This window comes from Lactobacillus sp. wkB10 (assembly GCF_000760615.1).
In the GTDB taxonomy this organism is placed as follows: domain Bacteria; phylum Bacillota; class Bacilli; order Lactobacillales; family Lactobacillaceae; genus Lactobacillus; species Lactobacillus huangpiensis.
The window spans coordinates 57,672-115,342 of record NZ_JRJB01000001.1 but is presented as its reverse complement, the minus strand read 5'-3'; the positions used below and the strand labels follow the sequence as shown (position 1 = coordinate 115,342).

The window sequence follows — 57,671 nt, the reverse complement described above, 5'->3', positions numbered from 1 at the left end:
GTTCAGTATTAATATTAAATAACGGCAAAATATTTCCGATAATAATAATTAACGGAAATATCGAAAACAAAACATAGTAAGCAATCGCAATTGCGCTTGTTAAAACTTCACCTTGAGTAAATTTCAAGGAAACAGTTTTATAAAATAAAAAAGAGCGTTTTCTGATTGCCTCAGCTTTTTTACCCATGCAATTTAGTCATCCATTTCGTCAAAATGTGGTAAGTATTTTTCGTAGCCATCATATGGCTTTTGCAGCGTTAAAATTTTAGGACCATCCTTAGTTATTGCAAAGGTATGTTCAAATTGTGCGGATTTTGAGCCATCCGGTGTAGCGTAAAAGACCCAATCATCTTTTGGATCCGCAACGCTTTTTTCAACAATGCGCCAGTCACCACCGGCTTCAACCATTGGTTCACAAGTAATAGTCATTCCTTCACGCAGTCTTAATCCGTGTCCCGCTTTACCCCAATGTGGCACTTCCGGATCTTCATGAATACTTGGCTGGATACCATGACCGACTAATTCTTTAACGTCACCATAATGATGCTCATCTTCTACAAAATGCTGTATTGCGGCTCCGATGTCCCCAATGCGATTACCTAAAACTGCCTGATCAATACCTAAGTACATGGCTTTTTTAGTTGTATCCATCAAATCCTGATCAGCTTGAGAAATTTCACCTACTGGGTAAGTAGTACAAGAATCTGTTTCAAAGCCATTGAGATTGCAAGTCACATCAACTTTAACCAAATCGCCTTCTTTTAAAACAGTGTCTTTACGTGGAGTAGCGTGGGCGATCTGGTCATTAACAGAAATACATGTCCCATATTTGTAACCTTCAAAGCCCTGCTCTGATAACCTGCCACCACGACTTTTGACAAAATCTTGACAAAATTCTTCAATTGACCAAGTGGTAATTCCGGGCTTAATTACTTCCCTTAGACCTTCAAACATTGATGCCAACAACCTGCCTGAAGCTTGCATACCCTTCAATTCTCTAATGGATTTAATTGTAATCAAATTTAAATTCTCCTCTATTAAATGATGTTTGATTACATTATAGCGTTTTTTAAAAGTTTACTAAAGAATTTCATTAATTACGCAAAATTAGGTATAATGTTTTGATGAATTAGTTTTTGTGAAAGGTATGAATTTAATGAAAGCTAGAATAGTCTATGCAAGTATGACTGGCAACGATGCAGATATAGCAGATATTCTGGAAGAAGATTTGCAAGATTTGGGTTTCGATGTGGAAACGAGCGAAGCTGAATTTACTGACGCCAGTGATTACTTATCAAGTGATTTGTGCATCTTTATTACTTATACCTATGGCGAAGGCACTATGACTGACGATATTGCAGATTTTTATGACCAACTAAATGACTTGGATTTAACTGGAAAATATTTTGCTGTGATGGGCAGTGGCGACATGATGTATGCTGATCATTTTTGTGAAAACGTCTTTGATTTTGAAAAAAAGTTTAAACAAGTTGGAGCAAAAGAAGTGACTAAACCCGTTACAATTGAAAATGCACCAAACGATAACGATATAGATGCAATTGATAATGCAGCTAAGGAAATGGCTGATCAGTTAAATGGTTAAGAATAAGAAAATGGATTCACAAAAATTTGACTCAATGTCTGATCCTAAAATTCATCACTTAGCACAAAAAGTAGTCAAAAGACATCGTAACTTATTTGTTTACATGATCTTTGGCTTTATAGCGGCTCTAATCAACACCGTGGTTTTTATGGTTTTACATAAATGGTGGCATAGCATTGTTTTAGTATCAAATACTATTGCATTTATTGTGTCTAACCTGGCCTCCTTCGTATTTAACCAAAAGGCTGTTTTTATCAATAATGTTGATGAGGAACATTCAACTTGGCAAAAACTGATTATCTTTTTTACTTATAGAATTATTAGTCTTATTCCGGACAGTTTAATTATGTTGGTCGGATTGTCCTGGCTTCATTTAGATGCACTGTTAGTAAAAATTGTTGATCAAATTTTAGTGGGTATTTTTAATTACCTCACTACGAGATCTGTGTTCCAAGCCCAAGAAACCACCATGATTGCACGAGCAAAAGAGAAAATTAAATCACGTAAAGAAAAAAGTGATAAATAAAAGCCAAGAAAAAAACTTTTTCTTGGCTTTTTGTATAATAAAATTTAGACAGCTTATTTAAAATCAGCAGGTTTTTCACCCTTATTTTGAGCAAAATAATAGGCAATATCATCCATTATTCTTTCTGATGCATGACCATCACCATAAGGGTTCTTTGCATTGGCCATCTGGTCATAAACTTTTTTATTTTCAAGTAATTCCAACATTGCGTTTCTGACATTATCAACTTGCGTTCCCACTAATTTTAGTGTCCCAGCTTTAACACCTTCTGGTCTCTCTGTAGTATCCCTTAAAACCAGTACTGGCTTATTTAATGCAGGAGCTTCCTCTTGAACCCCACCAGAATCTGTCATAATAAAGTAACTTAATTTAACTAAGTTATGGAAATCAACCACGTCTAATGGGGCAATCAAATGGATACGCGGGTCGTTACCTAAAATTTCGTGAGCAACTTTTTGCACACTTGGCGATAAATGAACAGGATAAATAATTTCAACATCATCTTGAGTGTCTACAACTTGTTTCATCACTTTAAAAACTCGTCTCATAGGTTCGCCCTGATTTTCCCGCCTGTGCATGGTCACAAGAATTATCTTGTTTCCAGGCTTAATCTGGTCTAAAACCTCATGGTGATAATCAGCTTGAACAGTTTCTTCCAAGGCATCAATAGCTGTATTGCCTGTGATAAAAATATTGTCAGAATTGTGGTTTTCTTTAATCAGATTTTGCTTACTTACCGCAGTTGGTGCAAAATAAAGATCAGTTAAATCATCTGTCATTTGCCTATTCATTTCTTCGGGAAAAGGTGAATACTTATTCCATGTTCGCAGTCCAGCCTCAACATGGCCTAAAGGACATTTATTATAAAAGCTGGCTAAACCAGCAGCAAAACTGGTAGTTGTATCTCCATGGACCAAAACAATATCTGGTTTAACTTCTTTTAAGACTTTTGTCATGTCGATTAATACCTTGGCCGTGACACCCTCTAAACTTTGGTTCTTTTCCATAATATTAAAGTCATAATCTGGCTTGATTTTAAATATATCAAGAACCTGATCTAGCATTTCCCGGTGTTGTGCTGTAACCACCGTAATTTCTTCAAATCGATTATCTTTTTTTAATCTCTGTACCAACGGAGACATCTTTATAGCTTCCGGTCTGGTACCAAAAACAGTCATTACCCTAATAGTGTTCATAAAATCCTCCAATAACTCCAATAAATAATATATTAATAAATCAACTAACAAAACACAAGCAAATATTATGCAATATTATTCATTGAACTGAAACAGGTGAAAAAATGAATTATAATTTTAAGTTATTATTAATTACTGGTTTACTAATTGTTGTTGCCACTTTTTGTTTTGTTTTTGTTTTTGACAAGACAAAAACAGTCAAATGTAGAAGAATACTGCTTGGAATATCATTAACTTTATTCATATTAATCATCTTTTTAATTATTCGGATTTTAAAATCGCCAATATACTAAACAATTTCGCTAGCAACTGCTTTAAATTAGCAAACGCACAAATAAACACTTTATAAAAAGTGTTTATTCTTTCACATTATATATCCATTAGCTGTATAATTACTTTGAAAAGAGGTGAATAAATTATGGGTAAGGAAGACGTCACAAAAAATGTTTGGGTTACTACTCACGGCGATAAATGGGCTGTTAAAATCGCTGGTAGTGACAAAATTTCTAAAACTTTTGACCGCAAAGCTGATGCCTTGGAATACGCAAAAAATCTAGCACAAAAAGAAAAGACAGAACTTATTAGTCAAAAAAGAAATGGGCGTATTAATTTGAAAAATTCATACGGTCATGATAGTCCTAAAACTCCCGGATAGTATATATTGATACATTATTATTAATACTATTTTCATATATTTATCTATTTCTGACATTTTAATTAATCTTTATTTCTCAAACTAAAATATAAACTTTATTTTATTCATATTTACATAAATAACAAATCTTTCAAATTCTGGTCTGATTATCTTCTTGGTAATCAGACTTTTATTTGTCCGCAATTATTTTTACCCCTAATATATCTGAACTATCAATACTATCTTCTTTTTTGTTACCAACAAATGTGAAATTTTTCTTTGTTGGGTTTTTGATTAAAACATTCGTTACTACAAAGGTTTTAATTGCACCATCTTTACGCCTAAATTCTACTTTTTGACCTTTTAGGACAAATTTTAATTCACAGAATGGCATTTGATGTATATCTAAAGAAAAATTGGCACTGCCTGGAATTGCATCAACTACTTGTGAGATAAAAACATCATCTTTTGGATCATCAGCCATAAAAATCATTTCAAGTTGGGAATCATCTTCGTCCTCAATTTCATTAACAAAGATTGTTCTTTTAGTACCATCTTTTAATTTAAAAGTTACATTACGAGCCCGAAAATTATCTAAAACTTCGGGTAAAGACATTTTGTGTGGATTCATTTTTAAAAATTCTAATTAAACTAAAAAAGCCAATCTTGTTTAAAACAGGACAGTTAAGCTGAAAATGATCCTGCTACAAAGGATTATCAACTGTTTTCTAATAAATTTAAAATCTGTAAAATTTGCATTTAAATTATACCTTATATGACCCCGGTGAGATTCGAACTCACCTCTACGGTTTAGGAGACCATTGTTCTATCCAGATAAACTACAGGGTCGCAATAAATTAACTTTACCAAATTTGAGTGATAAAAGCCAATTTTTTTAGTAACTAATATTGACGAGTAAAATATGGTTGTGGTGCATTAGAATCAGCGATTTTATCTGCTGCAAAAACGAAGGGGGTCCAAATAGCTAAAGCTATCAGCATGTTGACAATTGACAATACGATAGCACGCCAATCATAATTACAGGCTAAAAATGGCCCGATGATTGGTGGCACAACGGCAGGAACTGCTACTTGTACAGGATTAACTAAATTCATCATGCTGACACCATATGAAAAAGCTACATTAACTAAGGGAGCAACAACAAACGGGATAAAATAAACTGGATTGAGAACTACAGGCAAGCCGAAAACAATTGGTTCATTGATATTAAAAATTCCCGGTGCAAGTGCAACTTTAGCAATTGTTCGGTAGTCACTCCGTTTGGAAAACAGCAGTATGGCCACAATCAGCATCAAAGTTCCCCCTGCTCCCCCAAACCAGGCAAATGCGTCAAATGATCCGCGAACCCAGATAAAAGGTGCTTCTCTTCCTGCACGGGCAGCTGTAACATTAACGTTCTGGGCAGTTAGCCAAATTGAATCTAAAATTGGAGCCCAGACACTTAAACCATTAAAACCAAAAAAGCTAAAAATTTGGACTAATAAGGTCACAAGCATTACCATACCGAAGCCTTGACCTAATTTTACTAAAGGTGTTTGAATCGAATTGAGCAACCAGTTGCCAAAAAAAGTTCCCGTGATTGTCTGAAAGACAAAATTAATCATACCAACACAAAATATCGCAATAATTGCAGGAATAAGTGAATCAAATGCCATCTGCTCAGCATAAGGCAAATTGGCAGAAAGATGAAGCTTGATTCTCGCTCTAAAACAAAGTGCAAAGATAGCAACACCGATTGAACCAAATAAAATAGCAGTAAAAATGCCAGTAGTCGAAAATTGTGAAATATTAAAAACTTTATGAACAGGAACTACTTTGCCGTTAATTTTAAGTTTAGTTAAATTAGCAATGCTCATGGCCAAAGAAGATAAAGAAACAATTGCTCCAGCAACTGGATCAACTTCCATACTTTTAGCTAAATGATAGCCCAAAGACATTGACAAAAAAAGGGCAAATAAAGCAAAGGTACCGCGCCAAACTACATTACACACTAGTGAGAGTGGCTGCATTGCCCAAGCAAAAGTGTGCCAGCCTAATTCAGTTTTGGCTGCAGCAATCAGGCTTTTGACCAAAACAGCAAGAGAACCTGCAATTGTAATAGGCATTACTGAGACAAATGCATCCCTTAATGCCACAAGCCAGTGAGTTTGCCCTATTTTGTTTGCTACAGGCAAAATATAGTCTTCAAGCCAAGCAACTAATCGACTCATTTTTACTCCTTTCTTTTCAAATAATGGGGATGATATCCCTTGTTTTTATTCTTTTGTTTTTTATGTTTTTTGTTTGATGCACTAGTCCTCTTTTCTTCAATTGCGATTTGTTTCTTACTTTCCTTTTTACGTGGCACTTTAGTAGTTAAATGAAATCCTGCAAAATATACACGTTCGATTTTTATACTTTGTTCAAGCAGCTTTTTAAGATCACGAAGATCATGATCATCACCCAGGGTAACCACAAATCCTTTAGCACCCATTCTACCAGTTCTTCCGGCACGATGCATGTATGTGTTAACTTCACTAGGAATGTCGTAGTTTACCACATATGTTACTCCTGCTAAGTCTAAACCACGCGCAGCCAAGTCTGTTGCTAGGAGCAATTTAATTTTACCAACTTTAAAATTATTAAGAGCCGCCTCTCTTCTCTGCTTGCCAAAGTCATTAGCTAAAATACCAAATTTAGTCTTAGTATGTGCTAAAATACCCGCAAAACGCATCATAGTTTGGTTTGAATCAAAAAACAGAATGCCTTTAAAACCATCAAGGCGCATCAACCGCTGAATAAAATCAACTTTATGCGCATTGTCTATTTGCAAAAAATAATTTTTAACAGTTGATTTCTGTTCTGGTCGCACATCAATCGTGATAAATTTACGAGCAAAAATATCTTCTGCCTTTTTAGTTATATCTGATTCAGTAGCACCAAAAAGCAAGATCTGCGAATTAGCTGTCATATTTTGTCCTAAAGAACTTAATAATTCCATTTTATTAAATTCTAAAACGTCATCTGCCTCATCTATTACCAGAGTTCTTATCTGATTAACTTTTATGCGATTAGCAGAAAAGAAATCAAAAAATCTTCCTGGAGTGGCAACGACAATTTCAGGGTGTTTCTTTTTTAAATTATCTTCCTGACGTTTGCGATTTCCTGCTCCAACAAGTGTAATTCCAGTTAAAGTGAGAGCATGAATAAAAGGGTTAATCGCATGGCGAATCTGCACCGCTAATTCTGTTGTTGGTGCAATAATAATTAAACTATTGGGTTTGCCTTTTTCTACTTTTTCCAGCGCAGGTAAAGCATAAGCTAAAGTCTTTCCGGTTCCTGTTTTTGCAAGTGCGATACAACTTGCACCATTTAAAATTGGAATTCGCGTTTCTTGCTGAATCAAAGTTGGTTCAGCCATTTTTAATTTTGTTAAAACTGCTTGAATTTCTTGTTTCATTATTGTGTTAATTGTCCGTATTTCTCCTTGTACTGGGTAACTGTACCATTGTATGTTAGCATAACTACACCACTTTCTAAATTTCTTACAGACTTTACCCGTCCGTCATTGTTATAGCGCCAAAATGAATATTGCATTTTATTTGGGGCTTTTTTACCGCCAGTAATAAACTGTACACCATGGGGAAAATATTTTTTAAATTTAACTGGGATATCTACCATGATGCGTTTATTTAATCCTTGAAGCATGCCAGCAAATTGAGCCATTTGTTTAATATATGTTAAATCATAGCTATCAATCGCTGGTTCTATCCAAATTGGTAAACTTCCCGTGTCTGTGCCCACCTTTTTCAGAAAATACTGATAGTGCTGCAATGGTGTTGATTCATTGCTGTAAGCAACGATGGTGCCAAAAGCAAGTTTAGTTCCTAATATTTGATCACGATAAGACAAATAATCATCGTCAAAGTACGAACGCCCCTGTGTACTTCTCAAATAGACAAATGAAATGCCGTTAGACTGCAGTTCATGTAAATCAACATAACCATAATTCTGGTTTAATTCAACGCCAATTGCACTTGAATTGCCATTTGGCGGTAAAGTAGTTTGCTTATGCATATTGGCTATACCAACGATAAGAAGCCCAATTGCAACAATTAGCAATATTAGAATCGCAGGTAAAGTAAACTTATGATGAAACCTTTTCATCTTTTTCTCCGTTTATTTTTCTACACCTGTACATTATAGCAATTTTTCAGCTACAGTTGCTAACTACAATCTTGACAATAAAAAAGTGGCTGACTTTTCAGTCAGTCACTTAATAAGCAATAACTATTCTTCAACTAAATATATTGGTTTTTGACCGTTTAATACTCGTTTAACATCAGTCATACTGTGTTCAATCATATTTTTAACAGAGGTCTTGGTGTAATATGCGGAGTGCGGCGTAAAGACCACATTAGGCATTTTTGCTAATTCCTGGTACTCAACTGGCAATTCGGAAATATCTTTGAATTTCTTCATGACAATTGCCTCTTCACCAGTCATAACATCCAATGAAGCACCAGCAATTTCTTTGTTCTTCAATGCATCAATCAAGTCTTGAGTATTAACCAATGGACCTCTAGCTGCATTAATGAGATATGCGGTGTTCTTCATTTCTTTAAATTGCTTTGCACTAATCATATCTTCCATTGAAGGCTCAAGCGGTGTATGCAATGTCAAAATATCCGCATTTTTGACTACAGTATCAAAATCGGTATATTCCAAAAATGCTTCATTAGCAGGATTTTCAACCAAGTCATAACCGAGTACTTTGGCTCCCAAAGCATGAAACATTTCTGCAACGCATGAACCAATACGTCCAACACCAATAATACCAACTGTTTGGTTATAGATTTCATCACTCATCAAATCTTCAGACCGAACAAAATTGAGGTGCTCTCTTTCATTATCTAAAATAGGTCCCCATTTTCTCAATAAGTACATTGCAGAAGTCAAAGTGTTCTCCGCCACTGCACGAGGAGAATATGCCGGTGTATTAGTTACAATCATATGATACTTGTGCACAAAGTCAAAATTGACAATGTTATACCCAACAGACCTTAAAGCTATTTGCTTAATTCCATATGAGCTCAGTTTACGATAGACCTCTTCCTCATCTATGTCAAAGACCTGCAAAACGCTGACAACATCATAGCCTTTCGCCATCTCAACAGTCTTAGCATCAAGCTTGTCTTCAGTTGAAACTAAATCATCTTCAGGATGATCTTTATTCCACTTGTCAGCATATACCTGTTGCTCCGGGGTCATATTGTAAAGTAAAGCTTTCATTATTAATCCTCCTTTTTTGGATAAAAAATTTATATCTCTTATTGTATCCAAAATTAGAATAAAATTAAAGATAAATTTTAAAAATAATAATTAATAATTTAAGCCTAATCATATGAAATCTAATAAGACTATCAGATTTGCACATTATAAATTAAATTTTTTGTTCAATTTGGTCGATATTAACCTGTAAAACTTCTCTTAGCCAAGGAAAACGTGCCTTCATTTCAGCAAATTCCGGTCCTTCTGCCAAGAATTTTCCGGTTCCTTTAACATGAAAGCCAGCTCCTGGACCAGCTGTACCCTCTACTTTTTTAGAACCCATAGTCAAAACAACATGATTGTCATTAGCAAAATCATTTTCAATACTATGCATGCCTGCTGCTGGGAGATAAAGGCGATTATTTTCCTCGTCGACTTTTACATACGACATCCACGTATTTACCACACTAGCAGGGTTAGCATTAATAGTAACAATTGTGACTGGTCCTTCATCTTTCATTACATCTAAAAACTTCTGATTCATTTTTGTCCTCCTAAAAAATAAAAGAAGCTGCTTTTTTAGTAGCTTCCTTTATTATAGAACATTTGTTCGAAAATGTAAAATAATATCCTTATATTTAGTAAGCTCGTTTGCCTTTCTTGTAAACCGCTTTGTCCTTTTGTACAACTGCACTGATTTTTTCTAACGGATTTTCATCCAGAACCAAGAAATCTGCATACTTACCTTTTTCTAAAGAACCGTATTCTTTATCTATTTTTAGAAGCTTTGCAGAATTATAACTGGTTTCTAAGGCTTCAAAATTAGTAAAGCCTTGTTCTACCAACAAAGGCAATTCTTCAGGAGTCATTGTAAAGTCATTAAATGGAGTTCCCGCATCAGTACCCAGAGTGATTTTGACACCAGCATTTTTAGCTTTAGTTATGTTGCCCCGCAAGTCTTTCCAAGCTGCAGCTATTTTATTCATTTCCCATTCAGGAATTTTCCCAGGAGCATATTCGATGAATGCCCAAGCTCCAACTATTGTTGGTGTTAAATATGTTCCTTTTTCAATCATCAACTTAATTTCTTCATCATTAACGTAAAAACCATGTTCAATGCTATCAACGCCGGCTTTAATCGCATTCAAAATTCCTGGGTTGCCCTCCGCATGTGCCGCTACAGTTAAACCTTTGTGATGAGCTTCTTCTACTGCAACGTGCATTTCGGCTTCACTTAATTGGGGATCATCGAGAGAGTCATTCTCAGTCATGACTCCGCCTGTTGCCATAACCTTAATTGCTTTAGCACCAGCCTTAATTCCTTGGCGAACAGCCTTACGCATCTCATCAGGTGAATCAACCAATACACCAAAGTTAGGCAAATCACCATGTCCACCAGTCATAGAAAATGGGTGTCCTGCGGGCACAATTTCTGGTACCTTAGTTAATTTGTTTTTCTTAATTAAATTATTAAGAGCAATATCTATATTATATGTACTGCCACATTCACGAATATAGGTAACACCTGATTTCAATAAATCATGCAAATGTTTAACGGCACGAAGCGTAGAAGATACAACATCAGATTCACTGCCACCGTCAGGGGTCAAAGGATCCATAATAATATGAGTATGGCAGTTGATTAAGCCAGGAATCACATACTTATTCTGCAAATCAACTGTTTTATCTGCTTGAGGTGCAGTACCTGTAGCAATTTCGGTAATCTTACCACTTTCGTCATCAACCACTAATGTTGTATTAGACTGAATTTTATCATCAATCCCGTTAAACAAATTAACGTTAGTATAAGCAGTTTTAGTCATCTAAAAAACCTCCAAATTTTTGTATAAAAAAAGCACTCATCCTTTTCTTCTTAAGGACGAGTGCTCGCGTTACCACCTTTTATTCATTTATTACTCACGTAATAAACCTCATTAACTATCAAACAATAGCTTGCAAAAATAACGGATGCAACTCCGCCACTGGCTGATTATCACCAATGGACATCAATTAGAAGCCCATGTTCACTACTTACTGCTAACTGATTTTCACCAAATATCAGCTCTCTTTATCAGCAACAAAATAGTTACTCTGCTTTGCAAGATGTTGTTTATTTAATTGACTTTTAATCTATCATTATTTATTAATTATGTCAACACCATGAAGTAAAAATGAAGAATCGGCAGTTCACTTGGGGGTATAGCATTAACTATTTGGCTAAGAATGGTAAAAAATTTTATCATCTTAGCCTTACTTTTCTGATATTTTTATAATAGTTATTTTGTTTAACCTGATGATATTGCTTTTTTTAAGTTTATGCTAGGTAAAATTTTAGTAACAGGTAATCGATAACCGCTTTGATGCCACACCTCCAATTACGACTTTAAATTAGTTTTGATTACCACTGTTTTTAGTCGTTAAGCCAGAATGCTAATAATTAATCTATCCCTACTCATATGCGTTTTTTCTACTAATTTGTAACTAGTATTAGCTTAATTGATTAACTAACAATCCTTTTTCCTGAAAGATGTAAAAGGCAAGAGCTTCAACTTTTTGCTTTAATCATCCGCTATTTTATTTCAACGTTGATGAGATATTAGCAAATTCAAATAAAAACTAAACTGATGAAATCCATCACCATTCAATGATTAAATGAATATTAATTATTCTAACTAAAACAACAGTTTATTGAGAAATTAGGTTTATACACAAGAAAGAAAGATATTTAATTAACAATGATTTAAATGTTTAATTTATGTCAAGATTAAACTGATAACTATATTTTTAACATCAGATTCGTTACCATTATTGGCTGCGTTCAGGTCTTAATTTCTTGGTGCTTTTAAAAGCAATATCCTAGTCCTGACCAGAGATTAACGGCAACGAAAAAGATTCTACAATGAAAGTTGATATAATTTAACCAATTACATTCATAAATAAAAATATTTACCTTTTGTTAATAATTTAGTGGTATTTATTTGATAAATATATACAAATAAATTACTGTATGGTTTTATCAACAAAATAGCTTTTAATTTACATTATTTTTAAATACTCTAACTTGAGAAATATATCTTCTTAATACTGGCTAAAAATAAAATCACAATCAACAAACGACCAAACTTTTGCTAACCAATATCATCTTATCTACCAATTTTATTTATTTGATTAAAACGTGATAAACATCATCTTGAGCGTGAATCTCATCGCCTGTTTTAGCATCATCACCTGCTTGTATAACATGATCTACTGAATTTGTAATTACTGTAATAATCGTTGTCTTTTTACCACTTGCTTTAATTTGTTCAAGATCAACTTCAGCCAACTCAGTTTTTGGAGAAACTTTCTCTCCTTCTTTGACTTTAATAGTAAAAGGTTTGCCTGCTAGATCAACAGTATCGATTCCCATATGTAATAATACTTCCAGACCGTCTTTCGTTTTAAGCCCAATTGCATGCTTGGTCTTAAATATTGAAACAACTTCACCTTCTACTGGACTGAAAATATGTTGATCGCTTGGTTCAATTGCAAAACCTTCACCCATCATTTTTTTAGAAAAGACTTCATCATCAACATCAACTAAAGATTTAAATTTACCGTTAACGGGTGCAGTAAAGTCAATTGTCATTTTATTATTTTCACTTACTGTATTATCTTCAGCATCATGGCTAGTTATGGTTTCTTTTATTCTTTCAGGATGAGCTAGCAAATCATTTATTTCTTGACTATAAAGATCGGCTTTCCCACCAAAAATAATTTGTAGTCCACCTGCAACTTTTAAAACACCTGGAGAACCTAATTTTTTAAATACAGATTCATTAACTTGACTGTTATCTTTAAGTGAAATTCTTAATCTGGTAGCACAAGCAGAAATAGTATTTATATTCTCAGCCCCACCTAAAGCAGCAATAATTTGCTCAGACTCTGTATGTAGACTGGTGACATTTCCTGATTTTTGATTATTTTTTTCAACGTCATTATCTACTTCAGTTTGCATTCCTGGAATATTGACGTGGAATTTTTTAATACAAAAAGTGAAAACAAAGAAGTAGAGGAAAAACCAAATAACACCAATAATTAATACATTAGGCCAGTTTGTTTTATCTTTTCCTTGCAAAACACCAAACAACAGGTAATCTATTAATCCACCAGAAAATGAATTACCAATTCTAATGTTCATAATATCTGCAAGATAGAATGAGCAACCATCAAGAAATGAATGAATCAAATATAACCAAGGAGCTACAAATAGAAATGAGTATTCTAAAGGCTCGGTAATACCTGTAAGAAAAGAAGTAAGACCACCTGAAAGATACAATCCACCATCTTTTTTCCTGTTAGCTTTTGGCAGACAAAGATACATTGCTAAAGCAGCTCCAGGCAAGCCAAACATCATGGTTGCAAAACGTCCAGCGAAAAATCGAGTACCATAAGTGAATAAACCATGGAAATTCGGATCAGCTAATTGGGCAAAGAAAATATTTTGCGCTCCGACAACGGTTTTTCCAGCTACTTCTGCTGTGCCACCGAGTGCCGTATACCAGAACATTGGATAAATAGTATGATGTAAACCGACGGCTCCGGTCAGCCGTAATAAAAATCCGTACAGGAAACTACCAAAACTGCCCATTGCTGCAATTGCATGTCCTGCAGTAGTCAGCCAACCTTGAATTGGGGGCCAGATTAAGTAAAATATTGCACCGATAACTATAGCAGCAATTGCAGAAATAATTGGTACGAATCTTGATCCGCCAAAAAAGCCTAAAAATTGTGGCAATTGAATTTTACGGTAATGATTATGCAAGTATGCAACAACGGAACCTATTACGATCGCACCTAAAACACCGGTGTCAATTGTATTTTTAGGGTTAAACAATTGTAGCAAACCAGAAATTGTCGCAGTATATACAAGATAGGCTACACCACCTGCTAAACCGGCAGTACCCTTATCACCTTTAGCTAAGCCAACGGCCAATCCAATTGAAAAGATTAAAGCCAAGTTACTAAAGACCGCGTTACCGGCAAAATTCATTATTTTTAATGTATTTTGTAACCAAACTTGATTTAAAACTGGAAAAGCTGAAACAGCCGCATCATTTGTTAAAGCTCCGCCAAGTCCTAATAATAAACCGGCAACCGGCAAAATAGCAATTGGCAGCATGAAAGCTTGCCCTAATTGAGTAAACCACTGACCAATTGCAGTGAATCTCTTATTTTTAGTCATTTTATTCTCTCCCTTTTTTAAATACTGAAGTGAACGTCCTAGCAATTTGCAGAGGTCTGGTAATAGCACCACCAACTACAATTCCAAGCGGATTAAGGTCTATTACCTTTTTTAATTCAGCTGGAGTATGAATTTTACCCTCCGCAATTAGTGGCAGGTCAGCATCCACAATTTTTTTAATTAATTGAAAATCTGGTCCAGACTTGTTTTCACTTTCAGCAGTATAACCAGCCAAGGTAGTACCAACAAAATCTACGCCACATTCATAAGCATTCTGTGCTTCTTCAAAGTTTGATATATCAGCCATCATTAACTGATGCGGATATTTCAATTTAACTTCTTTGATAAATTGATTAATGGTTTGTCCATCATGCCGAGGACGTAAAGTGCAGTCAAAAGCTATAACGTCAACCTTGGTTTCAACTAATTCATCTACTTCTTTCATCGTTGGTGTAATGTACGGCTCTTCAGGTGGATAGTCCTTTTTAATGATTCCGATTATAGGTAAACTAACCGTAGCTTGAATTTCTTTAATATCACGTACTGAATTTGCACGTATACCTACCGCACCCGCTTCTTCAGCAGCCTTCGCCATAAGAGGCATTATCCCTCCTTTTTCAGTATACAAAGGTTCTCCGGGTAAAGCCTGGCAAGAAACAATCAATCCCTTATGAATCTTATTGATAAACTTTTCTTTTTCCATATGTATTTTTACTCCATTAATATTATTTTTTGAAGTTTTACTTCATAAAGTATGATATTATTTTTCGACGGGAAATGCAATCGTTTTCTTGAAAAAGGATGATATAATTTACTCATTAGCGAAAGAGGCTTTTTAAGAAATGAATTTTATTCAATTATTTAATGAGAACAAAAAAGAGTTGACCAAATCTGAAGTAAAATTAGCTAATTACATTGCTAGTCACGCAGAACAAGTAATTTACGATACGATAAAATCATTGGCTATAGCTTCAGGTACCAGCGATGCCACTATCATTCGTCTCTGCAAAAAGTTAGGTTTCCCGGGCTTTTCTAAGCTGAAAATATATTTAGCACAGGAGTCAATGACACAGAATCAATTAAGTGTTGAGAACCAGAGTAACAACTTTTATGATAAAAGTGCCAACTTATTGATCGATTCAATCAACAAAACTAAAAGTTTGTTATTTCCCCAAAATTTACTCAAAGCGGTTAAGATACTGGCTAAAGCCAAGCGGGTCTATTTATTTGGCCTAGGGCACTCTGGAGAATCAGCAAAAGATTTTGCTAAAACATGGTTAAGGATAGGTCTAATAGCGCATGCCGAAGTTGATCCACACATTCAAGTACAAATTAGTTCATTGCTAACAAAAAAAGATGTTGTTATTGGCCTATCTCTTTCGGGTCATACCAAAGATACATATGACTCTTTAAAACTAGCTAAAAAGAACGGGGCAAAAATCATTACTATTTCTAATGAATTGAGCTCGCCCATAGCAAATTTAGGTGACGTTCAATTACAAACAGCAGTGGGAGAATTTATAAATATTGGTTCTGTAGCCGGACAAGTTTCTCAACTTTATCTGTGCGATGTGTTAGCACGCGGGTACGAAATTTATACTAAAATTGATAGCAATTCCATCAAGGAAAAAGTCCTACCTGAAATATTAAAAAAAGAAATTTAAAAGTTGCTATAAAAAAAGATGGTAAATCTATTTTTAGATTTACCATCTTTTATAATACTCAGAATAAAAATTACATCTTTACTACCATAACAGGATTTCCTAAACCTTTTATGACTTCAAGCAAGTCTTGCGGATCTAGCCAAATAGTAGCTGTATTGTCGTTGGGATGAACAGCGATTCTAGGCTGCTGACTAAAGTATGAGTCAATGTAAAACGGTATTTCATGCTCAGAATCGTTTAACAGACCTAAAGGTGTAACTGAGCCAGGTTCCAAATCCATTTTTTCTTTCAAATCTTGCGGTGAGGCAAAACTAAGCCTGCGTGTGCCATTTTCTTCACGAAATTGCTGTAAGTTGACTCTTTTATCGCCCTTAATCGTCAAAAGATAATAGTTACGTTTCTTGTCATCCCTCACAAACAGATTTTTAGCATCTGCTTCAGGATGTGGCAGAGTAATTTTTTCCATTTCTGCCATATTGTAGACAGCTGGATGCTCCACTATTTCATATTTAATCCCAAGTTGATCTAGGTAATGTAATGTCTCGTTTTTGTTCATTTGGTATTATTTTCTTAAAAGATGATATTTTGAATCTTACTTCATAAATTGTAAGTAGAAAGTGCTTTAAAGATTAATAAACAGCACTTAGTCTCTGCTAAAACAAATTAATCTTTATCAGTATAAAATGATTTTAACTTATAGGTAGTCACCGGTTCAACATAATAATTGTACTTTGCCACTAGGTCACAGATTTCCTCACCATCAATCAAAGTGATAATTCTGGTGCCCTGACGTGCTGTCTTAATTGCACCACGAGTAAAATCAGAATTCGTAATAAAAATACCAAATTCCGCGTTGTATTTATCCATTGCTCCGCGAAACTTATCTATTTCAGGAGCGGGCACATTGGATTGCCAGCGTTTTGCTTGTAGAGCTACTCTGGTAGTCCGATAATCATTTGAACGAACATAGCCAAAACCATCAAGACCACCGTCAGCAACGTAGTTAACGCCAATCGTCTTATCAACGTCGATCCCCATTTTGGTAAGTAAACCGCGGCAAAAAAGTTCAAACTTTTTCGGACTCATTTTCATCAGAGCATCTAACAAATCTTGTCTCCACTGATCTTCTTCTGTGACTTCATCCGTTGAATCCTTAGCAGAATCAATTTCAGACAAGCTTTTTTTCTTTAATTCCTGAGAATTATTATCTTCTAAAAAGGGACGAACATCCTTTTCAGGATTAAAAATATCGAGATCAACTTTACGACCTTTTTCAGATAATTCTACTTGATGATCATCTTCAGTTAAAAAACCAGTTCTTACTAAATACATAACTGCATAATTCAGCGTATAGTCAAAAGGTTTATATTTATTACCCGTTTTCTTAGACACTTTGATTTTATCTACTTCTTGTTCTGAGATTGCAGTGGAATTGTCACGAATATCTGAACTAATTTCACGTCTTGTAACTTGACCGCCCAAACGACGCATTGCAATCAGAATTTCTTTCATAGTTACATTCTGAAGATTAATTTGTCGATTAGCCATTTAAATACTCACCTGTTTTAGTTATTATTGTCTCTTACACTATAATTTAATTTTAGCAAATTTTTTTGATTCAAGAAAATATAGTAGATAAAATTCATTGCTATCTTGATTCCATAAAAGCTGTATTAATCATCTGCTGCCATCAACTCTGCCTGCTCAACAACGGTATCAACTGCTGCTGGAGCGATATCAGGTGGGTAACCGTATTTTCTTAGTAAATGTTTGACTGCAACCCTCATTTTTGCTTGGATATTTCTATGTTTTTCCCAATCAACACCAGCCTCTTGCTTAACTAGCTTAACAAGTTTTTGGGCAATTAAATGTAATTTTTCTTCTCCTAAAATTTCAACTGCCTTCTTGTGATCAGCTAAAGTAGATGAAGATTAAGCAAAGCATATTGCGAAAGGGCAACTGACACAATAATGCACCGGGAGAAACCAATTTTTAGCCTAATAAACGGGAGTAGCTTAAACACATTAAGATCAGTTCATTAGCAGAAATGCTGGAAGTACTGCATGATTATGTTTACTTGTTTAACCTTCAAACAAACTAAAATGCACGACTCCGATCAAATATCGGAATCGCGCATTGGGTTTTGTATAATATTAAAATGTTTAACTTTTTAGTTGCACTTCAATTTCGTGGGCCATATCATTTTTTCAGACTTTCTCACCTGTTCTATTTAATCACTTCTCATGAACAAAATACTTAATTTTAGTAAAATCCTTTTTGACATAACACAACATCATTTATTGAACTACCTATGACCTCAATAAGTTTGTTTGGGTCTATCGCGATAAATTCTGATGAATAATCTAGATTTTCCTTCTTTGCTGTATACAACACATGTCTTCCTTCTTCTACTGTAATTAAGGAAGAATTAGCAAAGTTATTCGGGATCTTAATAACACCCTTACGAAATAAATTTTTTACTTGATTAAGATCCACTACTATATATTTAATAAAGTTCGTCAGAGTATTTCTAGCATCCGCAAATTTCTTTCCATTAGTAATTCCATATATTAAATATGTTGCATCTATTTTATACCATTCTGATTTTTGTTCTTCTGGTCGCAAACTAAACTTTCGGGTATATCTAATAGTGAAGTCATTATAATTTTTAGCATATACATCCCTAAATCTCTCTTGAATTGTAACTTTTAATCCTGAACTATCGATTGCTTGGTAATCAATTCCATCTTTTTTATCCCTTTGATCAGTGTATGTAGTACTACAAACTACTGGTTTCCAATTCATTTTTGAATAAATAATAGGTACTGCCAAATTTTTATGAACATAGTCTGTGAAAGCTCTATCTTCCTTATATCTCGTCATTATTCTTATCCTTAATCCATAGCTTTAACTTTAGTATTAATTAGTTCAATTTCTTTATTATCCAACCCATATTTTATGGCTAATTGTTCATCAATTTTATTAACAGAAGCTGACCAATCAATATCTTTATTTGATTTCGTAAAATTTTGTTTTGGAACGAATCTATAAGTAGTCGTGCTATGCTGTGTGGTTTTTAGTATTCCAACTAAGGCTCTAAAAAACTTAGTTTTAAAGTATTTAATGAAGGAGTTAGCTTCAAATTCCGTATCAAATGGTCCAATGGCTAAAAATGTCTCTGTAGATATTTGCCTAGGACGCCCTAGAATTAAATTGGGCCCAGCCTCACCAAATGCACCAGAACCATATGCATAGGGAGCAAATACTTTCCAATTATTTATTAACTTTAATCCTGCACTGATAGGATAATTTTTTGACACATATTTAGTAATCCGCTTCGATTTTTCAAGTCCAATAATTTCAATATCCATTGCATCTTCTCTTAATGAATGCACAGGAGGAAAATTATATTTACTTGGATTTTTAAAGAAATCCGTCGTTAAGCCAAAAGGTTTACGGCCAGAAACTATCGTTTGAATGCTATTCGTAGAAAGATCTTCTTTTGCTCTAATTTTTTTTAAAATCGAAACAAGTTCCTTGTAAGGTATAAAGACACCTGATTCTGCAGAGTTTAAATAACCTGTATATTTTGATAATTTTCCGTCACTATCTGAAAAATTAACTTGTGTCTTTCCATCATAATTTTTATCGTAAATTAAATACAATACACCTCCTTTTATTTCTGTATTTGGAAATATTTTGCTAGAATCCTTATAAATTGAAATTGATTTAATGTGAGTATCATTTAGCATTTTCTTACTAAAATTCCCCAATCCTTTTCCTGCACCCGTCAACCAACGTGCTGGAAAAATTAAATCAATTTTTCCGTTTGAAACTTTCTTAGCCAAATCGAAAAAGTAATGGTACAAAGGACTTGCAGAAGCATTTGCAGCACCATCATCTCTTTTTCCATTATCATTCTCTTGATATGGTGGATTTCCCACTACAACATCAAACTTCATATTTTTGTCTCCTTTAAAAAAATACTGCTTAAGGCCATCAGCAGAATATGGACGATTAAGTTCACTAATCAAATCATAGCTACTTGCACAATCAATATCTAAAATGTTTTTAATCGGAAATTTCATTAACTCAAATACTTTTCTTGTAAACTCATATGCAATAGATGATGTAGCAACTGCATATAAAGAATTACGAGCAATATGATCATTAACTTTGTTTTCCAGTAGTTTTTCATATAATATCAATAAGTAAATTCCAGATTTGCTTGCAAGGTCTAAGAATTTTATTGGGTGCTGATTGAAGTCCGACAAATTCATATCTATTAATAAATCATCAATCATCTTCACAGTAATATGGCGTGGTGTAAAAATTTCGTTTTCTGAAATTCGCTTAAAAGATTGTATCGCTCTTCCAACTTTTTCAGATGTCTTGATGGAATCATCAGCTAATAATGCATTTGCATTACTGATCTTATTATCTAGGTCGCTTCGCACAAAAGGCTGTCTTAAAGCTTGAGCAAGCGCTTGTAATACTTCCTTTTCTAAACCTAAATGACGTGCAAGCCGTTGATTGTTATCATAAGAGCTAATAACATCCGAAAGATTATTGATTCCCGTTTCTTCACTCAAAAAGGCATAAAATAAAATTCGTAAATAATAATTTTGAACTTTCTTTTCAAGTTTCTCTTCTTCGGTTACCTCTTTCCCAATATTTGCATCCTTATCAGTTGACTCATCTTGGGGAACTGAGTCATCATTGTCGTCTTCAGCTGAAATACCAAACTTATCTGATAAATCTTCGCCATTTTTATTTAAATTGAATTTAAGGCCAGATTTTTCACCAATTTCATTTTCATTTTGTATTGCCTCTTTAATTATTGGATTATCCAAAATTGATAAATCAACAGAAATCTCACTAGCTTCCTCGATAATACCTTTTTCTGACGAATATTCTGCAATATACTTTAAAATATCTTCGGGTTGAACTTGAGTAAGTTTATCAGCATTCATAGTGATAATAGGAGAAAAATTCATTTGACGCTTGAGTGATTGCTCAACTTTATCATTACCCGCACCACCTTCACTAGCACTAAAGATAAAAGCTTTGTAATGTTCAAGGCTTATCATTCTATTTGGTGCAAAATCTATTAATAGTGTTTGCGGCTTAATATCCTCCTTGTTGACTACATTACCTTCACTATCGTATTGGCAGGTAACGTATGGTGATTGCAATCGATAGATTGCTTGGTCATATTCTTGGGGGCTTTGTGTATCTTTCAAGAATATCATTGTGTCCCATTGCGGAACCGTTACCCCGGTCAACATCTTATTTACAGTTAGACTAATTGTTTTTTTTCCTTTTTTCGATAGCTCTGCAATTTTTGTTTTAATTTTCTCTGTGGCCGGTTCTCCACGATTATTGAAAATCGAATCGTGACCAGCAATATTAATTATCTCATAATCACAAAAGTTAAAAAAATCATTTTTATGCGTGCTTAGTAGTTCGGACATAGCATCACAAGAAGCTTTATATGGTAACACCATAACTATATGATGAGCCATTTTGCCATCTTTAATTTTTTTGTAATCAAGAATTGGAAATATCGACTCCGAGTCCTCAGTACCGTCTAACGCTTTCAAAGTTTTTAAAACTTCGTCTTCATGTTTAAATTTCAAATGTCCTGCGTCAGACTTTTCATTAGATACTGGTCCAAATATCTCGTTTAGTCGAGCCACATTACCTTCGGTAGTTAAAACATTAAGCTTAGATATCGCAGCATCGCTTAAATTAAAAGCAAATCGTACCATTTGAGGAAAACCAAAGTACGGATTCTTCCATTCTGGTTCATCCAAATTTTTTTCATACCACTTAGCTTTTTCCTCAAGAATGTCTTCAAACTGAACCTTACCAACAATTTGTTTTGGGTTATCAAATTCACTGCTCATTAACATTCTATAAGGAGTTCCTGATAAGTGAAGCGTATACACTGCTTTAATTGCTTTTACATTTTTTAGACCCCTAACTTCAACATCATCTTCTATATCATCCGTTACTTGCTGTTCATAAGCATCAAAAGCTTTTAATTTTCTTTTTTTATCCGAACCAACCCATTTATGAATTACTTGACCATAACATTGGGCTCGAGCACCAAAATGTGATTCATCAACAATTAATAAGTCTACTGTTTTATTAAAAAGTTGTTTGTGCTTCTTTTTAATATAAGTTCCATTGAGATCTTGTAAAGTTAAAAACAATACAACCTTTTCATCAGAATCCAATACTTTTTGAATAATAGTATCACTATTTTTCAAATCATCACTATCTAAAAATCTGTAACCTTCAAAGTCAACGTGAGATTCCAAATTTTTCTTCCATTCGCTTTTAACATCAGCTTTGGCTGACACAACAACTATTAGCCTTACACCAAGAGCTTTAGCAGCTTCAAGTGAAACGAAAGTCTTCCCAAATCGCATCACAGCATAAAGTAAATAATTCTTTGGCACAGTATTATCTTTTGAAACTTCAACAATGTTATCAATTACTTCCTGTTGATTTTCTCTTGGATTGAAGACTTGATTTCTTTTCCAATGCTCTCTAGCCTTTGAGTTATCTTTAATGCTCAGGTAGGTATACTTCCTCGGAGGATCACTCAAATAATCCTTAGATATATCATCAATTCCCATTTCAATGTCTTTAATCTTGACTGGATAAAATTCTTTTGAATGTCCTGGTGCGTGACGATAGCAGAATGGTTCGATACCGTGCTTCTTAAAGTATTCATGTAAGGCATAGTCCTGAAAGAAGTCTGTCTGTTCCTTAGCCTTTTTAGGCAACATTGCTAGCCAGTCCTTCTCAAATTTCAAATCAGAAATTGACTTTTTCCACTCTTCTAAGCGAACATTCACGCTACGACTTGTTTCTCCAACCTTTAAATAGTCTAAAAGTTGAGGTGTTGAAAAAGCATATATTTTATGTGGAACATAGCCTGTAATTATTTTATCAAGTAAATCAGTATTATCTATCATAAGCTTTCACCAAATAACTCATCACATTTTGCTTCAAAATCACCTTCGCCACGAGCATAAGGCGTTGTATCGAGGAACACAATATGTGAGTCATCAATATTATGGGCTTTTTCATTAAACCCAAAAATGAAGTTACGAGCAATATTGTAAATGATTTCACTCGGTGCAAAGCCATATACTTGGTGCTCCAAAATATGTTTTAAACGTTTTTCATCATCAGGAATTTTATCTTTCAGTCCAACATACAATCGCTTTACGATCTCAGCTATAAACAACCCTGATTTCATGTACAAATCAACGAATGTTTTATTAGGATCTGTAAAGTCTTCAGGATTTTCAGCCTGCAACTTATCAATCATCATCTTCACAACATTTTTAGGAGTAAAAATTTGATTGTTTTGTTGTGGTGGAATATAGTCAAAAATATTTTCTTCTTGACTTTCATCAAAGTAATTTGCCAACTCTTGACGTTTACGTAAAAACTCCTGCACAGATTCGTCAAAGACAACTTGATCAAAGAAATTATACTTATCTCGCAATGCACGGAACTGGTTTAATGTAATCCCAGTAACTTCCTTAAATACCTCATCCTTAATAGTAGTATCAAAGTTGCTTAAGGTAATGTTAGGTCCTCCATAAGCCATCAAGAATGATGGAATAGTCCGAGCAAATCCGCGCAGACGTGCACGAATATCATCTTCAACAGTATTCTTTTTCTTATCTGCAGCTTTCTTTAGAATCATTTCAGTCGATTGTTGAGCTAATTCTCGCGTTTTATTTTCAACAGTCGTTGCTAAATCTTTGTGGAAATTGTTGTCAATTTCATGTTTTTTAGCTTCATATGTTGCTTTTGCTTCTTCAATTTTTGCAATATCTTTGTGAGATTCAGCAACAACCTTATTGTATTCAACCTCAGCTTCATTGTGCTTAATTTCAGCTTGTTTTCGAACAACTTCAACTTGACGAGCAATGAGATTAGCGTTTTGTTTAACCATTTGTTCAGCAGATTTTACAGACAAACCATTTTCCTTAGCCAAGTCCTTCAAAATACCTTGTGTGTTTACCTTGAATTCATTTGCAATCTTGTTTGATAGTTTGCTTTCAGCAGGGGAGTTAGCCTGATTAGCAGCTTCCTGCATAGTCCAATAAACTTTTGGTCCAAAATGTGCATTCGTTGTTTCAATTACAGTTTCTGCTTCAACAGTGGCATTTCCATTATCATCAACCTTAACATCTCTAGTATCAATTGGTTTTTTACTTTTACGAGGAACACTTTTTCCTTGATCCACAGGATTCAAATCTTCCAATATTTCACGAGCACCTGTATTTGCAAAGATACCAGAAATATTTTGGAAAAGTAAATTTGACATAAATCCACGACGAACAACTTCTTGGGCCTTTACTGTCTTAGGAATCGTCAATACTTGATTGACATCCAATTCGATCATTTTACCTTCATTATCTTCTGCAATAACTGGGAAAAAGTTCAATAATGTTCGAATGTTGTCTTTGCGATCTTCAGATGTACCGCCACCATTAGCAGTCTTTGGACTAAGGTTGTTAGCAAATTCATCATATATCATTAAAGTACGTTCTGGTGCGAAATCAAAAACATATGCTGTTTTTTTCTGATGCATCTTACCATCAACCTCAAATTCCCATGGGTTTTGTGCGCGGAAAGCAGCCTGCATATATAGACTTGGTGACTTTATATTAGAAAGCATTAACACAGCTGTCCATTCAGGAACAGTTACGCCAGTTGTTAACTGGCCAACTGATAATGTAATTGTTTTATCATGCGTCTTAATTGCCTTACGAACACGGTCTAATGCTTTTTCGTTAATTATTTGGTCATCATCACTTGACTTACCATTTCCAGCTGCTAATATAATTTCATAGTTTTCAAAGACGGGATCATTCTTTAACAATTTTTCTAAAGCTTTAGCACTAGAAACTCGATTCAACAGCCAGAAAGTATGCTTTAGTTCATTACGCAGTTCTGGTGTAGAGAATGGATACTTTTCATTGTGCGTTAGTGAGTTTAGCCACTTCTTGACATCTACTTCATGAACAAATTTACCAGCATCGTTGGTTTCAAAGAATTCATTTAGATCAAAAGCATAATCAATGTTCTTACCATCAATTTCAGCACCTTTATTCACTTCATCTGTGATCATTTGACTCATCTGATACGTGAACATATTCAAACATGGCAGCTTCTCATAAGGGTTATTTTCTTCAACATCTTTTGGCCACCCTTGCTTAGCTTTTTGTTCATCTGCATAAGTCCAATTATAGATTTGTTCATCAGAAAACTTATCTGCAGCTAACGCCTTAAAAGGTGTTCCCGAAAGGTTCAAAGTGAATTTTCGCTTAATCTGTTCGAAAGCTATATCCGTTTTAAATGTATCACAGCCTTCATGACTTTCGTCCACAACTAAAAGGTCCCAATTGAGGTCCTTAACCCATTTCAATTTATCATAAGGTCCACCAAAAGAAATAGCCCCTTTTAAATCTTGTAATGAAATAAAAGCAATTTGACGAACATCTTCATTTTCACTAACTTCGTTTAAAAAGTCACTACGAGCTAAAGCAGGACGGTCCTTTAATGAATCTGATGTTGAAACAAAGAGATACTTTGTCTGCCAAGCAATAAATTTTTGAAAATCATCAAACCATGAGTTAGCAATAGCTGGGCGGTTAGTTACAATCAAAACGTTAACTGCATCTAACCTGCGAGCTAAATCATAAGTCGCTAAAGTTTTACCAAAACGTGGTTTCGCATTCCACAAGAATTCGCCTCCTTCGTGCGATTTTGCATAAGCAAAGGTCTTCTTAACCGCATCTTCTTGTTCTGGGCGAAGTGTATAATCCAGTTGTTCTTTTGCTTGGTTAAATTTATTATTGCGGAAATCATCAAAATCTACATGTGCTTTTTCTGGTATCCCGTCATAATAAAACCATTCAGTATTTGAGCGTTGCTTAACATTTTTAAACTTCCTCAAATATGCATGAAATTGCTTATCAGTAAACCATTTATCAGAGTTATTGAACTTAGCAGGTTCAGTCCACAATTTGTTATAGGGCAAATTTATCGCAGCAGTTTTTGTCTGTTCTAGAATACGGGCATCTACATTTCTTCGTTCTGTATAGCCAATCTTAATCCAACCAGCATCATTAGACACTGTTGGTAAAGTATAGGCATAAATCTGTGGGTAGATAGTTTTAGTAGTTTTAATAACTGTGTTATTCCTCATACTTATTTGACCCCTTTATCGAAGAATTCCATTTTATTTTTTTTCCAATTCATTATTTTGACGCGTTTACCAGGTTTGATATTCCAATGTTCTTCAGGTTCTATGTCATAAAACAAAGACATCTGTTGACAAATTACTTTTTCTTTTTTCTCGCTCAACGGAATAATATATTTTAAGCCATCCATTTGGAAAACGTTATAACTAATGATTTCTGCAATATCTTCAAATAAACCATATAATGGTTCTTCTAACCACTTGGCATAATAATAATCCCGATAAGTGTAAAGCAAGTTTTCGCGGGCAAGTAACAATGAATCACCACTCCATTCAAAACCATAGCTAGATTTAAAAGCTTCCTCCACCAGTCGCTGCCATTCTGCCTTATCTTCAACTTCAGCGTTAATTCGCCTCAACTTGCGATCAACAAAACCTACACGTTCAGTAAATGGAATGGGTTTGCCAGTTTCCATGTCGTAACGTGATACCATATATGGTGCTTCACCACAAGCAATTTCAAGCCATGTACGCTTCACATAAGTTTCCAAATCGTCATCTTGGTAATCCTTATCGACCTCATCATTTTGTTTCTTCACGATCCAAGTTGGTGTGAATACCTCAGCTTTTGCTTTAGTCCGTTCTTTCTGTAACTCACGTGATTTCAAAGCTCTAGGCATAATCAATTGTCCCCGACTTTTAGTAATCAAGTCTGGCTTAATTTGTGCTTTAGCTGAGTATTCTTTAAAACCATACTGAATGTAATTTTCATTCGCCCAGATGATATTCTTTGTTGCTCTTGTTGTTGAAGTGGTATGGTCAAGCAGCAAAATATCAAGAATAGCTGGCATTGTTTCTCGGAGCAAATTTTCTTGAATATTTGCAGCACTGATGTTTTCGATCATGTCATCACAATTGTTAGATAATTCTGTTTCTTTTCTTAGCACGAGCACCTAACTCCACCCTTCATTTCTTAATGTAGCTTTGTTCTATACTAATAATATCACCAATGATTCTAAAGCCACTGGTTCTTTTTTCATAGTTTAACAATAACATTTCCACTTATTCCAGCATTACCGCGCAATAATGTTTTTCCTTATCATTTAATAATTTCCATAGTTCTTTGTAAGTAATTGGCTTATTTCAACTTAGCTTTTCTATAACATTGATTCTTTATTATTAAGTTATACCATATCTCGACATGCAAACTCTAATTAAGTTTACCTAAAATTTTAATTTATAGGGACTTATAAATCTCAATTTTTAGTATTCTCCATTAACTAAATTTATATGTTTATCAACAAGATAAATGTTAATATGCTTATTTCTTAGTAGCTTTATCTTCATAAACGGAGTAATCCGATACTAAACTTAAAATATCATTAACTTCTTTTTTTAATTTATAAGGTTTCCCAATATATTTTTTCTTTGGTTCTTTAATAATTACAATAGATTCTACGATTTCATTTTTTGCAAAAATACAATCATAAATGTCTTTTGCAGCTTTCTTAAGAGTATTTGAATCTTCATTCCACAAATAACTTGAAAAGATTTTACTCGATGCTAAAAAATCAATAAAGTCTGTACCATCATTATAAAAAACAAAATCATTGAATTGATTGCTATTGATCATCTTAAGCGCAATCAAATAGGGAATTATGAATAAATCAACTATTTCATTACCATTTCCGTATACATCTGTTTGATAATTAAAAGACAAAAATCTATTTTTAACACCAGTAATATCTATCATGCTTGTAAAATGATTCTGTTCCCTAAGACTAAAATTGAATTTCTGAGAGATCTCGTCACAATACTTTAAATACATTTTTTCATTTGAAGACAAACCTTCTATATTCTCAGAAATATAATTTGCATCTGGTAAGCTGATAATCGAATAAAAAAATCGATCAAGATATCTATCTCCATCAAAACTTGAACCATAAAGCTTTTTTATTGTATTTTTTAATTCATAAAGATTGACGGAAAAAACGAAGGTGATTTTCTTATTATCAAAAAAATGTTGTACTCTTTCTAATAGCTTAACAGCATATGTTGGACGACACCTATCCAATTCATCGATGAATACAATTAGCCGTCCATTTTTCGGAATTAAAGAAGCTAATTCCTTCTTGAATTTGGCTTCAACATTTTCTTCTGTATGAAATATATCTAAGATATTATCAATATCAGTTTTTGCAATTTCTTTGGCTGCTATTTTAACTAATTCTTTTCCCGCTTCAAAAATTAAACTCTTAGCTTTCGTTTTAATGTTAAAAGCAGTTGTAGCTATACTTTTGGATAAAGACACAATCGGATCCAAATCACTATCATTTTTCCAAGCGTCAAAATAAACAGTTTTAAATTTAATTTTTGTAAGTTTAGCAATTTCGTCTTGACCTATTTCATCTAAAATTTGATCTTTATATTCATACTGATTCTCTTCATTTAAACAATCCAATACTAATTTGCATTGTTTTACAAAAAAGGTTTTCCCTGAACCCCATCGCCCATCAAAAGCAATTGAGTATGAATCATCTTGATAATTAAGCATTTCTATAAACTTAAATAAGCTATTATTTCTTCCAACACTGTTCTTAACAAAAGTGTCTATTATATTTTCTTCAGTTGGTTCTATATCTCTTTTTTTCAAAATTATCTTCCTTTCTATTCAAAAATGCAATTTTAAGTTGATCGCCTTACTTGATTTGATAGATGCAATCTAATCTTAGTTCATCTCTTTTAAATTATACTTTAGTATATTCATGCACTCAAACTCTCTTTTAATTATAAAAGCTAAATTTTAACCAGAAAGGCAGGCTTTGTAACCATTAATGACTTCTAATCAACCATTTGCAGTAATCTAGGATAAAAGCAAAATTCATCTACTATACTTATTAACAGAAAGGAGCACTAGGAATGAAAATTAATTGTCACGTCGATCCTAATATTAGTGAAGAGCACGGTGAATTATGGATCAAAAAAATGACACCAGCAATTAATGAACTTTTGCAAAAATTAACACAGTCTGAAAATTCATTATGGTGCCATTATCAATCTCAAATTTATTCGATTAATTTTGAAGACATTTATTCACTTGAGGTTGCTAATAGAGATATTAATGTTTATACAGAAAAGCAACAGCTTATATATAATGATCGTTTATCAAATTTGAAAACAGATTTACCGAACTATTTTATTGAGGCTTCACGCAGCGCTATATTTAATTGTCAACACATCGACCACCTTGAATTACTTGATAACGGGTTAATTGATGTGGTTTTGACTAATAAGCATAGAGTGCAGATATCTAGAAGAAATATTAAGACCCTAAAAGAGAGGTTAGGAATATGAAAAATATGAAAAAATTCATCAACTATACATTCAGGTTTTCAGCTGAAGGAACCCTATTTGGAATGATTGTTTCACTTTTTTACAATTTTTCCAATAAAAACTCAATATATTATCCTTCAGATCCCAGTTTTTCTGCAAAATTTGCTACCCCTTTAAACGCTATGACCGTCTCAGTAATTTTATGGGCCTTAATGGGATTAGTATTCGGCTTTGGTAGCTTTGTCTTTGCTATTAGACAATGGTCCATATTAAAGAGGACAACCGTTAGTTTTATCATTTACTACATCGGGTTTACTCCGCTTGCATTTTTAGCAGGTTGGTTTCCAGCAAATATCGTTAACTTTATGATTTTTACTGGACTCTTCATCTTAATTTACGTCATAGTATGGGTTATCAGATCTTACCGAGTTATAAGAGAAATTAGAGAGATCAACAACAAAATCAAAAAGAAATAGTTTATTTGTTTCCAAAAATTTAAAAGGCTAACATTTTACTGAGCCCCAAAGTAGGACAACTTTTGGGGCTTTTTTATAACTAAGCAATCCAAACAGAAAAAATTGAACTTTGCCAAATATAAAAAATTAAGGGATTTCCGATATTAACTATTGCTAAAAGAGAAGATTTAAACCAAACAGCTTTAGATTATGCAATTAAACTGATTAATCGTTATGGCCCAATTATTTAAGTAACTTCTTTATTTGATTTTTAGCCTCAGAAGTAATACTTGACTTAAGAATACTTTCAGTATCAATTCTTTTAATTTCGCCCTCTTCGTTAAATTCAAAGTTCTTTCTAAAGTCAACGTTTTTTTTCAATTGATTACTTAATTCCATAGCTATAGTACGATCAAAACCAATTTTTTGTAGTTCAATAATAGATTTATCATTAGTACCATATTCCAAATAATTTTGCCATTCAGAATCATCTTGATTGGTAAGCTTTAAGTAATTAACTACGTAATTTTTGACTTTGAATTTCAAAATATTTTCTATATCCTTAAACAATTCATTTATAACATAATTTATATGATATGTATTATTTATAGAAAAAATTTCTTGACTTTTTGGATTGCCGTTTATTGCAATTTTGACTTTATTTTTTTCATGATATTTTATTGTACTGCGGATCATGACATTCAACGGTTTAGATTGAATCCACTCCGACATCAAAACTGAATAATATCCAAATCGTTTTTCATTTCCCAGATATCGCCCGTCTTCTTCTTCGGACCATTTATAAGTTGAATTCAAAGCCTTTAATATCTCTTGACATTCACTAACAGTGTAATCAGATTTAAACATATGGGGGTTTTCTAAAACAAACACTTTTTCTTGGTATAAAGGCTTTATGGTGGTAGAGACCATTAATGCATCTTCTGGAATATTCATATCCTTCATTTTTTTGATTAATTTTTTGGAGTTTCTATTCTTTTGATTAAACTTATCAACTAGTTGCGATGGTACATTTCGTTTTAGTTGATAGGTAAGTATTGCCGCATAGTCCGCTATCTCTCTTCGTTGCTTTGCTGGCATGTTTTTATTCGTCATTTCTTTATTTTCAAGTATATTTCCAATATTTGTGTAAAAATTACCTCGTCCTGATAAAACTTTACTAGCAACTTTTTTCATTTTATTAAATTTAAAAAGTTCATCGATTTTGGAGGCTTGATCTAATCGAATCACAAAAATGTTGCCATATAGTTCTTTAGACAGCCTTCCTGCTCGCCCTGCCAAATTAAGAAAATCAAAGTCAGTCAAGTTTGACATACCAATTTTGTCACTCAGAATGAATACATTCTTTGCTGGTAAATTAACTCCTTGCAAAAGAGTTGAAGTCGTAAATAAATACTTTATTTTACCTTGTTTAAATAGTGCTTCAACCTTTTTACGAATCTCTTGAGGCAACGCTCCAAAATGGAATGAAATTCCTTTTTCAATCAACTCTGCCAAGTAATATTTATCATGAATGTTCTCCTTAATAAATTTTGAGAGTTTATGAAGGGATTTATCTTCACTTTTTCTAACCCGTTGTGATAACTTTTGTGCTCTTTCGACAGTAAACCTAACTGAATTACAATAAATAATAGATTGAGTTCCAAAAGTCATTTTTACTAATAAATCATCAAAATCCGACAGTTTCAAATCCCTTTCATCATATTCTTTATTTTTTATGAAATCATAATAGATCCGGTACTTATTTGAGTTGAAGTCAACGAAATATCTTTGCTGAGCGACATTTACATCTAAAACATGTTTAGACTCGAGCGTTGAATTTCCAACTAGCTCCAAAAAAATTTCAGGGTTTGGAATATTGGGTGAAGCAAAATATAACTTGACGCTCTTTTGTACCGCCAGCGTTATTGCGTGATAAAAAATAGGTGACCGTTCATTATCTGATATTGCATTTTGTGCTTCATCAATAATCATTGTACCAATGGGTGGATTAGTACTTTTTGAAAAATAGGAAACCAATCTTTCTGGAGTAAAAACAAAAATAAATTTATTGTTACTAAAAATTGTCGGAATATCAGGATTAATAACTATCTTGTACTTTTTATCAGTGATATTATTTTCAAGATCTTCTGTTACCTGTGTAATTAAAGCTCTTGTTGGTACTAAAAACGCAATATTTTCACTTGCGTTTTTTTCCCTAATAATCCAATTTACATATTCAGAAAAAAGAAATGATTTCCCAAAAGATGTCCCCGCAGAAAAGCTATAATGATTGGAATTTTTAATCTCATTAAATATTTCATATTGCGAATCTGTAAAAACCATTTCATTCACAGATGTTCTTTGAGAAATTTCCTTTAATATTTTTTCAAACGCAATTTCTTTATTATTAAATTTAATTTCGGAATTTTCTAACAATTTGAGCGACGGAAAATTTCCAAGTTTAACCATGACATTTTGAGCAAATAATTGGTACACTTCTTCATTACGATGATCATCAAAAAGTGTTGAAATAATTTTCAAGGCTATATTTCTATTCAAAGATTCTTCAGATCTCGACAAAATATCAGAAAATCGCAGTATGTCAAAAAGCTCCTTTTCACTAAGTTCTTCAGTATCTTTATCAAACAAATTTGCCCCATATATATATTGAATCTTCCTAAGCAATTTATATAAATAATTGTCCTTAATTGCTTGATTATTAAGTTCTTGGATAATTGTTGACTTTTTTGCTGGCTTTTTCATTCAATCACCCCTTTTGTAATCTCTTCTCGTGATTCATCCAAATCAATAAACGGCATCAAATATACGTAAAAATTATCCCCAACTAATTTATTTTCAGTAATATATTTTTCAATTGTTGCAGTTCTTGATTTTACGATTGAAACGATTTTATTCTTCACCCATTTCTCATAGTCATCCTCTGTTTTGGTTTGCCCTTCAGTATTATCAATCTCAAATCCAATAAAGATTCCAAACGCATCCGAAACTTTTATTTTTATTTCAGAATCACTAGGATATAAAATAGCATTTATCATTTTTTTATCAACTTCCTCTATAAACTCATTTTCAATTTGTGAGGAAATTAAACTCTTTTCAAATTCTTTACCAGATTGGTGATCTGCAATTGATTTAAATGCACTTTTAAAACCTTTTGATAAATTTTTATACATTTTTGCTTCACCGAAAATAATATGATATCTATCCGGGTTATGCAATTTTAAATAATGAATGCCATCAGACATCTTCGTATAATCTCCTGGTGCTGTTTTTAATGACATTTTGGATAAAATTTTAGGCGCACGAAGAGCACCCTCCAAAAAAGTATACAAAAGCATCTCACCCAACTCACCAGTATTAGTAGTATACGATCGAAAAGTTTTTCGGCTCTCTTTATAAAGTTTTGCCATTTTCTCTTTATCACGGTACTTCTGTACTTTGAGACGGGGTAAAGAAAAATCTTTAACAACTTCTAGCAATACTTCTATAGTAGCTAAATTATCGAATCGCCGTGCATTTATCTTGGGAATGTACAAATGCATTGCAGTACTATTACATTCTCCCTTAAATAAACAAATGTCTTCTAATTTTTCGAAGCTTGCTACCGCTTTAATTGTACTTTCAGCTATTTTAACCATTACTTATTGCCATTCACTTTCCCTCAAAAACATCAATTTCTTGTTAATTAAGTCCATACTTTATATACAGCTGGGAACTAATTTCTAAGCCATTGCCACTTTGAATCTTCAATCAAATCAATTAGTCTTTTATTTATATTCTTCTTTTTTAGTTTCTTTTATCTGAGCTAATTGTAGTTTACAAACTTTTTCAAATTAATTAATAGCTTCCTAGGCAAAGAATTAGGCCCTAAAGGAAAAGTAATAAAGACAATAAGACGAACTACAAGTATGTCCATACTAAACTTGATAATTCCTGAACTTTTATTTTGTTCCTAAGTTGAAATAAATTGCTTATTCTAAATGCTGACATTGACAAATCAATTTTAAGGCTACTTAAATAGATATTAATAATTAATTAACATAATAAGCAAATTTAAAGAATACCTTTAAAACATAACTTATTACACGCTCAAAAATTATTTGGGTTTCTCAAAATATTCACTTTGTTTCCAATAATTTACAAGTTATTCAGGGAATTCATTAACACCAAAATCACTATTAGCATAGCAGTGAGAACTATAAGTTATTTTATATTAACAGCACATAATAATTTATACCTAATTACTAAAGCAATAATCAGTAAAAGGAAAAGAGTAATGAATACTTTCCCAATTATTGAATATACTACAAAAGTCACTATCAGTGCTATAAATATAATGAGATTGCATTCCTTTGAATTAGTTGAAGAACTATCAGGAAACAGTATTTAGTTATAAAATTGATACTGTTATTCTACATTGAACTATTTAGAGAATTATATATTAGGGCGTGTCACTCTATTTACTTGTAAACCATACCTTCCTCTTTCTTGTCTTACAGGAAAATAGATATTAGATTCCAATAATATTTTAAAAATGCTAATTATACTTTCCACAAATAATCACTATATATTCGGTATATAGTGATTATATAGTAAATGATATCATGTATCAACAAGAGCTATATATAAGAAAATTTAACTAGCTTTTATTAAACTTGTTTAACTTATCAAAATTTCCCATCGTTTTTACACTAATCTATATTATTATTCGGTATTATAGTCACCATAAAGCTGTAAAAGGGCTTGAAAGCACTAACCAAAAAATTAATTTAATTACAATTACAAAATAAAAAAGTTGAGGATTTATATCATAGTACTCAACTTTTTACCTGTGTTCTTTAAAATTGATTTAGACAAAAATCATGATGATTCTTAATTTCTTAAGTGATTCTTTTCCTATTTTCTATTAAGCCAAATTTAATACAAATCTATACCTTTTTGGTGCAAATTATCCAAACAACTTTGTAAATATGTATCATCATGCTCTGGATAAATCGGATCTGTCCACGGAATAGCTGGTAAATTTTTGTACTTAGGACAATATTGTCCTCTATAATATGGATCAAACCATTTAATATCTGGATGATAATGACGCCGTTGCATCTCAGCTAATACTAACAAATGAAATTGAAACAATTTATATGGTGAATACTGAAAAACATAGTTAACGGTGGAATGCGGTTTACCCCAGCCACGTCCGCGCAAAGCGGCAATTTCTCGATGTTGTCCTAATAACTGTTGCCTTGGTAATCGCCAAATTAAGTCTTGATGCCATAATCTCATAATTTTTCTTTATTCTCCTGAATTAAACGTGAGTTTAATAAATAAGAAACTTGATACTTTTCAGCTAAACGACTTAAAAATGGACCCAATTCATCTTCTATTGGTGATAATTCTTGCAATAAATGTAAGTAAGTTTGCTTTTCCTCTGGCGTACAAGTTTTCTTAAAGTAGCCCCAGACATGTTGATAGGCGTTGGTTAAGGTTTTAACTGTTGGAATTTGACTGGCTGCTTTTTCTAATAAGTTCTTGAATTCAATATTCTTTTGTTCTGACCATTCGTTGTTTTTAGCCAGCAGCCTAATCTGCTCATAGCACTGTTGCGAATGGGCCATTACCCAATATTTATTATAGGCACACTCTTCTTGCCATTTTTCCATTTTCATTTGTCCTATTTTTTCGTGCATCTACATGTATAGTTTTATTAATAATAAATGCTCCTTGACTAAATTTTATTACTAAATACTATTTCTAAACAAATGATTCAAACTAAACATGCGTAAATAAAATATATTTTTATTTTATAAATTAATTTTTTACAAAAAAGCCCCGAAACAATTTAATTTCAGGGTTCTTGCAATATAGGATATAATTTAATATTTTCATTAATTATCTAAATTTAAAGTTAACATTAAAAATGTAAATTTTTAATTGTTAAAGCCTTGCTTCTTAATAATTTTATAAGAACTTGCGGTATACGAGTGAGGGAGTTGCTTGCCATCATCATTACTTTTACATCCACAAAATCGAATTACTAAAGTGGTATTTTTACCAAAATTATAATAATTTTGAAAAATCTTATTATTAATATGCTTTAAATATTTATTAAATGTATTAAAAAATCTATTTATTTCAGAACTCGGTAACTTAAAAACACTAGCATTATTTGTAGAAGATACACCTACCAACATTGCATTTATACAATTTGTACTTTTGCTGATATTAACGAATTCAGCTTCTTTATCAAACATTTTATCCTCTCCAGTAATTTTATATTTTATTACTCTTTAAGCTTATAATAGTATTATAAAAAATATTAATTAAATCTTCATTTTATATATTAAAAATAAATTGTCAAGGTTATCTTTTATGATGCTTCACGTATTGTTTTATAACTTTGATTTCCCACTGTTTTAATAGATCTTCAAACTCTTTAGAATTAAGATAATCATCATATGATTCACTCAAATCATTTGTGGAAATATAATCATCTGTAACGACTTTTGCTAAAACACCTTCTTCTAAAACGTCCTTATCCCTTAATATTAGAACAGGTAAATCTAATTTATAACCTATTGCTGTTTCAATTAGGCAATACGGGCTAGTTAACCACTTATCAGAAATAATTTTAGGATGTTTGGTTTGTGGACTATCCATTTCTTTACTGATATGAGCCCTTTTTAAAGCTACACTCATCAAACCATATGTTTCATCCATAAGATCTATTATCCCTTTCAAGGGTGCTTCAATATTATACCTATTTTCTCCTAAAGTTAGAGACTCAAAACCTGTAATAATTAGCTTGTTAGATAATTTTTTATAAAATCTAATTGAATATTTGTGATTGGTCTTGGATGACTAAAAAAAATTGGTGTACTCATTTTGATCCTCCTTATATATACAAATATATTATATAATCAAATAACAAATATAGCAACTTATTTTTTAGGTAAGATATAAATAGCTTTATACTTTTTGCATGAAAGAGGCTTTATTTTGTGTTAATCACATGCTCTATCCTTTTCAAAAGTAAGTTTTTAGAAAACATAGCAACTGTATAAATATAATTATATTTAAAGGATCTTTTAAAATTCCTATAAATCAAAAATTCTAATTGCAACATTAGATGATAATTTATAATCATTTTCCATAAATTTAATAGTAAAATAGTTAGTCATTACATTAAATCTATTAATTGAATCAATTTTATTTTTTTTACTTTCCAAAATTTGTGCGCAGTATTATAGTTTCAATTAGCAGTTTATTTACTTTTGCATCCACTATAACTGAATAGCTCATATCATTACGTAGTTAAAAATCTATGTGAACAAGTGCAAATTTTTTATTAATCTTAATTTCTGTAACATTTCACAACTTTTAAATACTTAGAAAAAAGATTTATTCAAAAATATTAAGAATTTTTCTTAAGCAATATGATTCTATTATCTAAAGTACTGATATTGTAAATTTGTTAAGTATTTCCTCCTTCGTTCAAGCGAAGAATTAGTAATACCACCAAAATTCTGCCAATAACAATGCCGAAACCCTAATTGGCGTAAAGTTTTGTTAATGAAAATTTTTTTAATAGCATTACCTAAAAAGAAACGAATATACCATGTTGGTGAAGTCGAAGTGGTAAACACATAGCAATGTTTAACGTTAGCCAGCTCACCCTTCACTCCTATTTTAGTAACAGTATGTGATAAACCTTCCCCTTCTTTCATCACCTTGTCAATAAAACCTTTTAGCATCCCGGGAACATCATTCCACCAAAAGGGTGTAATAAAAATCACGGTATTCGCTTGTTGACATAGTTTTAGGTATTTAGTAACTAGAGGATCGGTAGTTTGACCCTGATGATAGAGCCTCAATTCTTCTTTTGAATATACTGGATTAAAATGATCAGCATACAAATCAACTATTTCGTATTTGTGATGAGCAGCACTTAAATTTTCCTTAATTACTTCGAGTTCAGCATGATTAAAGCTTTGATCATAGGGATGGCAATAAATTATCAAAATCATTTTTTGCTACCTCCAATCATTTCATTGAGAGTTTTTTCAACTAAAATAGGTTCATATTCAGCAACCCCGTTTATGATTAACAACGAATATCCTTGAATAAAAGCCCAAATCTGTGTAAAGAATTGTTGATCAGTAACTCCACCACTATTTATCTGATGAACTAACTTCATTACCTGATCGTAAAATTGAAAATCATGATTAGCATGTTGGTAAAAATTCTGCAAACTCGAATTAAAAAATAGGAAGTTGATTAGCTTCGCCTGTTCCTTGCTCAACTTACAGAATTCATTAGCTAATGAAAGTAATTCATCCTTTGGTGAACTCTCAGAAGTAGTAATCAGTTGTTCAGAAAATTGCTGTGATAATTTAATCGACACTTGGTAAAACAACTCATCCTTGTTTTGAAAGTATTTATAAATGGCGCCAGTAGTCATTCCTATTTTTGCTGCTAATTTTCGCATCGATAAGTTCTTATAATCATCTGTTTCAATCCATTCTACAGTTGCTTGAATGATTTTATCTTGTGTGTTGTCCAAATTACATACCTCCTTGAATAACATCGTTATCTGCAATTTGCAATATAACACTGTTATCTCAAAACGTCAAGAAGTCCAAAAAATTAAGATATTACTTGGTAGAAAACAAAAAAGCGTACCAATTCCACTCATTAAAAAAGAATTAGTACGCTTTTATTCTATTAAAATGCCCACTATACAAGCATTTAGTACTTATTTCCTAGTCCGTTCCAGTACCGTCACCGCCTCTACATGCGGTGTTTGTGGAAACATGTCAACAGGATCGATTTGATTAAAGGTATACCCATCATTCATAAATTCCTGCAGGTCACGAATCATGGTTGCGGGATTGCATGAGATATAAACAATTTTCTTTGGACTAGTTTTTACTGCTGCTTCAATAAATTCAGGTGTTAAACCTTTTCTTGGTGGGTCGACAAAGATGACATCGGCTTTTATCCCCTTTGCTGCCCATCTTGGCATCACTTCTTCAGCTTTACCAGTCACGTATTTCGCATTATTGATACCATTCAACTTAGCATTATTATTGGCATCTTTCACCGCGTCAGACACACTTTCAATTCCACGGACCGATTTAACGTGTTTAGCAACACTTAAACCAATAGTTCCAATACCAGAATAAGCATCAATCACGATATCATCAGGCTTTAAATCAGCTTTTTTGATAGCTAAATCATATAAGCGGGGAGTTTGCAGTGAATTAATTTGAAAGAAACTCTCAGGGGAAATCTTAAACTTAACATCACCTATTTGATCCGTAATTTGTGGTTTACCAAAGATCAAATAATCAACTTTGCCCAAGATAACGTTGGTCTTCTTCGGGTTATAGTTCAAGACTAAGCTAGTAACACCGTCAATTTGCTTAATTGCATCAGCCACTTTAGGTAGTTGCGGAAAATCCTTGTGCAGACAAACCAAGATGACCATAATTTCACCAGTCGCTTTACTGCGGCGAATGTCCAAGTACCGGACTTCACCCTGATTATGAATTTCATCGTAAGCTGGAACACGATATTGTCTTAAAATGTCACGCACAGCAACTAAAACGCGGTCAATTTCAGGATCAGTAGTAAAGAAATTAGTCAGTGGCACTAAATCATGTGAATGTTTTCTGAAAAAGCCAATTTCAAGCTGGCCTTTAACGTCACGAACCGGCACTTGTGCCTTGTTGCGATAGCCAGTTTGTTCTGGACTAGGCAAGGTGTCTCCCACTTTTACATCATCTAAATGTGCTTTTTGCAGTAAATTTACTACTTGATTACGTTTAAATTCCAGTTGCTTATCGTATTTAACGTGTGCTAAAGATGCCAAGCCGGTTTGAACCCACTGGTTGAGCTTAATATTAACCCGGTCGTGACTTTCCTTAACGATTTGCTCGATTTTAGCAAAAGCAAAACTCTTTTTGACTTTTAAGATCTTGGCTTCTACCGTTTCTCCCGGTAAAGCATTGATAACGAATACCGTCATCCCTTCATAATGGGCTACTCCCATAGCTTCATATGATAAGTCGGTAATTTCAAGTTTAATTATTTGATTTTTTTCCATATTTTGTCCTTTTTTACAAACACTAATCAATATATCTATTTTACTAAAAATCCCAGCAAAAGTAATGTACATGCCGTATTCTTAATATTGAATTAATTTCAGTTTTTTCCCTTCACACTTACTTTACTCTGTGTTACTTTTAATACTAATCAATTAAAGAAAGGACGTTTTTCATGAATAATTATGATACCAATTCAGATAGGCGCCAAATCCACACCATCTCCGAAACTAATACTTTTTTAACTAAAATGTATGCTCTCATGGGTGGTGCCGTGCTGATTTCTGCATTAGCTGCTTACTTAACAATGACTGTATTCAGAAGCGCTGTGATGAATATGCCAGTGGCCATGATGTGGCTCATTTTATTTGTACCTTTTGGCTTATCAATGGGAATTAGCTTTAAGGCAGATCGTAGTCCAGTTGCCAGTTTAGTAATGTTAACAATATTATCAGCAATTTACGGCTTTGAGTTTGCCTTAATTGCCGGCTTTTATACCGGCACCCAAATCACCACTGCTTTTGTTTCAGCAGCTGCCGTGTTTATTGCCATGGCCTTGTTTGGTACTTTTACTAAAAGGGATCTTAGCAATTGGAATTCATACTTAAGTGCTGCTTTACTTGGTTTCGTTGTTGCCTGGGTAGTTAATATGTTTTTACGTAGCCCTGCCGTTACCTATGTCTTCTCATTTATCGGTGTCATTCTTTTCACGGGCTTAGTTGCTAGTGATGCTAACCGAATGAAAGCAATTTACAGTAATTACGGTGATCAAGTTTCAACTAATGGTTTAGCAGTTCTCGGTGCATTGCAACTTTACCTTGATTTCATTAATATTTTTATGTTCTTGCTAGAAATCTTTGGTGGCAGTGGCAATAGCCGCAGCTAATAGATTTTATTAACAAGCAAAAAGAGCAGCTGCTATTAACAGTAGTTGCTCTTTCTTTGTGTTTTAATTATTCACCAACAAAAAATTCAATTCGTTGTTGTAAATTTTTAAAGGTAACAGGACAATAATCACCAATTTCACCATCAAGGTTAACTGGCAACTTCTCTCCCTTGCTTTTACCCATTAATTCAATCTTTAAGCTACGTGTCTTGGTGTAAATAATGTCTGGGTCATCTACATGCTTGCCGTTTAATGCCAAAGCCATCAATTTCAGTAATTTTACTGGATCAGACGGCTTAACAATTATTAGTTGGAATAAACCGTCACTTAGTTCAGCATCAGGCATTATTTGTTCAAAACCACCAATAGAATTAGTCATTCCAAGCAATAGCATTGAAAGCTTGCCCTCATATACGCCCTCATCATATGTCAGACGCAGTTCATTTTCAGTCAAATGAGGCAACATTTCAGCACCTTTAATTAAATAAGCAGTATAACCCAGAGCAGACTTTACTTCTGAAGGAACTCCATAAGTTAATTCGGTTAGTGAGCCACAAGCTGCAATATTGACGAAATACTGAATATCTTTGGCAAAAGTCGCTTGACCTATGTCCATTTTACGAGTTTTATTTTTGAGAATAACTTTTGTTGCTTCGGCAATATCATTTCGTGGAATATGTAGAGCACGAGCATAATCATTAGTTGTACCGGCAGGAATAATTGCCATCTTAGGTCTTTTCTCTAAATAAGCAATGCCGTTTACTACTTCATTGATAGTGCCATCACCACCAGCGGCAACAATCAATTCAAAACCTTCATTAGCTACTCGAGTTGCTTCTTTTTGCGCACTCTGCTTTTCCGGCCTAGTTCTAAATGCACTTGCCTCATATCCAGCTTGTTCCAAAACGTCCAATATATCCGCGACATTTTTAGGCATCTGTTCGTGACCAGATACAGGATTATAGATCAATCTTGCTTTTTCAGTCATAATTTCTACCCTTATTATTTCAAAACTTACTTAACGCTTCTGCAATTCTTCATTCAGTAACTTATTAATTACCTTTGGATTTGCCTTACCCCTAGTCTGTTTCATCAACTGGCCGACAAGATAGCCAATCGCACGGTCTTTACCGTTCTTAAAGTCTTCTACTGATTGTGGGTTGTTATCAACAACTTCTTTAACCATAGGTGCCAAGACACTGGTATCAGATAACTGAACCATACCTTTGTCTTCAACATATTTCTTAGGATCGGTTCCATTAGCAATTGTCTCTGCAAAAACCTTTTTAGCAATCTTAGAAGAAATTGTGCCATCTTTAATCAACTTAATCATGGCAGCCAAATGCTCTGGTGTCAACTTAATATCAGCAAGTTCAACGCGATTATCATTCAAATAACCATTAACTTGGGTATTCATCCAGTTGGCAGCAAGTTGCGGATCAGCTCCAGCAGCAACAGTCTGATCAAAGAAGTCTGAACTTTCTTTAGTTTGCAGAAGAACATTAGCATCGTATTCTTTTAAACCAAATTCATTCACGTATTGGTTGTATCGTTCTTCAGCTGAGCGTGGCAAAGTTGATTTGATTTCATCAATCCACTCTTGGCTGATATGATCAGGAGCAATATCAGGTTCAGGGAAGTAACGGTAATCTGCATCGCCTTCTTTGACACGTTCCAAAACAGTTTTACCAGTTGCTTCATCAAAACGCCGAGTTGAAAGTTGAACGCGACCACCAGAAAGGAGAACTTGTGCTTGCCGCTTTTCTTCATATGCCAAAGATTTACGCACATGTTCAAATGAGTTCAGGTTTTTCATTTCAACTTTAGTACCCAGCTCTTTTTGGCCAGCGGGTCTAATGGAAATATTGGTATCAACACGCATTGATCCCTCTTCCATCTTAACATCGGAAGCTCCTGTAAACTGAACAATTTTACGTAATTTTTCAAGATAGGCATAGCCTTCATCAGGATCAGCAATTTCTGGTTCAGAAACAACTTCAAGTAAAGGAACACCCTGACGGTTTAAGTCAACATAGGAATAACCGTTTGTACCATGAGTATTTTTACCGGCATCTTCCTCGATGTGCATTTCATGAATGCCGATACGCTTTTTCTTACCGTGAGATTCAATTTCAACATAGCCATCACGAGCTAGTGGTTGGAAAAATTGGGTGATTTGGTAAGCCTTAGGGCTATCTGGGTAATAATAATTTTTCCGATCAAAATGAGTAGTTGGCAAAATATGAGCATGTGTTGCCAATGCAACCATAATGCCTAAACGGTAAACGTCCTTGTTAACGTAAGGTAAAACACCCGGCATTGCCCAATCAATTACATTTGTTTCCGTGTTGGGCTTTGCACCATAACTTACTGGTGAAGGTGAAAAAATCTTACTTTTAGTTTTTAATTCAAAGTGAACTTCGAACCCAATCGTTGATTTAAAATTCATCAGTTAATCCTCCATTCCAGTTGGTGTTTTTTCATAAAACTTATTAGTTCTTTCAATAAAGTCAGCTACTTGGAAAATGCTGCCTTCATCGAATCTTTTGGCCATAATTTGCAGACCTACAGGCATTCCGTCAACTAAACCGGCTGGAACACTTGCAGCAGGAATTCCAGCTAAATTCGCTGAAATTGTCAAAATATCATTGTTGTACATTTTGATTGGATCAGAAATTTCACTGCCGATGCCAAAAGCAGGAGTTGTCGTCGTTGGTCCCACAATAACATCATTTTCAGCGAAAATCTTATCGAATTCATCACAAATTAACGTTCTCACTTTAGATGCTTGTCTAAAGAAACGATCATAAGATCCAGCTGAAAGAGCAAAAGAACCCAGCATAATCCGCCGCTTAACTTCTTCGCCAAAACCTTCTGAACGAGATTTAACGTAAACATCTAGTAAGTTCTTAGTATTTTGAGCCCGGTAGCCGTAACGAATACCATCAAATCTTTGCAAGTTTGACGAAGCTTCACTTGAAGCAATGATGTAGTAGTCGGGAACTGCATATTTTGTTAAAGGTAAAGATACCCCGGTGATAATAGCACCTGCTTTTTCCAGAGCATCAATTTGTTCTTGCAGAACAGAACGCATATCACCATCTACTGCAGCCATATATTCTTTAACTACTGCTACATGCATCCCCTTAACATCTTGACCAATATATTTGGTAAAATCAGGCACTGCTCTAGTTGAAAGAGTAGAGTCATGATCGTCACTACCTGCAATAACATTTAAAACTTGAGCAGAAGTTTTTGCTCTCTTACTCATCACACCAATTTCATCTAATGAAGAAGCAAATGCAATTAAACCCCAACGTGAAACTCGACCATATGTCGGCTTAATACCAAAAATACCGTTAAATGCAGAAGGCTGTCTGATTGAACCACCAGTATCAGATCCTAACGCTGCTACAACTTGCCCAGAAGCAACAGCAACTGCTGAACCGCCCGATGAACCGCCCGGTACCTTATCCAGATTCCACGGATTATGGGTGATGCCAAAGTATGAGTGCTCCGTAGAAGAACCCATCGCAAATTCATCCATATTGGTTTTGCCCACGAAAGTCACTTGTGCTTTTTTCAGCCTTTCAATGACCGTTGCATCATATACTGGAATATAATTGTCCAAAATATGACTGGCAGCTGTGGTCTTAACACCATCAGTTATAATGTTATCTTTAATAGCAATCGGAATACCAGCAAGTTTATTTTGATTAAAATCAAGATTACTTGCTGGTTTGGCATCTTCTTGAACAGTAATCCAGGCATTCAACTTGTCATCTGTTTTTTTAATATTATCGATTGTATCTTGCGCTAATTTGTCTGCAGACAAAGTTCCTTGGGCAAGCTTTTCATTTAAAGAGTCAATATCTTCATTTAAATAATTCATTACTCGTCCTCATCCTTGTTAATAATTACTGGAACCTTAATGAAGCCATTAGCTTGGTCAGGAACATTTTTCATTAATTCATCTCTGTCTTGCCAGTGTTCAGGCTTATCTTCTCTAAAAACAGTATCACGATCAACAACCTGAACTGTATCTTTAACGCCATCGGTATTAACTTCTGACAATTGATCTGCCATATTAATAATTGAACTCATTTGTTCAGTTACTTTGCTGATATCTTTTTCATCAATTTCAAGTCGCGACAAAGTCGCAACGTGTTTAATTGTATCTTCTGTAATTTCCACGCAAATATACCTCCTTATTCGCCACCATAAATATGGACTTGATAACTACTATCCCCTGTTTCCTTGGCAACTAAAGCTTGGATGTCATTAACAGAGCCAATTTTAATTTCAATTGGCACGTTATTAGCCAAATACTTCTTTGCAGTTGATAAAACAAGTCTCGTAAAACTTTGAATTTGCTCATACCCATAAAACTGGGTAGTAATTGAAATATTTTCCTGAGCTAATTTACCATTTTCATATCGTAAAGTTGCCGTTACACCACTGATATTAGGGAAATAATTTTGAATAGATTCTTTAAAACTATTGAAACTGGAAGCATCACTGCTGTTGATCGCTTTTTTACCACCAACAGTAGGCAAAACTTCAGATTGAGTATTAATAGTTTTCCATTTAGTTATTTTACTACTATTAGCAGCCGCTGTCCCACTCAAAAAGTAAGTTCCAGCAACTAACGAATCCTTGCTTTCTTTTGCAAAAAGACCAACAGTGATTGGAATTTTCTTTAACGATTTTTTCTTCCGCAAGCGAGCTACGACTTGCTCAGCTGCTGCTTGGCCATATTGCTTTTGCTTTGCACGCGATATTTGGGCTTGATATTCAGGACCATCTTTTTTCTTTTGATAGTAATCAATAGAATTAAGAGCAAGACCAACGCTAATACCGCCAATATGATAATTCGAACCGGATCCTGTCAAAAAATCTTGTTCAAGTATTTCTTCTATGTAATACGGCTGATAATTTTTCTTAGTTCCAGCCTCAGGATTCAGACCATTGGGATTTGACTTTGACTTGCGCCCTAACCATTCATTAGCCATGTTGGCAGAAATATACTGACCTTCTTGAAAAACATAAGAATTGGTTGAATAAACACCCTTAGAAATCTGAACCAAACCTCGTTCTAATTCTCTGGTATCCACCGAATTATCATTATTAGTTGCTGTTAAACCAGATATTGGGCTAGTTACATAGTGTCCGTTTTTAAGCAAAACAGTATATCCATTGTTACCAGTATCAGTAGTTTGATAAGTTTTAGAATTGGAATTAGAAGATGTTTTAGCATTATTCGCCAAGTCAGAATTTTTCAAGTTTCCACAAGCCGTCAAACATAATGATATTCCTAAAAGCGCTAATATATGCAAGTATTTTTTCACTTTAAATGGTCCTTTATTTAACTTGAGCAATTGCTTCTTCCTCAGTCAATAATGGTACACCCAGTTTCTGAGCCTTGGAGTATTTGGAACCAGCATCCTGACCATAAATGACATAGTCTGTTTTACCAGAAACAGAACTAGTTACTTTTGCACCTAAAGATTGCAATTTTTTAGTAAATTCACTTCTAGTATAGTGAGCCAAAGTCCCTGTTAAAACAACAGTCTTATCTTTAAAGTAATTATCTGGAATAGACTCAGTTTCTTCTGGACCTGCACCAAGATAATCCATATTAAGGCCGCTATTTTTAAGTTCATTGACTAAATCTACGACTTCATCTTGAGCAAAATAAGTAGTCAAAGATTCTGCAATTGTCATGCCTATTGTATCTATTGCAGCCACATCTTGCACGTCCGCTGCCATAATCTTTGCCATATTTTTAAACTTTTGTGCAATCAAACGTGCAGCTTTAGCACCAACATGATCAATACCCAGTCCAGTTAACAATAATTCGACTGAATTTCTTTTCGAATTATTTATTGCATTTAATAAATTGCTGATGGATTTATCTTTGAAATGATCTAGTTTTGCTAAATCAGATGCATTTAAATGATATAAATCAGCCACATTATGTACCAAATCGTTCTTAATTAGCTGTCGCACAATTTTGGGTCCTAAACCATCAATATTCATTGCAGGTCTTGAAGCAAAGTGAGTAATTCCTTCTTCAATTTGAGCGGGACAAGACGGATTAACGCAACGCAAAGCCACTTCATCTTTTAGATGAATCAGTTTTTCACCACACGATGGGCACTTTGTCGGAATTGGATACGGCTGGGCATCCTTAGGCCGTTTAGCCAGCACCACTTCTGAAATTTCAGGAATAATGTCACCCGCTTTATGAAGCATAACGGTATCACCAATACGAACATCTTTTTGTTGCAACAAATCGGCGTTATGCAAAACTGCATGTGAAACTGTGGTACCAGCAAGTTGCACAGGATCCATGATAGCAGTAGGCGTTACGACACCAGTACGACCAACGGTCCATTTGATTTCATGAACCACAGTTTCTTGCTCTTCTGGTGGGAACTTATAAGCTATTTCCCAACGAGGCACTTTAACCGTGTTTCCCAGTTCTTGTTGTAAATCCAGATCGTCAACTTTTAAGACGATACCATCAATGCCATAATCAAGTGAATTTCTTTTTGCAGTAAATTCATCAATAAAAGCAAAAATATCAGACATTTTAGCAATTCTGCGCCCAGTTTGGTTGGTATGAAAACCAAGCTGAGTCATTTTTTCAATAGCCTGGTGTTGACTGGTAATTTCTGCTGGTGGATTAACCCAAGTATAAATAAACGTACTTAAATGACGGTGCTTGGTAATACTGGCATCCAGTTGCCTCAAAGACCCAGCTGCAGCGTTACGCGGATTGGCAAAAGTTGTTTCTCCCTTTTCATCACGTTCTGCATTAAGCTTTGCAAAAGGCTCTTTGCCCATATAACATTCGCCCCGTACTTCCGTTGTCAATTTTTCAGGTAAAGTTTGGGGAATATCTGCAATATAGCGAGCATTAGGAGTAACGTCTTCACCTACTTGACCGTTACCTCTAGTGGAAGCTCTGGTTAATTTACCGTTAGTATATTCAAGTGCAATTGATAAACCGTCAATTTTTAATTCGACGTTATAAGCAACCTCATGACCAATCTGTTTTTGTACTCTGTCATCAAATTCTTGTAATTCTTCTTTTGAAAAGACATCACCCATTGATAACATCGGAATTTCGTGATTAACCTTAGCAAACTGATTGTCAATCTGACCCCCAACCTTTTGGGTAATTGAATCTTGCGACACCAGCTGCGGAAATTCCTGTTCAAGTTCAACTAAACGATTATAGTTTTTATCATACACATTATCTTCAACTTCAGGTGTGTCTTTTGTATAATATGCATTTGCCCATTCATCTAGCTTATCTCTTAGCGCAGAAACTTCTTTTCTGGCCTCATCAAGAGTTAAATCTGCCATTTTCTTCCTCCTGATTAAAAAATAGTATTTTTTACTTTTACTTTAATTATACCTTTTTAATTGGTGCAAATGCTGCTAGAAGCCGCTTAATTCCTTTGCCACTGAATGCAATATCTAGCTCCATGTCTTCGCCTTTACCATTAACCTTAGTTACAACGCCTCTTCCCCAAGATTTATGTTCTACTTGATCACCAACATTCCATCCCTTTTTCTCAGCTCCAACTGCACCAGCAGGTTTGATTTTAGGAGTGTAAACCTGTGCACGGGCTCGTTCATCGCTATTAGCAAAGGGAGCAGTTTGTGTCTGGTAATTGTCATTTGAAAAAGTAATTGGAACTGAATTTTCAATATCCAGATCATCTTGATCAATTTCTTCCAAAAATCTGGATGGCGGATTATTCTGCATTCGACCATACATCATACGCGAATATGCATTAGTTAAGAATAGTTCGCGCTTAGCTCTGGTAATTCCAACATATGCCAATCTACGTTCTTCTTCTAACTGGTCGTCTTCCATTAATGAACGTGATAAAGGAAAAAGTCCATCTTCCATCCCCACTAAAAAGACAACAGGAAATTCCAGTCCTTTGGCAGCGTGTAATGTCATTAATGCCACCTGATCATCATTATTAGCTAAATCATCTTGGTCACTTAAAAGAGAAACTTCCGCTAAAAAGTCACTAAGAGCATTTTCGGTCTCATCACTGTCATCATTTTCTTCATATTCATCATCAAAACGTTTCGTAACAGACAAAAATTCATCCAAGTTTTCTAGTCTGGTTTCAGATTCAATTGTGTGTTCTGCCTTAAGAGCAGCTGTATAGCCAAAATCCTGCAGTATTTTTTCTGTTAGCCCGGTAACGCTATGATCTCTGGCAAAATTAATCGCATCGCGTAGTTTAGCGCCAAAATCACTCAGTTTGGCCGCTGCCCGAGCAGTAACGCCCGACATATTAAGGTGATCAAAAGCTCCTAGAATCGACAAATTATTTTCACGGGCAAAATCTAGAAAACGTCTGACACTAACTGGTCCAATACCACGTTTAGGGGTGTTAATAATGCGGTTAAAACTCATTGAATCGCTCGGATTAGCAACCAATTTCAGATAAGCCATAACATCCATGATTTCTTTTCTGTCATAGAACTTATGACCACCGACTATTTGGTAAGGCACGTTTGACTTTACGAATGACTCTTCGACCGTTCGAGACTGGGCATTAGTACGATATAATACCGCAAAATCATGGTAAGAGCGTCTTTTTTCTTTTACCTCTTCTTGAATTTTAGAAATAATAAAGTGAGCTTCATCATCGCCACTTTGAGCACGATAATAAGTTACTTTTGCTCCTTCACCTTGGTCAGTCCATAATTTTTTAGCCTTACGGTTGCTATTATTCGTAATTACTGCATTAGCAGCTGCCAAAATATGGCCAGTTGAACGGTAATTTTGCTCCAGTTTAACGGTTTGAACACCTGCATCATGATAATCTTTTTCAAAATTCATGATATTTTCCATATTAGCACCGCGCCAGCCATAGATAGACTGATCCGCGTCTCCCACAACGCAAATATTTTTATATTGTGCAGCTAATGCATGACACAATTCATATTGTGCCTGGTTGGTATCCTGGTATTCATCAACCAGTAAATAGCGAAACTTATTTTGGTAAAAATGCAAAGCTGTAGGATCAGTTTTAAACAGAACTAAGGTCTGCATGATCAAATCATCAAAATCCATAATTTGATCATTCTTTAAACGTTTTTGATATTCCTGATAAACTTGGGCAGTTACTTTTTCAAAAGGTGAAGAAGCGCTGGCAGAATATGCATCTGGAGTAAGTAAATCGTTTTTGCCATTAGAAATAGCAGATAAAATCCTGCGTGGTTCGTACATTTTAGGATTAATATTTTGTTCTTTTTGAATATGCTTAATTAAAGTAAGCTGTTCCGCCGAATCAGCAATAGAAAAATTACTGGTATAACCAATTTTTTCTGCATCTCGCCTTAATATTCGCACACAAAGAGCGTGAAAGGTAGACATCCAGATACTGTCAGCCTGTTGTCCCAATAATTTATGCTCACGCTCTCTCATTTCAGTGGCAGCCTTATTGGTAAAAGTGATGGCCAAAATATTCCACGGCGCAATTCCTTTTTCAGCAACAAGGTAAGCAATTCTTCTGGTTAAAACGGAAGTTTTCCCTGAACCTGCTCCTGCAACAACTAATAATGGTCCTTCAGTAATCTGCACTGCCTTTTTTTGCTGTGGATTTAAACCTGCTAAAATTGATTCTGCGCTCATTTTGAATTCTTTCACCCCAAAAATTTTTTAACTATTCTATTGTACCAAAAATCATGACCATATTTTGAGTTGATTGCATTCTATTTATCAAAACGTGCAAGATCGTATTCTTCGATTAACTTAATTAATTTGTCGGCATAATTGGGGTCTGTTGCGTAACCGTCTTTAACTAAAGCACGAGCCTGCGTTTGATAGTTCTTAGCAGCCAGAACGTGACGATATTGATTTGCATCCCAAGTTGTCCCCTTCTGAAATAGCCTGGCATGAGCCCTTATAGAAGCTTCATAGGAATCATAAATTTGAAAACGAGCTTTAACAACTACCCATTTACCTTTTTCAAACTCTTTGGTTTTTAGTACTGCCGAAGTATTAGGATTATTTCCTTTGACGCCAAATAGGTTATTGTATTTTTGTGAAAGGTCGCTTTTGCCATAATCACTTTCAAGGCAGGCCTGAGCAATCGTGATGCTTGGCAAGAGATCGAAGGATTTATCTACTTCTTTAGCTATCGGACCTATTTCTCTGATAAAAGCTTTATGTTGCCTGATGATCTTCTGCCTTGCCTGTTCTCGAGCAAGCTGCTCCTGTCTAATCTGCTCTGATTGAATTGCCTGTCTGCGATAATAACGAAAAGTTGCAAAAGCAATAATCAATAAAAATAGAATTATAAATGTTCGAATGATGATCGCTGTATTAGATAATTTTTTGCTTTTTCGTTTTCTCGCCATTTGTTTTCCCTTGCTTTAAAAATCTCTTCTTAAGTATAACCTCTCTTGAGTATAAATTATGCAATGTAATTAATTTTTAAAATAAAAGTAGTAAGCTAACATAACAATTTTGCTCATTTATAATTAAGTATACAAAAAAATGGAGCCAAAGCTCCATTAAAAAATGCGGGCAAGAAGACTCGAACTTCCACGATCTAAAAGCGATCACAAGATCCTTAGTCTTGCGCGTCTGCCATTCCGCCATGCCCGCAACACATTCAATACTATAACCCAAAATTAAATTTAACACAAGACTTTTCTTACTCATTTTGTCTAAAAAGGTTTAATCGACCATTTGCTCATTTACATACTTGGCATACAAACTGTGATTTTGCATTAATTCGTGGTGAGTACCATGACCTGTAATTTTACCGTTCTCTACAAAATAAATTTGATCAGCATTAACTATCGTAGCCAGGCGGTGTGCGATAACCAATGTGGTTCTATTGACCATTAGTTTATCAAGAGCTTGTTGCACCTTCCCCTCAGATTCTGAGTCCAGACTTGCCGTTGCTTCATCCAACATTAAGATTTTAGGATTACGCAAAAAGGCTCTGGCAATAGCTAAACGTTGTTTCTGACCACCAGATAGTTTAATTCCACGTTCACCAATTTCAGTTTCCATTTGATCAGGAAATTCACGCACAAATTGATCGGCGTATGCCAATGCAAGCCCATGCCAAAGATCATCGTCAGTCATATCTCTGGTCAAACCGTAAACCAAATTTTGCCGGATCGTTCCGGAAAAAATAGCACTGTTCTGAGAAACATAGCCTATTTGGGAGCGCCAATTTGCCAGGTCAATATCCTGAATATTTTCATCCCCAATAGTGAATTTGCCACTTTCAGGCTGATAAAAGCGTTCTAATAAGGCAAAAATGGTTGATTTGCCACCACCACTAGGTCCCACAAAGGCAATTACAGAGTTGGGTTTTGAAACAAATGAAATAGATTGTAAAACGGGTTCGTTTTTAACATAACTAAAACTAACGTTTTGTGCCGTCAACGTTTTATTACTCAAATCAAAAGTATGATAACTTAAATTCTTTTCAGGTTCAATTTGTAAAATTGCTTGTATGCGTTCAGTTGAACCCAAGGCTTTTTGTATCTGTGAAAAGAAAGTTGCAAAATTAGCAACTGGTGCAATCACGTTAAACAGATATAGTAAGAATGCTACAAGAGAACCACTGGTCAAAGAACCCTGACCTACGCGAATAATACCAAATGCCAGAATGCCTGCAAAAGCCGCCATCATTAAAGTCATGATAATCGGCTGCAAAATAGCTTCAACACGAGCATCTAGTACGCCAATAGTAAAAATCTTCTTGATCCTGTGGTTACCCGATTCTTGTTCATACTTTTCGCCATTACTGGATTTAATTAAACGTACTTCAGACAATTTTTCACTGACATCACCGTTAAATTTAGCTGTTTCTGACTGCAATTTACGACCAAGTCTCACCATAATGCGACCAATTGGCAATAAAATTACTACCACAATAGGAATCACAGTAAACATTAAGGTAGCCATTTGCCAATCCATCACAAATAAAATGATTAATGAGAAAAAGAGTTGTATTGCGCCAGTAATAAAGTTAGGAAATTGAGAAGCCAGCAAATCTTTAATAATTCCCGTATCATTAACCAAGCGAGAACTGCTTTCACCTACTTTGGTAACATCAAAATAACTTACAGGCAGCTTTAAAAGATGTCCCCATAAGCGTTCACGAAGGCTCTTAACTACGCTTTCACCAAAATAGCGCAGAACAAATCCCCCAAGTGTTCCTAAAATTAATTGTAGAACAAAAACAACGATAATAATAATTAAGCTCGAGTAATTAAAATTATCCCACTTGCTCGTATCCACTAATTCTCTTGTCAATAGTGGCAATACTAAATTTGCTACACTTGTGATCAGACTGAGAAACAGCCCTATTGCAAATAACGATTTTTTAACATTCAAACTTCTTAACAAGTTTAAAAAATCACTGAATTTAACACTTTGTGTTTTATCTTTAAGTGACTTGAATGCCATAAAAGATACCGGCTTTCCTTAGTTAGACTAAATAAAAAAGTTTTTCAATAATTGAAAAACTCTTTATCTTATCTTGCTAATTATAATTCTTCATTTTCATTATGCCAGAATTTACGCCAAAAGTCCCGATTATATTTGTGCATTTTATCATAATTGTAACAATTTTTGGTAAAGTCACGTGGTTCAATGTCATGATGGCAGTGATGTCCCCTATACATGTGACGACACATGTCTCGCATATCAGACTTGGAGAATTCATGGTCTTCAGCATATTTACGCCATTTTTTAATCCTTTCCATGCGGTAGGCAGGATCAACAAAGTCAGTGGCTTTTTCCTTAAAATCCTCATCCCAGCCAGCAGCAATTTTTTGCAGATATTGACCAAATTGCTCCTGCTCTTCCGCAGTCAAACCGGCAAAGAAAGGCTCGGTATCTTGCTTGTCTTTTAATTCAGCCAGCTTGGCAGCCTTTTCTTTCCCAGCTGCTGTTAGATAAACACGTTTAACTCGTTTGTCCTGCTCATCAACTTCACGTGAGATATCACCTTTTAGTTCCATTTTTTTCAATAATTCAGCTAAAGACCCAGGTTTCAAAGCCAAAATTTCAGCTAAATAGTTTTGGGTTAAACCGTCTTCAAGTTTTAAAACAGCCAATACCCGTTTTTGTCCCGATATCGGTTCTTTGTTTTGAAACATATAGTAACGACTAGCCCGCAAAATAAAATAAAGTTGTTTCATTAATTGATCACTTGTTTGACTCATAATTAAGCTCCTTTTATGTAATAAAAAGTTAGGTACCTAATATAATTTACAATTAAATTATAGTTTGGTACCTAACAGTTTGTCAAACAAAATATGTTAATTAGCTTCTATTTAACTTTTTTAAAACTGACTAATTTTAACCTACCGCCGCATCTACCACAGCCATAGCAACGTAAATTAATGCGCCGAACCCGCACAAACTGTTGTCCGCATATAGTGCAAACATACAAATATTTTGCTTTTCTTTTGCGTTTGAGACCTATGTCTGGGGCATATCGCGAACCACCTACTTTATCAAGCAAAATCTTGAAATCTTGATCCTTGTGGCGATATCCTTTATGAGTTAAGTGCAAATGATAATGTGTTAGTTCATGCTTAATTATGCCAATCAATTCTTCACGATACTGTGGAGCTAAAATATGCGCATTAATTTCAATGTGGTGATCATCTAAATGATACCGACCACCAGTTGTTGTCATGCGCTTATTAATTTTTACTTGGTGCTTAAACTGTCTGCCAAAATACTTAAGAGAAACTTCTGCCACCAGGTTCTGTAATTCTTCTTCAGTCAGATTATCTGAAAACTTTGGCATATAGTGCTGCCTCTTTTTTCGTTTTGATCCTGACTTTTAAAGCCGTCACTATTTTTCTTTTCAGTGGCTTAGCTCCTTCCATCCATGTTCCGGTAAAAACATGGATGGTCTTTGACTGCGCAGAAGGATTACAAAGTACGCCATCCGGATAAACGTGTATACCGGTCTGCAATTGCTGTTCTTTGTTATTGGGCTGAGCATTATACTTATTTTTTAAAATATCAGACACCGATACAGTATTGACTCCCGCCAATTGATCCTGCTTATCAAATGTAAAATCACGGTCATCATAATAAGAAAGCATATCCTTAATTAATGGATGACCTTTTTCGGCGCCAAATACTGCCGTAAAGGGATTTTCCTTATTTTCAAAACCGACAAACGCCCTATTACCTAATAAATCATGCAAATTGTCCAAGACTAAAACGTCAGTATCCATATAAATGCCGCCCATTTCATAGACTGCTTTAGCCCGAATATAGTCGGAAACAAATGCCCATTTTTTAGCTTGATAAGCCTGCTCGACATATTTATTTTCGTGGATATCAAAATTTTGTTCGTTCCATTCGATTATTTGGTAGTCTTGCAAATGCTTTGTCCAAGTTTTCATGCAACGCTGAATATTTTTAGGCTTAGGGTTGCCCCCCACCCATACATAGTGAATTATTTTGGGAATCATAATTTAACCTCTGGTAAAAAATTTCTTCAATAGCAAAATTATGTCTTGATTAAAGTCTAGTTTCAACAAGAACATTAAAGCGATATACAAAACAAACATAATGATTGATTTGACTAGCATGTTAAGAAATGCTGATGAAAACATTTGTGGCAAAAGCATCCCCGCTGTCAAAACAATAATTGCAATTATAAAATATTTAGGAATTTCGCGAAAAGAATATTTAAAATCATAACCATCCCGAACAATCCATAGTCGTAAAAGCAAAACTATAAACTCGGTAATTAAAATTGCAATCATTGCTCCCGTTGCACCATAAAACTGATCCAAGAAATAGCTTAATACTACTTCTAAAATGGCTCCCACTATAACGGGAATGGCATAATCTCGGTCTCGGTGGTTTGCAAGTGCAAATTGGTTAGCAAAAACTCCACCTGTTGGAATCATTATGATGGTCAAAGTGAAGAAGAACATCAAAGGCGTCATTGGGATAAATTTATGCCCAAAAAAGAAAGGCACAAATTCTTTAGTATTAGCCATAATAATAACTGCAAATAGTGTTCCCAGCATCACTGTCGCTTCCAAAGATTTTTTTAAAATAACCCGTTGTTCTTTTTTTCCTTCACCCGCCATTTTAGGCATAATCACTAAGGAAATACTGGTTACAATTCCCAAAACCATATTGGAAATTCTTTGTGAATTGTCATAAAAAGCAACCTGAGTGGAATTCTGAAAAAGTCCTAAAATAGGCTTGTCAAGTGAAGTGTAAATCTGTGTTGCAATTTGCGGAATCAAGAGAGTGATGATTGCTTTAACAGTCGCACGGTATTGATAAAAGTGTTTGACAGGCCCACCTACATAACGGTGTATATCAAACCAAAAGACAAATGATCCCAACATAGTTGAAACCGACATAATCAACATATACTTCCAAAGATCACCGGGACTTTTAACCCATAATAAAATCAAGATAACAGATACTAGTTTAACGGCAGTATTTTTTAAAACCACTCGGCCAAAATCAGCCAGTCCCTGAAAGAACCAGGAAATATCTACTTGTGCTGAAATAAGGTAAGGCACCATTAATAACAAATATTGACCGTACTTAATATGGAAAAAACTGGTTACAGCAATTACTAACGCAATTGTCACAAAACCAGCAATAGCCTGAAAGTACCACAGACCCCAAAAAGCTTTGGTTAAATCCTGTTCACTACCGAAAGATCTAATCTGCGAAATTGTTCTCATACCAATATATGACACAGACAGTGTACAGAATATCATTAAGAACTGAACAATATTATTCACATTACTATAAATACCATATGTTTTAGGACCCAAAATTCTGGAAAGGTAAGGCACGGTTATTAACGGTACTAATACCAAAAATATTTGGTAAACCGCATTATATAGAATGTTTAAAAATGTTCTTTTCACAATTTACCCTCTATTTTTTAACAACTTAAATACATTTTCACAATTTGAATCAGCCTGCACCTCATTAGTTAAATTTAGCCAGTAGTGCCGCTTTTGACTGAATTGATCAGGCATTACAAGTGCCTTAATCAGCTCCTGCTGCGTTTTCACACATAGTCCAGGCACAATTTCTTCATAAGGACCCATTAAAAGTCCTCGCTTTTTTTCGTACTGCCTCAAATAATTGGTAATAAATATGATTGGTTTGTCAATGTTTAAATAATCAAAATAAATCGAAGAATAATCAGTAATTAAAAAGTCTGTATTACCTAAAATTTCATATAAATCAATATTAAGTTGATACAAATAGTCGTTATTGAGAAAGGCAATATTTGAAAAGCTGCTCCGCAGGTGTTTAAACAGGTTCATTTCATAGGGATGCAACTTTACTATTAAAAACCGATGGTTCTTTTTTAAAGAATTATTCAGCTTCACAGCATCAAAATCAGGCAATGCAAAGAAATTACCCTGCTCAACTTGCGTCATAATTTGTCGATCATCCATTTCATAACGAAAAGTTGGCATGTATATTCCAAT

General features: G+C 34.2%; 49 protein-coding genes, 2 tRNA genes, 1 pseudogene and 1 other annotated feature (2 of these 53 cut by a window edge). Of the genes and pseudogenes, 7 read left to right on the top strand and 45 right to left on the bottom strand.

Translation table 11 applies throughout. The annotated features are described in order from the left end of the window. Window positions 1–187, bottom strand: partial view of a YihY/virulence factor BrkB family protein gene (locus LACWKB10_RS00570; RefSeq protein ID WP_052060226.1) — the 5' portion only. 731 nt of this gene lie to the left of the window's left edge; 187 of the gene's 918 nt are visible here — the first part of the coding sequence; it begins with the start codon at window positions 185–187; its stop codon lies beyond the left edge, outside the window. A 5-nt stretch (window positions 188–192) separates the two neighbouring features. Further along, complete coding sequence (gene map, locus LACWKB10_RS00565; protein ID WP_034977323.1) at window positions 193–1,020, bottom strand: type I methionyl aminopeptidase; 828 nt, start codon at window positions 1,018–1,020, stop codon at window positions 193–195. A 136-nt stretch (window positions 1,021–1,156) separates the two neighbouring features. Here map and LACWKB10_RS00560 point away from each other — a divergent pair, with 136 nt between their 5' ends. Further along, a complete protein-coding gene (locus LACWKB10_RS00560; RefSeq protein ID WP_034977320.1) occupies window positions 1,157–1,603 on the top strand; it encodes a flavodoxin in 447 nt (148 codons plus the stop codon). Continuing rightward, window positions 1,596–2,129, top strand: a complete 534-nt coding sequence (locus LACWKB10_RS00555) for a GtrA family protein (protein ID WP_034977316.1) — start codon at window positions 1,596–1,598, stop codon at window positions 2,127–2,129. The genes LACWKB10_RS00560 and LACWKB10_RS00555 overlap by 8 nt, the downstream gene beginning before the upstream one ends. A gap of 53 nt (window positions 2,130–2,182) precedes the next feature. On the opposite strand, the gene wecB is transcribed toward LACWKB10_RS00555, so the two are convergent. After that, window positions 2,183–3,325 carry a non-hydrolyzing UDP-N-acetylglucosamine 2-epimerase gene (gene wecB, locus LACWKB10_RS00550; protein WP_034977313.1) on the bottom strand — a complete coding sequence of 381 codons (1,143 nt, stop codon included), beginning with the start codon at window positions 3,323–3,325 and terminating at the stop codon, window positions 2,183–2,185. Between the two features lie 418 nt (window positions 3,326–3,743). Here wecB and LACWKB10_RS00545 point away from each other — a divergent pair, with 418 nt between their 5' ends. Next, on the top strand, window positions 3,744–3,980 hold the full coding sequence (locus tag LACWKB10_RS00545; protein WP_034977309.1) for a DUF2188 domain-containing protein: 237 nt from the start codon (window positions 3,744–3,746) through the stop codon (window positions 3,978–3,980). Window positions 3,981–4,149: 169 nt separating this feature from the next. On the opposite strand, the gene LACWKB10_RS00540 is transcribed toward LACWKB10_RS00545, so the two are convergent. The 10 genes from LACWKB10_RS00540 to LACWKB10_RS00495 all read right to left on the bottom strand — a co-directional run bounded on the left by LACWKB10_RS00540 (window position 4,150) and on the right by LACWKB10_RS00495 (window position 15,157). Continuing rightward, window positions 4,150–4,590 carry a hypothetical protein gene (locus LACWKB10_RS00540; protein ID WP_034977307.1) on the bottom strand — a complete coding sequence of 147 codons (441 nt, stop codon included), beginning with the start codon at window positions 4,588–4,590 and terminating at the stop codon, window positions 4,150–4,152. A 145-nt stretch (window positions 4,591–4,735) separates the two neighbouring features. After that, a tRNA-Arg gene (locus tag LACWKB10_RS00535) sits at window positions 4,736–4,808 on the bottom strand. Between the two features lie 53 nt (window positions 4,809–4,861). Continuing rightward, window positions 4,862–6,190 (bottom strand): PTS sugar transporter subunit IIC, encoded by a 1,329-nt coding sequence (locus tag LACWKB10_RS00530; protein ID WP_034977305.1) that lies wholly within the window; start codon window positions 6,188–6,190, stop codon window positions 4,862–4,864. Between the two features lie 2 nt (window positions 6,191–6,192). After that, complete coding sequence (locus LACWKB10_RS00525) at window positions 6,193–7,422, bottom strand: DEAD/DEAH box helicase (RefSeq protein ID WP_034977303.1); 1,230 nt, start codon at window positions 7,420–7,422, stop codon at window positions 6,193–6,195. Beyond that, window positions 7,419–8,126: a GH25 family lysozyme gene (locus tag LACWKB10_RS00520; RefSeq protein WP_034977301.1), complete on the bottom strand. Its 708-nt coding sequence runs from the start codon at window positions 8,124–8,126 to the stop codon at window positions 7,419–7,421. The genes LACWKB10_RS00525 and LACWKB10_RS00520 overlap by 4 nt, the downstream gene beginning before the upstream one ends. 123 nt (window positions 8,127–8,249) lie before the next feature. Then, window positions 8,250–9,251, bottom strand: coding sequence for a D-2-hydroxyacid dehydrogenase (locus LACWKB10_RS00515; protein WP_034977298.1), 1,002 nt, complete (start codon window positions 9,249–9,251; stop codon window positions 8,250–8,252). A gap of 151 nt (window positions 9,252–9,402) precedes the next feature. Beyond that, entirely contained in the window at window positions 9,403–9,774 is a 372-nt protein-coding gene (locus LACWKB10_RS00510) for a hypothetical protein (RefSeq protein WP_034977295.1), read from the bottom strand. A 94-nt stretch (window positions 9,775–9,868) separates the two neighbouring features. Next, window positions 9,869–11,053, bottom strand: a complete 1,185-nt coding sequence (locus LACWKB10_RS00505; protein WP_034977292.1) for an amidohydrolase family protein — start codon at window positions 11,051–11,053, stop codon at window positions 9,869–9,871. Window positions 11,054–11,102: 49 nt separating this feature from the next. Further along, window positions 11,103–11,341: a binding site (T-box leader), on the bottom strand. A gap of 1,049 nt (window positions 11,342–12,390) precedes the next feature. Beyond that, the gene (locus tag LACWKB10_RS00500; protein WP_034977289.1) at window positions 12,391–14,454 is read right to left on the bottom strand and encodes a glucose PTS transporter subunit IIA; all 2,064 of its coding nucleotides are present in this window, start codon (window positions 14,452–14,454) and stop codon (window positions 12,391–12,393) included. Between the two features lies 1 nt (window position 14,455). After that, on the bottom strand, window positions 14,456–15,157 hold the full coding sequence (locus LACWKB10_RS00495) for an N-acetylmannosamine-6-phosphate 2-epimerase (RefSeq protein ID WP_034977286.1): 702 nt from the start codon (window positions 15,155–15,157) through the stop codon (window positions 14,456–14,458). A gap of 139 nt (window positions 15,158–15,296) precedes the next feature. Here LACWKB10_RS00495 and LACWKB10_RS00490 point away from each other — a divergent pair, with 139 nt between their 5' ends. Next, on the top strand, window positions 15,297–16,118 hold the full coding sequence (locus LACWKB10_RS00490) for a MurR/RpiR family transcriptional regulator (RefSeq protein WP_034977283.1): 822 nt from the start codon (window positions 15,297–15,299) through the stop codon (window positions 16,116–16,118). A gap of 70 nt (window positions 16,119–16,188) precedes the next feature. Here LACWKB10_RS00490 and LACWKB10_RS00485 read toward each other — a convergent pair whose 3' ends face one another. The 8 genes and pseudogenes from LACWKB10_RS00485 to LACWKB10_RS00455 all read right to left on the bottom strand — a co-directional run bounded on the left by LACWKB10_RS00485 (window position 16,189) and on the right by LACWKB10_RS00455 (window position 29,011). Next, window positions 16,189–16,674, bottom strand: a complete 486-nt coding sequence (locus LACWKB10_RS00485) for a prolyl-tRNA synthetase associated domain-containing protein (RefSeq protein WP_034977281.1) — start codon at window positions 16,672–16,674, stop codon at window positions 16,189–16,191. 107 nt (window positions 16,675–16,781) lie between these two features. Then, the gene (locus tag LACWKB10_RS00480; RefSeq protein ID WP_034977278.1) at window positions 16,782–17,666 is read right to left on the bottom strand and encodes a restriction endonuclease; all 885 of its coding nucleotides are present in this window, start codon (window positions 17,664–17,666) and stop codon (window positions 16,782–16,784) included. Between the two features lie 125 nt (window positions 17,667–17,791). After that, a pseudogene (locus tag LACWKB10_RS09945) lies at window positions 17,792–18,037 on the bottom strand (type I restriction enzyme endonuclease domain-containing protein); the annotation flags it as partial. Between the two features lie 343 nt (window positions 18,038–18,380). Next, window positions 18,381–19,001, bottom strand: coding sequence for a hypothetical protein (locus tag LACWKB10_RS00475; RefSeq protein WP_034977275.1), 621 nt, complete (start codon window positions 18,999–19,001; stop codon window positions 18,381–18,383). A gap of 11 nt (window positions 19,002–19,012) precedes the next feature. After that, window positions 19,013–23,107 carry an Eco57I restriction-modification methylase domain-containing protein gene (locus tag LACWKB10_RS00470; RefSeq protein WP_034977271.1) on the bottom strand — a complete coding sequence of 1,365 codons (4,095 nt, stop codon included), beginning with the start codon at window positions 23,105–23,107 and terminating at the stop codon, window positions 19,013–19,015. Then, window positions 23,104–26,364: a DEAD/DEAH box helicase gene (locus tag LACWKB10_RS00465; RefSeq protein WP_034977270.1), complete on the bottom strand. Its 3,261-nt coding sequence runs from the start codon at window positions 26,362–26,364 to the stop codon at window positions 23,104–23,106. The genes LACWKB10_RS00470 and LACWKB10_RS00465 overlap by 4 nt, the downstream gene beginning before the upstream one ends. A 2-nt stretch (window positions 26,365–26,366) precedes the next feature. Beyond that, a complete protein-coding gene (locus LACWKB10_RS00460) occupies window positions 26,367–27,305 on the bottom strand; it encodes a restriction endonuclease (protein ID WP_235191476.1) in 939 nt (312 codons plus the stop codon). Between the two features lie 374 nt (window positions 27,306–27,679). Next, window positions 27,680–29,011 carry a P-loop NTPase fold protein gene (locus LACWKB10_RS00455; protein WP_034977267.1) on the bottom strand — a complete coding sequence of 444 codons (1,332 nt, stop codon included), beginning with the start codon at window positions 29,009–29,011 and terminating at the stop codon, window positions 27,680–27,682. Between the two features lie 266 nt (window positions 29,012–29,277). Between LACWKB10_RS00455 and LACWKB10_RS00450 the strand changes: the two genes are divergently transcribed. Next, window positions 29,278–29,712 carry a LytTR family DNA-binding domain-containing protein gene (locus tag LACWKB10_RS00450; RefSeq protein WP_034977264.1) on the top strand — a complete coding sequence of 145 codons (435 nt, stop codon included), beginning with the start codon at window positions 29,278–29,280 and terminating at the stop codon, window positions 29,710–29,712. Beyond that, a complete protein-coding gene (locus LACWKB10_RS00445) occupies window positions 29,709–30,167 on the top strand; it encodes a DUF3021 domain-containing protein (RefSeq protein ID WP_235191475.1) in 459 nt (152 codons plus the stop codon). Before LACWKB10_RS00450 ends, LACWKB10_RS00445 begins: the two co-directional genes overlap by 4 nt. Before the next feature lie 222 nt (window positions 30,168–30,389). On the opposite strand, the gene LACWKB10_RS00440 is transcribed toward LACWKB10_RS00445, so the two are convergent. From LACWKB10_RS00440 to rlmD, 9 genes are all read right to left on the bottom strand, one after another. Continuing rightward, window positions 30,390–32,909 carry a DEAD/DEAH box helicase gene (locus tag LACWKB10_RS00440; protein ID WP_034977260.1) on the bottom strand — a complete coding sequence of 840 codons (2,520 nt, stop codon included), beginning with the start codon at window positions 32,907–32,909 and terminating at the stop codon, window positions 30,390–30,392. Next, entirely contained in the window at window positions 32,906–33,802 is an 897-nt protein-coding gene (locus LACWKB10_RS00435) for a DUF1837 domain-containing protein (protein WP_034977257.1), read from the bottom strand. The genes LACWKB10_RS00440 and LACWKB10_RS00435 overlap by 4 nt, the downstream gene beginning before the upstream one ends. 1,279 nt (window positions 33,803–35,081) lie before the next feature. Next, a complete protein-coding gene (locus tag LACWKB10_RS00430; RefSeq protein ID WP_034977254.1) occupies window positions 35,082–35,447 on the bottom strand; it encodes a TIGR02328 family protein in 366 nt (121 codons plus the stop codon). After that, a complete protein-coding gene (locus LACWKB10_RS00425; RefSeq protein WP_034977777.1) occupies window positions 35,444–35,824 on the bottom strand; it encodes a YbgA family protein in 381 nt (126 codons plus the stop codon). Before LACWKB10_RS00425 ends, LACWKB10_RS00430 begins: the two co-directional genes overlap by 4 nt. 267 nt (window positions 35,825–36,091) lie before the next feature. After that, on the bottom strand, window positions 36,092–36,415 hold the full coding sequence (locus LACWKB10_RS00420) for a hypothetical protein (RefSeq protein WP_034977252.1): 324 nt from the start codon (window positions 36,413–36,415) through the stop codon (window positions 36,092–36,094). Window positions 36,416–36,524: 109 nt separating this feature from the next. Next, window positions 36,525–36,881, bottom strand: a complete 357-nt coding sequence (locus LACWKB10_RS00415; RefSeq protein WP_152560540.1) for a hypothetical protein — start codon at window positions 36,879–36,881, stop codon at window positions 36,525–36,527. 725 nt (window positions 36,882–37,606) lie between these two features. Next, window positions 37,607–38,188 (bottom strand): NAD(P)H-dependent oxidoreductase, encoded by a 582-nt coding sequence (locus tag LACWKB10_RS00410; protein WP_034977248.1) that lies wholly within the window; start codon window positions 38,186–38,188, stop codon window positions 37,607–37,609. Beyond that, window positions 38,185–38,724, bottom strand: a complete 540-nt coding sequence (locus tag LACWKB10_RS00405) for a TetR/AcrR family transcriptional regulator (protein WP_052060225.1) — start codon at window positions 38,722–38,724, stop codon at window positions 38,185–38,187. Before LACWKB10_RS00405 ends, LACWKB10_RS00410 begins: the two co-directional genes overlap by 4 nt. A gap of 192 nt (window positions 38,725–38,916) precedes the next feature. After that, window positions 38,917–40,269 carry a 23S rRNA (uracil(1939)-C(5))-methyltransferase RlmD gene (gene rlmD / locus LACWKB10_RS00400; RefSeq protein ID WP_034977242.1) on the bottom strand — a complete coding sequence of 451 codons (1,353 nt, stop codon included), beginning with the start codon at window positions 40,267–40,269 and terminating at the stop codon, window positions 38,917–38,919. 173 nt (window positions 40,270–40,442) lie between these two features. Between rlmD and LACWKB10_RS00395 the strand changes: the two genes are divergently transcribed. Continuing rightward, window positions 40,443–41,153, top strand: a complete 711-nt coding sequence (locus tag LACWKB10_RS00395) for a Bax inhibitor-1/YccA family protein (RefSeq protein ID WP_034977239.1) — start codon at window positions 40,443–40,445, stop codon at window positions 41,151–41,153. 67 nt (window positions 41,154–41,220) lie between these two features. Here LACWKB10_RS00395 and LACWKB10_RS00390 read toward each other — a convergent pair whose 3' ends face one another. The 15 genes from LACWKB10_RS00390 to LACWKB10_RS00320 all read right to left on the bottom strand — a co-directional run. Continuing rightward, on the bottom strand, window positions 41,221–42,141 hold the full coding sequence (locus tag LACWKB10_RS00390; RefSeq protein WP_034977237.1) for a diacylglycerol kinase family lipid kinase: 921 nt from the start codon (window positions 42,139–42,141) through the stop codon (window positions 41,221–41,223). 30 nt (window positions 42,142–42,171) lie between these two features. Then, a complete protein-coding gene (gene gatB, locus LACWKB10_RS00385) occupies window positions 42,172–43,602 on the bottom strand; it encodes an Asp-tRNA(Asn)/Glu-tRNA(Gln) amidotransferase subunit GatB (RefSeq protein ID WP_034977233.1) in 1,431 nt (476 codons plus the stop codon). Window positions 43,603–43,605: 3 nt separating this feature from the next. After that, a complete protein-coding gene (gene gatA / locus LACWKB10_RS00380; protein ID WP_034977230.1) occupies window positions 43,606–45,045 on the bottom strand; it encodes an Asp-tRNA(Asn)/Glu-tRNA(Gln) amidotransferase subunit GatA in 1,440 nt (479 codons plus the stop codon). Further along, window positions 45,045–45,347 (bottom strand): Asp-tRNA(Asn)/Glu-tRNA(Gln) amidotransferase subunit GatC, encoded by a 303-nt coding sequence (gene gatC / locus LACWKB10_RS00375; protein WP_034977228.1) that lies wholly within the window; start codon window positions 45,345–45,347, stop codon window positions 45,045–45,047. The genes gatA and gatC overlap by 1 nt, the downstream gene beginning before the upstream one ends. 14 nt (window positions 45,348–45,361) lie before the next feature. Further along, a complete protein-coding gene (locus LACWKB10_RS00370; protein WP_034977775.1) occupies window positions 45,362–46,501 on the bottom strand; it encodes a CamS family sex pheromone protein in 1,140 nt (379 codons plus the stop codon). Between the two features lie 13 nt (window positions 46,502–46,514). Beyond that, a complete protein-coding gene (ligA, locus tag LACWKB10_RS00365) occupies window positions 46,515–48,527 on the bottom strand; it encodes an NAD-dependent DNA ligase LigA (protein WP_034977226.1) in 2,013 nt (670 codons plus the stop codon). A 46-nt stretch (window positions 48,528–48,573) separates the two neighbouring features. Continuing rightward, a complete protein-coding gene (gene pcrA, locus LACWKB10_RS00360) occupies window positions 48,574–50,826 on the bottom strand; it encodes a DNA helicase PcrA (protein WP_034977223.1) in 2,253 nt (750 codons plus the stop codon). 80 nt (window positions 50,827–50,906) lie between these two features. Continuing rightward, the gene (locus tag LACWKB10_RS00355; RefSeq protein ID WP_034977220.1) at window positions 50,907–51,554 is read right to left on the bottom strand and encodes a glycoside hydrolase family 73 protein; all 648 of its coding nucleotides are present in this window, start codon (window positions 51,552–51,554) and stop codon (window positions 50,907–50,909) included. Window positions 51,555–51,718: 164 nt separating this feature from the next. Next, window positions 51,719–51,804 (bottom strand) — tRNA-Leu (locus tag LACWKB10_RS00350). 72 nt (window positions 51,805–51,876) lie between these two features. Next, on the bottom strand, window positions 51,877–53,628 hold the full coding sequence (locus tag LACWKB10_RS00345; protein ID WP_034977218.1) for an ABC transporter ATP-binding protein: 1,752 nt from the start codon (window positions 53,626–53,628) through the stop codon (window positions 51,877–51,879). 80 nt (window positions 53,629–53,708) lie between these two features. After that, window positions 53,709–54,389, bottom strand: coding sequence for a MarR family winged helix-turn-helix transcriptional regulator (locus LACWKB10_RS00340; RefSeq protein ID WP_052060224.1), 681 nt, complete (start codon window positions 54,387–54,389; stop codon window positions 53,709–53,711). A 107-nt stretch (window positions 54,390–54,496) separates the two neighbouring features. Then, the gene (locus LACWKB10_RS00335) at window positions 54,497–54,961 is read right to left on the bottom strand and encodes a SprT family protein (RefSeq protein WP_034977769.1); all 465 of its coding nucleotides are present in this window, start codon (window positions 54,959–54,961) and stop codon (window positions 54,497–54,499) included. Between the two features lies 1 nt (window position 54,962). Next, window positions 54,963–55,661 (bottom strand): glycosyltransferase family 32 protein, encoded by a 699-nt coding sequence (locus tag LACWKB10_RS00330; protein WP_034977215.1) that lies wholly within the window; start codon window positions 55,659–55,661, stop codon window positions 54,963–54,965. Window positions 55,662–55,664: 3 nt separating this feature from the next. Further along, window positions 55,665–57,095 carry an oligosaccharide flippase family protein gene (locus LACWKB10_RS00325; RefSeq protein ID WP_034977212.1) on the bottom strand — a complete coding sequence of 477 codons (1,431 nt, stop codon included), beginning with the start codon at window positions 57,093–57,095 and terminating at the stop codon, window positions 55,665–55,667. Window positions 57,096–57,098: 3 nt separating this feature from the next. Further along, window positions 57,099–57,671, bottom strand: the 3' portion of a protein-coding gene (locus LACWKB10_RS00320) for a CDP-glycerol--glycerophosphate glycerophosphotransferase (protein ID WP_034977209.1). The gene runs 570 nt beyond the window's last position; 573 of the gene's 1,143 nt are visible here — the last part of the coding sequence; its start codon lies off the right edge, out of view; its stop codon occupies window positions 57,099–57,101.

What these genes read in the sequence shown, in the direction of transcription:
- LACWKB10_RS00560 (WP_034977320.1), top strand. Translation starts at nt 1,157, where the DNA reads ATGAAAGCTAGAATAGTCTATGCAAGTATGACTGGCAACGATGCAGAT.
- LACWKB10_RS00555 (WP_034977316.1), top strand. Translation starts at nt 1,596, where the DNA reads ATGGTTAAGAATAAGAAAATGGATTCACAAAAATTTGACTCAATGTCT.
- wecB (WP_034977313.1), bottom strand. Translation starts at nt 3,325, where the DNA reads ATGAACACTATTAGGGTAATGACTGTTTTTGGTACCAGACCGGAAGCT.
- LACWKB10_RS00545 (WP_034977309.1), top strand. Translation starts at nt 3,744, where the DNA reads ATGGGTAAGGAAGACGTCACAAAAAATGTTTGGGTTACTACTCACGGC.
- LACWKB10_RS00540 (WP_034977307.1), bottom strand. Translation starts at nt 4,590, where the DNA reads ATGAATCCACACAAAATGTCTTTACCCGAAGTTTTAGATAATTTTCGG.
- LACWKB10_RS00530 (WP_034977305.1), bottom strand. Translation starts at nt 6,190, where the DNA reads ATGAGTCGATTAGTTGCTTGGCTTGAAGACTATATTTTGCCTGTAGCA.
- LACWKB10_RS00520 (WP_034977301.1), bottom strand. Translation starts at nt 8,126, where the DNA reads ATGAAAAGGTTTCATCATAAGTTTACTTTACCTGCGATTCTAATATTG.
- LACWKB10_RS00515 (WP_034977298.1), bottom strand. Translation starts at nt 9,251, where the DNA reads ATGAAAGCTTTACTTTACAATATGACCCCGGAGCAACAGGTATATGCT.
- LACWKB10_RS00510 (WP_034977295.1), bottom strand. Translation starts at nt 9,774, where the DNA reads ATGAATCAGAAGTTTTTAGATGTAATGAAAGATGAAGGACCAGTCACA.
- LACWKB10_RS00505 (WP_034977292.1), bottom strand. Translation starts at nt 11,053, where the DNA reads ATGACTAAAACTGCTTATACTAACGTTAATTTGTTTAACGGGATTGAT.
- LACWKB10_RS00500 (WP_034977289.1), bottom strand. Translation starts at nt 14,454, where the DNA reads ATGACTAAAAATAAGAGATTCACTGCAATTGGTCAGTGGTTTACTCAA.
- LACWKB10_RS00495 (WP_034977286.1), bottom strand. Translation starts at nt 15,157, where the DNA reads ATGGAAAAAGAAAAGTTTATCAATAAGATTCATAAGGGATTGATTGTT.
- LACWKB10_RS00490 (WP_034977283.1), top strand. Translation starts at nt 15,297, where the DNA reads ATGAATTTTATTCAATTATTTAATGAGAACAAAAAAGAGTTGACCAAA.
- LACWKB10_RS00485 (WP_034977281.1), bottom strand. Translation starts at nt 16,674, where the DNA reads ATGAACAAAAACGAGACATTACATTACCTAGATCAACTTGGGATTAAA.
- LACWKB10_RS00480 (WP_034977278.1), bottom strand. Translation starts at nt 17,666, where the DNA reads ATGGCTAATCGACAAATTAATCTTCAGAATGTAACTATGAAAGAAATT.
- LACWKB10_RS00475 (WP_034977275.1), bottom strand. Translation starts at nt 19,001, where the DNA reads ATGACGAGATATAAGGAAGATAGAGCTTTCACAGACTATGTTCATAAA.
- LACWKB10_RS00470 (WP_034977271.1), bottom strand. Translation starts at nt 23,107, where the DNA reads ATGATAGATAATACTGATTTACTTGATAAAATAATTACAGGCTATGTT.
- LACWKB10_RS00465 (WP_034977270.1), bottom strand. Translation starts at nt 26,364, where the DNA reads ATGAGGAATAACACAGTTATTAAAACTACTAAAACTATCTACCCACAG.
- LACWKB10_RS00450 (WP_034977264.1), top strand. Translation starts at nt 29,278, where the DNA reads ATGAAAATTAATTGTCACGTCGATCCTAATATTAGTGAAGAGCACGGT.
- LACWKB10_RS00445 (WP_235191475.1), top strand. Translation starts at nt 29,709, where the DNA reads ATGAAAAATATGAAAAAATTCATCAACTATACATTCAGGTTTTCAGCT.
- LACWKB10_RS00440 (WP_034977260.1), bottom strand. Translation starts at nt 32,909, where the DNA reads ATGAAAAAGCCAGCAAAAAAGTCAACAATTATCCAAGAACTTAATAAT.
- LACWKB10_RS00435 (WP_034977257.1), bottom strand. Translation starts at nt 33,802, where the DNA reads ATGGTTAAAATAGCTGAAAGTACAATTAAAGCGGTAGCAAGCTTCGAA.
- LACWKB10_RS00430 (WP_034977254.1), bottom strand. Translation starts at nt 35,447, where the DNA reads ATGAGATTATGGCATCAAGACTTAATTTGGCGATTACCAAGGCAACAG.
- LACWKB10_RS00425 (WP_034977777.1), bottom strand. Translation starts at nt 35,824, where the DNA reads ATGGAAAAATGGCAAGAAGAGTGTGCCTATAATAAATATTGGGTAATG.
- LACWKB10_RS00420 (WP_034977252.1), bottom strand. Translation starts at nt 36,415, where the DNA reads ATGTTTGATAAAGAAGCTGAATTCGTTAATATCAGCAAAAGTACAAAT.
- LACWKB10_RS00415 (WP_152560540.1), bottom strand. Translation starts at nt 36,881, where the DNA reads ATGGATGAAACATATGGTTTGATGAGTGTAGCTTTAAAAAGGGCTCAT.
- LACWKB10_RS00410 (WP_034977248.1), bottom strand. Translation starts at nt 38,188, where the DNA reads ATGATTTTGATAATTTATTGCCATCCCTATGATCAAAGCTTTAATCAT.
- rlmD (WP_034977242.1), bottom strand. Translation starts at nt 40,269, where the DNA reads ATGGAAAAAAATCAAATAATTAAACTTGAAATTACCGACTTATCATAT.
- LACWKB10_RS00395 (WP_034977239.1), top strand. Translation starts at nt 40,443, where the DNA reads ATGAATAATTATGATACCAATTCAGATAGGCGCCAAATCCACACCATC.
- LACWKB10_RS00390 (WP_034977237.1), bottom strand. Translation starts at nt 42,141, where the DNA reads ATGACTGAAAAAGCAAGATTGATCTATAATCCTGTATCTGGTCACGAA.
- gatB (WP_034977233.1), bottom strand. Translation starts at nt 43,602, where the DNA reads ATGAATTTTAAATCAACGATTGGGTTCGAAGTTCACTTTGAATTAAAA.
- gatA (WP_034977230.1), bottom strand. Translation starts at nt 45,045, where the DNA reads ATGAATTATTTAAATGAAGATATTGACTCTTTAAATGAAAAGCTTGCC.
- ligA (WP_034977226.1), bottom strand. Translation starts at nt 48,527, where the DNA reads ATGGCAGATTTAACTCTTGATGAGGCCAGAAAAGAAGTTTCTGCGCTA.
- pcrA (WP_034977223.1), bottom strand. Translation starts at nt 50,826, where the DNA reads ATGAGCGCAGAATCAATTTTAGCAGGTTTAAATCCACAGCAAAAAAAG.
- LACWKB10_RS00355 (WP_034977220.1), bottom strand. Translation starts at nt 51,554, where the DNA reads ATGGCGAGAAAACGAAAAAGCAAAAAATTATCTAATACAGCGATCATC.
- LACWKB10_RS00345 (WP_034977218.1), bottom strand. Translation starts at nt 53,628, where the DNA reads ATGGCATTCAAGTCACTTAAAGATAAAACACAAAGTGTTAAATTCAGT.
- LACWKB10_RS00340 (WP_052060224.1), bottom strand. Translation starts at nt 54,389, where the DNA reads ATGAGTCAAACAAGTGATCAATTAATGAAACAACTTTATTTTATTTTG.
- LACWKB10_RS00330 (WP_034977215.1), bottom strand. Translation starts at nt 55,661, where the DNA reads ATGATTCCCAAAATAATTCACTATGTATGGGTGGGGGGCAACCCTAAG.